Consider the following 48,321-nt stretch of genomic DNA (forward strand, 5'->3'; position numbering starts at 1 on the left):
CATCAATTATCCAAGATTCCACGCTCACAATGGGAACCCTGGCGACAATTTCTGCGACGGTTGCCTTATTTAATTCGCGATCCTAACTAATGACTAATAACTAATGACTATCTAAATGTTCGATCTTGGTTCCCAAAACTTTCAGGAATTCAGCTAGCCAGTTAGGATGTGCTGGCCACGCGGGGGCGGTGACTAAATTGCCATCGACTACGGCTTCGGTAACGGGAACTTCTGTATATTTGCCGCCGGCCCGGAGTACGTCGGGGCTGCAAGCGGGGTATGCGGTGCAGCGTTTGCCTTCGAGTACGCCTGCTGCTGTTAGAACCTGTAAGCCGTGACAAATAGATGCGATCGGCTTTTTGCTGTTGGCAAAGTAGCGGGTAATTTGCAGCACTTGTTCGTTGAGGCGGATGTATTCTGGGGCGCGTCCTCCGGGGATAATCAAAGCGTCGTAGTCGGCGGGGTTGATTTCGTCAAAAGTCGCGTTTAAAGTGAAGTTGTGACCGGGTTTTTCGCTGTAGGTTTGATCGCCTTCAAAGTCGTGAATTGCGGTGCGAATTGTTTGGCCTGCTGCTTTGTCCGGGCAGATGGCGTGGACGGTGTGGCCTACCATTTGCAGTGCTTGGAAAGGAACCATTACTTCGTAGTCTTCTACAAAGTCGCCGACTAACATTAATATTTTTTTTGCTGTCATGTTTCCAACTCCTGTTATTTTGATTTGGTTAAATAGGATTTAAAAAAATGCGGGGCAGTTAAAAAGCTGGCCCCGCAAGCTATTCTGGAATCTAGAAACCGTTGCGTCCCCAAATGACCATTGAAATTGAGAAGGAGAACAGAACTAGCACCGAAACCCAACCGAGTGACAAAATATCCATAGCTATTTATTGAACAAACTGTACAAAGTGACTCCAAACCTTATGATAGGTCAATTTGAGCCATTTTTGAAATGAGGGCGCTGTGAAGGATTCGTCAAATTTTAGTGCGGCTGAACGGGTAGAATCTTTGAAGGCAGGGAGTGTTGCTGCTTTGTCTTGTTTGCTGGCTTTTGGGGCGATCGCCCTTGGTAATAGCTTAATTTTAGCAAATAGGTTAGATTCTCTGGCGAGTTTGCAGGTAAGGGAAATTGACCTAAATTTTGCCGCCCGAGGGGCGATCGCACTTTTGGGCGGTTTTTTGTTCGGCGTGACTTACCGCTATGCGATTCGCCGAGATGTTAACCCGCAGCTTAAATCTGGTGCGGTGTTGGCTTTTGGGTTGGTGCGGGCTTTTGGACAGTTGGATGCTGGATTGTTTTTTGAGGCGGGACTTTCTTTTGAGGCGGGCAAGATGCCCGCCCTACAGGAGTTATTGCCGTTTGCTGTTCGCGGTGTCGAGAGTGTGGTATTGTTTGCGATCGCGGGTTTGGTTTTGGATTGGGCGATCGGGCGATCGTGGATTAAGCCTTTCGATTCTTGAGATTTGCCGTTGGTTGGGGACAGGTTTACGATCGCCCTCCGTCAAAAACTTGTAGGGGCGGGTTCACCAATAGTTTCAAAGGATACCCAAAGACTCAAAAACCCGCCCCCACCCCGCGCGATCGCCACCCAAGTGGGGGCGGGTTTACGAGATTATCGGTTTTAGGCAATTATTGTTGGTAAAACCCGCCCCTACAGATTTAATTCCTCAAATTCTGGATTGCCGTAAACCATCTGTTTATCTACCGCCGACAAAACTTTATTGTTAGCAGCCTCAGAAACCAAACACTGACAAACTAGCAGCGCTACATCCGCCCGGTGAATCGTTCCAGAAACTCGAAAATCTTCTGTTAAAATACCGTTGCCTGTGGCAGGTTCCGATTTGAGTCCGCCGGGACGAATCACTGTATAAATCATCCCGCTTTCTATCAAATGATTTTCGGCTTTTTCCTTTTCAATTAAAACCGGGCGCAAAGTTTCTAAAGCTTGGGGCGGCAAAGCGCCGACACTATTACCGCTGCCGATTGATGAAACTAAAATAAACTTTTGCACGCCTGCTTTGACAGCCGCATCAATCAAGTTTTTGTTGCCCAAATAATCGGATAATTCTACATCTTTGGGCAAGCCGCCAATTGTGCTGATTACGGCATGAATTGGCTCACCCCCAGCCATCGCCGCTTCCATAGCTGCTGCATCCAAAGCATCGCCAGTCACGACTTTGATGCCCATTGCTTCTAATTCGCTGCTGGTGGCGGGCGATCGCAAAAGTGCTGTTACTTGCATCTTTTTTGCTGTGAGACATTTGGCGATTTCTAAGCCGACTCCTCGACTAGCACCTGCTAAAAAAATGTGGGATTTCTCTGTCATATTAATTGTGTTTTAAGTTATGCAGAAATTGGTTGTTTTGACTGTGGAACAGTATACAACAATCCTCTGTAATTTTTTGAATTAGTTTTTTTTAACCGCAGAGGGCGCAGAGGGCGCAGAGGAAGAGAGGGGAATGATTTGCAATTACCGATTCCCAATTTCCCATTTACGTTAGAGTTTTTTGCCCACTATTACTACCCAAGATTGAGCTTCGCGCGGTAAGCCGGGGGGGCGATAGTAGTGATTGACAATTGCAAATCCCGCTTGTTCTAAACAAGGCGCTAAAGTATGATATTCCCATCCGGCAGTATAGCGTTTTCCCGTTGGCCGCTCGTCGTATCCCTCCCAATTTCCCCGGCACATTGACATGACAATTGCACCGTTAACAACTAAGGCTTTGTGCAAATTTTGCAGGACTTTCACCATCTCATCGCTGGGAACGTGAATCAGGGAAGCATTGGCAAAAATACCGTCAAATTCTGCTTTTGGTAAGTCGAGATTCAGAAAAGATTGCTGCCAAACTTCGCATCCTGACAACTCTTTTGCTATTTCTACAAAAGCTGGAGTTGCATCTAAGCCTACAACTGTGTGTCCTTGGCTCTTGAACGCTACTAAATCTCGTCCCGGCCCGCATCCTATATCGAGAATTTTACCGGGAGTGCGGGGCATGGCAGCGGTCAGTGCGGAGCGATTTTGGGATACGTCGTGATGCCAAGTTCCTTCTCGGAAAGATTCGGCAGTTAGCTGGTATTCTGCGATCGTAATTTCTTCGCGTTTGTCCATAATTTCCCCCCCTTGTATGATTTTAGATTTTAGATTTTAGATTTTAGATTGAAGAATGTCTACCGTAGGGACACTCCAAAAGCCCATTGGTGTCAAGTTAAGGCTAAAACCCTTGATAAATATCGGTTTTACCAGAGTCTAGATCCCCCTAAATCCCCCTGATTGTTGGGGAGTAGGGGTTGACTTTGATCAAACTCTTGTCCCCCCCTTCTTAAGGGGGGCTAGGGGGGATCGAACCCTAATAGTCAAACAGCAGGATGGTACTAAGTTTGACGTTAATTTGACACGCTTTGGGCTCTTGGAGTGTCCTACTCTATTTCATCCGATTGAAAACTGCTATAAGAGTTACACAACCAGGGTTTTTTGTTCGGATTTGGTAACTGCTGAATCAACTTCTAATAGAGAACCTTCGGGGGATTCGATCGCAAATCCCGCATCTCGAATCATGTCCCAATCTTGATGGGCAGCTTGTCCGGGAGTTGTCAGATAATCGCCAACAAAGATAGAATTAGCGGGGTAGAGTCCGAGAGGTTGCAGCGATCGCAAATGCACCTCCCGTCCCCCAGCAATCCGAATTTCTTGACTGGGAAGCAAAAATCGGAACAAACAGAGAATTCGCAAACATTGGCGGGGAGTTAACCTGTTCACATCTGCAAATGGCGTACCAGGAATCGGAATGAAAAAATTAACCGGCACGCTAGTAACGCCCAACTTGCGAAGCGAAAGGGCTAAATCGATCGCATCATCATCCGATTCGCCCATCCCCAAAATTCCGCCGGAACAAGTTGTGATTCCCGCTGCTTTTACGTGTTCGACGGTTTCCACCCGATCGCCAAAAGTGTGAGTGGTGCAAATATCCGTGTGATATGATTCGGAAGTATTGAGATTGTGATTTACGCGATCGACTCCAGCTTTAGCCAGCCGATGAGTTTGCTCCTGGCTCAACAATCCCAAACAAGCGCAAATTTTCAGGTTATAATTTGCCTTCACAGTCTCGACAGCATCCAAAACGCGATCGAAAGTAGAAGCGTTAGGTTGACGGCCCGAAATTACCAAACAAAACGTACCTGCTTTTAAATCTGCTGCGCGTTGGGCGGCATCCAGAATTTTCTCCTTAGCTAAAAGCGGATATTTCTCAATTTCCGCAGTCGAAATTTTTGACTGAGAACAATAATGGCAATCTTCAGGACAAAGGCCACTTTGAGCGTTTAACAAATAGTGCAGCCTGACTCGGTTTCCCCAGTAGTGGCGGCGCACCCGATAAGCTGCGTTTAGTTGTTCCAGCAAAACCTCATCCGGTGCGCGCAATACGGCTAAAGATTGCTCGCGAGAGAGACATTTGCCCGCCAGCGCGTCGTCAGCCAAATCGTTCCAATTGGGTAAATTCATTACTAAAATTAAAGGGTTTACAGAGTATCCAAAACCTGACGAATCACCCGATAAATCGATTCTAGTTCATCAGGAGAAATGCAGTAGGGAGGCATCAAGTAAAGCGTATTTCCCAAGGGGCGGAGCAAAAACCCCGCTTCGAGAAATCTGGCTTTCAATACAGGAGCAATGTCATTAAAATAACCGGAAACGCTTTCCGTTTTCACCTCCATTGCTGCGATGGTGCCACAAGTCCGAATCCGTTCTAGTTTAGGATGATTTCTCAGCCATTGATTCAGATATTGGTGGTGCAGTTTTTCCATCCCTTGATAAACATTTGGGTTTTGCTCCAAAAGCTCCAGAGATGCTACACTCACCGCACAAGCTAAGGGATTTCCGGTGTAAGAATGACCGTGAAAAAAAGCTTTGTCCCATTCATCTCGCCAGAAAGCTTGATAAATATCCTCCGATGCCATTGTGACAGCAATTGGCAAGCAGCCACCAGACAATCCTTTAGACAAACACAGGATATCCGGTGAAGTTCCAGATTTAACCGAGGCAAACAGTTCACCCGTGCGACCAAAACCAGTCATTACTTCATCGTAAATCAACAATACATTAAACTGGGCCGCAAGTTGTGCGATCGCCCGCAAAAACTCAGGGCGGCACATTCGCATCCCCCCAGAACCTTGCACCAAAGGTTCGATAAAAATTCCCGCATAGCTGCCCTGCTTTAAAAAAAACTCCAATTTCTCTAAACTCGCCGCCTCCTTGCTTTCCACCTCATCATCGCCGTCAAAAGTCGCCGGAAAAGGAACAACATCCCCCGCAAACATTAAAGGTGCAAAAGATTCCCACCACAGCGAACTTCTGCCAGCAGACATCGCGCCCACAGTATCGCCGTGATAACCTCCCTCAAAACTAATAAAGCTAGTACGGTTAGTTTCTCCGAGATTGCGCCAATATTGAAATGCCATTTTCAGAGCAACTTCAACAGCAGTCGAGCCATTATCAGAAAAGAAAATCCGCGTTAAAGAAGCAGGCGTATGAGTTAGCAATTTACTCGCAAGTTTCTCGGCCGGTTCGTGAGTAAACCCCGCAAAGATTACGTGTTCTAACTTTTGGGCTTGCTCGTAAAGAGCCTCAGCCAGAACCGGATGGCTGTGCCCATGAACAGTCACCCACCAACTAGAAATGCAGTCGAGAATTTGCCGCCCATCTGCTAATTCCAGCACCGATCCTTTGCCGCGAATTACCTTCAGTGGCGGGGCAGCCGTTTTCATTTGCGTGAAGGGCTGCCAAATCGGTGAATTTGAAGAATTATGTTCCTGATCCGCAGTCATTTTTCCCAATCAAACTAATATTAACTTGCCTTTTAATATAGCAATAATAGCTACCTTGTGAAATTTTTATTTTGTCTTATTTCTTTTTCTCTTCCTACCCTTCGGGAACGGCTTCGCCGAACGTGTCCTTAGCGTCTTCGCGGTTCCTTCCAAAAAAACCTAGTTTGGTGTCGAGGGCGGCTGCCTGGGAACGTCAGCCCCCATACCACGTATTCGCGGGCGATGGTTAAAATTGTCAGTTACAATTTTCTGCCTTTGAGCAAATAAGTCGTCATAGATCCTTTGCCTTTAACATTAATTTTACCGCGCTTTTCCAACAAATACTTATCGCACAGCAACTCATAAGTTGAGTTGCTAACTTGAATTTTACCAGGAAGTCCCTGAGATTCCATGCGGCTTGCTGTATTCACAGCATCTCCCCACAAATCGTAAATAAACTTTTTAGTGCCGATGACACCTGCTACAACAGGCCCAGTATTAATGCCAATGCGGATATTGAGAGGTTGACCGCATTCGTCGCGGAATTTCATAATTTCTTGCTGCATTTCCAGGGCCATTTCGGCAATAGATTCGGCGTGATTTGTACAGGGAAGTGGCAAACCGCCTGCTACCATATAATTGTCGCCGATAGTCTTAATTTTTTCTAAGCCGTATTGTTCGCTTAAGCGATCGAAAGCTGAAAATATTTTGTTAAGCAATTCGACTAATTCTTCAGGAGACGTGCGCGAAGATATTTCGGTAAAGCCCACAATATCAGCAAACAAAACCGTAACCTCGGCAAATCCGTCCGCAATATTTATCTGACCTTGTTTGAGGCGATCGGCAATCATTACCGGTAATATATTTAGTAATAAACGTTCCGACTTTTCTTGTTCGGCGCGCAATACTTCTTCAGCTTGTTTCCGCTGTGCGATTTCCTTGTATACTCGGTGAAACATTTGATTGAATGCGACCATAAGTTCTCCCAACTCGTCATCCCGCTTGACAGACAGAGAGTAGAAATCAGGTTGTTTTCGATCTTTGCTCAAAGCGTCTCCAGCAGCGATCAAGTCATCGCGCAATCTCAAGATAGGTGCAATTACTGTCACCCCTAAAAAGAACATAGTCACAGAAGTGACAAAGGCTGATATAATGATGACTAGAACAGCAACCCGTGCGATAAATGCGTATAGTTCGGGCTGAACCGTGGAAGCATCGTGGCGAACAATTAAGATATAATCGCCTCCCAAATGTCTCTCCGTCCAAGCAATATCGTACCTCTTGTCATCGAAATTGTGATTGTGAACTATACGAGATTTTTTTAGTTGCTCGAAACGGATTTCTGGCGGTTCGCCAAGTGTATATATTAGCTCACCGTTAGCTTGGTAAATAGACAGTCCTAACACTACTTGAGAATCCTTAATAATGTTTTTTACTTCTTCTTGCAAGAAAGTGCGATCGGAAATATCTTGTTGCAGCAAAAACTCTAAGGAATCAACAGTCGCCCGAGATACCTGTTCCAGTTGGCTTAAAAGTTCATTTTCTCGCCGAAAATAAGAGGGAACTAAAATAATTCCCTCTATGACAAGAATGCTAGCAAATACCCACAAAGCTATTTGCCTAGACAAGCGAGATTGGAAAAATTTCAAGAATGATAAAATCCGCGCTGACATAAAATTTAGTATTCTGCAAATGGCTAATTTAGGATATAGGAAAAGAAACCGGGTTTCTCGTCATAAATTTTGGGTTGGTCAACGAAGCAACCGTCCCGAAACCGGGTTTTTCGCATCCCCTGTGTAATTCCTGTAATTGTCAGCACTCAGCAACCAGCAGCCATTAACTGTTACTTTTTGGCTGCTTGCTGCTGACTAATATCATGTCCGATTGATTAACCATAATATCGCGGTCGGGGCGGCTTTTTCAGATTGTCAATTATTGGCAGCTATTGTTGGCTCACGGCCCCCTACGAAAATCGCGGTCGATCGACCGGACATGATATAATGACTGATGACTCTCGACTAACTAGCAGACCCCTTAATAATATAATAAACAAATTAAACCGAAACTGCGCTGACTAGCCTGCCTGCAAGCAGATAAGTATTCATATCGCCCTTGCCTTTGATGTGGATAATTCCTCTGTCTTCAAACAGATACTTATTTCTCAAGATATCGTAAGTTGATTGTGTGACTTGAATCGCGCCGGCAATCCCGTGGGATTCCATGCGGGATGCTGTATTGACGGCATCGCCCCAGAGATCGTAAATGAATTTTTTAGTGCCAATAACCCCCGCAATTGCAGGCCCGGTATTGATACCGATGCGAATGTTAATTCCTGCATGATGTTTGGCATTAAATTTTGCTAATTCCTCCTGCATATCTAAAGCCATTTCCGCAATGCTTTCGGCGTGGTTGGTGCTGGGATTGGGCAAACCTCCGACTACCATGTAAGCATCTCCAATTGTTTTGATTTTTTCCAACCCATACTTTTCCGTTAAACCATCGAAGGCTGAAAAAATTTCGTTGAGAAACTTGAGCAATTCTTCGGGAGATATTTGTGCTGAAAGCACGGTAAAGCCTACGATATCTGCAAACAAAATAGTGACTTCTGCGAAGCCGTCAGCAATACTGCTTTGACCGTTTTTTAGCTTAGCAGCAATGGATTCGGGTAAAATATTGAGCAGCAGGCGATCGCACTTTTCCTGTTCTTTTACCAATTCTACATTAGTTTCTTGCAATTGTGCCGTCCGTTCCCTGACCCGCTGTTCTAATTGTTTAGCATTTTGGCGCAACCTGCTGATAGATAAAGTTAATCCTGTCACCCCTAAAGCTGAAAGTCCTACTAACAGTAAAAACAGGTTTTTAAGTTCACTTTGAGTAGTTTGAGTGATGGTATCGAGAGGTTGAGTAATTTCTAATATCCCCCGCACATCTCCTACTTTCCAATCACTTTTAGGACTGTCGCGGTGAGTATTGTGACAGTTAAGGCAGGTAGAACTTAGAATATCTGCCTCGGCATATCGAAAGGCTGGCTTGCCGCGAAAATTATCAACTCGGAAAAACTTTTGTGTCGGATTTTGCGTCAAATACGTAATAGCTTGCCGTTCAAAATCGTCTCGGACTCCGCCTTCTTCTCGCCGCCAGGGAAACGGGTAGTCGCTGTAGAGACGAAGCGATACTTCGGGATTTTTGTTGGTGATATTTTTTCCGAGTTCTATTAAGAAAGTGGCCGGTACCGGAATTGTTACTTTTGTCGGGTTGTAGTCGTGGGTAAAGTTAATTGCTTTAGCGGCGTTGAGAGGATTGATAACATCGGAACTGTAAAGGGTGCGGGCTTCTTTAACTGCTTGGGCATAGAGGGTGGCATTTTGGAGGGCTTGCGATTCGATTAGGGTGGAGGAAAGACGAGACATATTTGCCATTGCTACTCCTACACCTACACAAAATAAAATTGTCACCGCAAGCAGAATTCGCTTGTAAATTAATTGGCTGATGGCAGCCCGAATTTTAGAAATCAACTGGCGCATGGTATCCTCAAGTGTGAGGTTTAATCTTGATGGGAATTTATGCACTACTAACATAACACTGCTTTTTCAGACTGTTTTGCTGGCGTCCGGGGTAAAGCAAGACTCTCTGGGTGTAACCGAGGATTTATTATTGTTTACCGCGAGGGTTTCGCTTATCCGTAAGAATACGCATAACTTTATAGTGGTTTTCTGTTGAGTGAAGTACAGATGATCGGGTAAGGACACGGCGCCGTGCCCTCTCCCTACTTCATGCAATTTTTGCTTTATATCGGTTAGGATAGCAATTGTAGTCTATGGTTGGCGATCGTGAATTCTGACTCTACTGCCTCACCTGCGCGCCACGAAATTTTTCCGGGAGAAGTTTTCGTCAATACTGCCAATTTTGATACCGGCATTCGGCGACTTTTACCTAAATATGACGAAATGTTGGATGTATTAGCAGGCTGCATTGCTAACGCAAACCACCGCATTTTAGAACTCGGCAGCGGTACGGGGGAACTCACTTTAAAAGTTCTCCAACGCTACCCGTCTGCGGAAATAGTGGCTGTCGATTACTCGCCACGAATGCTTGATTTTGCCCGCGCCAAAATAGAGTCGGCAGGATACGCAACCCGGTGGACTGGCATAGAAATGGATTTTGGAGAATGGGCAAACAATCCAAATTTATCAGGCTTGGGCGATAAATTCAATGCTTGCATTTCATCTCTGGCAATTCACCATCTTGAAGATGAGATGAAGTTGAAATTGTTTCAACGCATTCGCGAAAGTTTAAATGCTGGTGGCTGTTTTTGGAATGCCGATCCTCTATTAGCAGAATCAGCAGCAATGAAAGATATTTATCAAGCGGCGCGAGAAGATTGGGCGCGAAATCAGGGGGAAACTTTAGCACAAATTCGTGCAAATGTGGGGACGAGTGTCTCTTACGGATATTCTAATCCCGATCGCCTAGCTACACTTTCGGCACAGTTGGAAATGCTGGTCTCATCTGGATTTGACACTGTGGCAGTGCCTTGGAAATACTACGGGATGGCGGTTTTTGGGGGATTTGTTAATTAAAAAAAACATTCTTGGAGGCAGAAGTTCTATATGTAGGGTGCGCGAATAAGCACCTTACTACTTAAAGAAAGATTGCAGTTAGTATTTTATGTTACTAAGTTGTGATTGAGAAAATATATAATATGAATTCCGGTTGCATTGGAATGATTAAACCGCAGAGTACGCAGAGAACGCAGAGGAAGAGAACAGAGAGATGAATAATTCCGATGAAGGGCGGATTTGATATAATACTGCTAGCATAAAGGAAAAAAAATGACTGCAACTGCGATTCAAAGTATTGACTGGGATGCTTTTTCTTCGGAACTATCGGGAATTGAAATAATTAGCGATCGCGCGCAAGTTGTCAAGCTATCTCAAGACTATTATCACTTCAGTCCAGTTTTGCAACCTCTCTTAAGTGATAAAACAGGAGATTTAGTAGTTCGTCCCGCCAGCGAAGCCGAAGTTTTGCGGATTGCTGCAGCCTGCGTCAAATCCAAAATTCCGCTAACAGTCAGAGGTGCAGGAACGGGCAATTACGGGCAGTGCATTCCCCTCAAGGGCGGCGTCATTTTAGATACCACCAAAATGCACAGTATCCGCTGGATAAAACCGGGTTTAGCTTGCGTAGAACCGGGGGTAAAAATGTCGGTTTTCGACAAACAAGCGCGAGAAACTGGTTGGGAATTGCGGATGGTTCCCTCAACCTATCGCACCGCAACGATTGGCGGATTTATTGGTGGCGGTAGCGGGGGAATTGGTTCGATAACTTATGGGCAATTGCGCGATCGGGGAAATCTTCATGCCGTTCGAGTTGTTACAATGGAAGACGAGCCCCGCGTCATCGAATTGCGCGGCGATGAAGTGCAAAAAGTCAATCACGCTTACGGCACAAATGGGATTATTACTGAGTTAGAAATTCCCCTCGCCCCTGCTTATGCTTGGGCGGAAATCATCGTCGCTTTTGACGATTTTATGACATCGGCAAACTTCGGTCAAGCTTTGGGCGATGCTGACGGAATTATCAAAAAACTAATTTGTGTTTGTGCTTGGCCGATTCCTGCTTATTTTGCTGCTTTCCGCGAGGCAATTCCTGAAGGTAAGCACTGCGCTTTGTTAATGGTAGCTGAATCTTGTCTGGAACCGCTGCAAGATTTGGTGCGGGAATATGGCGGCACAATTTGCTATCAAAAAAACGCGCAAGCAGCGAGCAAAGGTGCAGCAATTGCTGAATTTACTTGGAATCATACAACTCTACACGCTCGCAGCGCTGATCCGTCTCTGACTTATTTGCAGACGCTTTTTCCCGCAGATAAAGGTTTGAAATTGATTGAGGAACTGTATAATTTTTATGGGGATGAGGTGATGATGCACTTGGAGTTTTTGCGGATGAATGGCAGGGCGATCGCCGCGGCTTTGCAAATAGTTCGCTACACTACGGAATCACGGCTCAATGAAATTATTCGCTATCACGAAGAGCAAGGCGCACTGATTGCTAATCCTCACACTTATATATTGGAAGATGGAGGGATGAAAAGTATTAATGTGGAACAGTTGCAGTTTAAAGAGTTGGTCGATCCTTACGGTTTGCTGAATCCGGGTAAAATGCGGGCGTGGTTGGAACGGGATTAAGGGCGATGGTTTTTAGATAAGATTCGGATCTTGAAATCGCTGCTATACAAACGAAGTCCGGATGGTGCGCGGACTAATAAATAAAAGACCTCTTGCACAAATAACTAGGACGGGCAAGAGGCCCATCCCACAAGTGTTATTTTTTCTTGTGGGATGGGCATCTTGCCCGTCCAATAAATTTATGAAAAGGACTTTTGCAAGAGGTCTAAAGATTAAAACTCGGCGGTTGAAACCGCTGCTAGACTAACGAAGTCCGCCTTCGCGAACTAAGGAAGCAATTTAAGGGACGGGGGCGGTAATTTCTGCTGGTGCGATCGCCCCTTCAGAAGGTACAGCTTGCTTTTCCAGTAGTAGGCGCTGTTTGTTGCGAAATTCTGTGGCCGCATCGTTTAAATTTTGGCGCTGTTCGCTATTAAATTCTTCCATGCTGCGGCCGCCGCCCAATTTGGATCGGTGAATTAAATCAAATATTCCGCTGCCGCTGCTGCGGCCGGAAAATGGGTCGGTATTGTCTTGAGTTTGAAAGTCTTGCAGCGGTTGGGCATTATTTAAACCGCTGGCTTGAGCGAAGCTTGCTTGAGGGGAGAACAGAGCACAGGATGCGATCGCGCTTGCAGCAATCCCAATGATCAATTTCCCCGATTTAAAAGTTTTGGTGTTCATAATTTATTAGTGGAACTTTCAAAAAAACAATTCTATCTAAACAATATTCTGACTTGCGACTGAATATTATATTACTTCGCTGGGGCTAAGGACACCGCACCGTGCCCACTGGTGTCAACAATCGCCTGAAAGCCTTGATAAATCTCGTTTTTACCTGAGTCCAGATCCCCCTAAATCCCCCTTAAGAAGGGGAGTAGGGGTTGACTTTGACCGCTTCTTGTCCCCCCCTTTTTAAGGGGGGTTAGGGGGGATCTGGGCCTAATCGCCAAACAGCAGTCTCTGAGTAGGTTTGAAGTTAAGTTGACACGATCCAGGGCATTGCCGTGTCCTAGAATTGACGGTGCAGGTTAAACGATCGCCCTAAGCAAACCTGCGTCGCAGCAGGGGTTGAATGCTCAGCAGCGCCACCAAATCAAACGCCAGCAGCACTAACAGCGCTCCTCCAAAGGTGACTGTACCCCAAGGAGCGTGCATCACGACACTGGCTAGCGACCAATCGCTGTGCAGGTACAGGTAGCGGATGGGTTCGATCGCATAACTCAGAGGATTGAGAGTCACCACAACTTGCAGCCACTCTGGCATAAATGACAGCGGCGCGAGGGCTGTGCTGGCAAATAACAGCGGCAGGTTAGTAACAAAAATTACCGCTATTAATTCTACGTGACCGGGAAGAGCGAAGGCTAAACCCAGACTCAAGCCGGTGACGCCCAAAACTAACAGCAGGACAATTAGGGCGATCGCCCCCAGTCCGGCAATTCCGGGGAATCCCGCGCCCAAAAACGCTCCCGCTGTAACGATTGTGCCGGTTTGGATAAAGCTGAGGGTGACGATAAAAATAGCCGAAGCTAGAACGATCGAGAATCTGGAAGCCAGGGGCGCGACTAACAGGCGGTTGAGAAATCCGAACTCGCGATCGAACATAATCGGCAAACCAGCATTCAGCGCCCCGGCAAAGGCTGTAAAAACGATTACACCGGCGCCGAGAAATTGTCCGTAATTCTGGCTTTCGCCGAACAAGCCGGCGGGTGCATTTTCAAACAGAGCTCCGAACAAAACCAACCACATCAGCGGCTGAATAATGCCTGCAACTAGCGTGGAGGGGCGGCGCTGCAATTGAATAAACAGGCGCTTGGTTAAGGCGAGTGTTTCTTGGATGAAGTCGCCCAGCAGGGAAGTGGAAGTGTCGGCGGATGCCGTGGAGAGTGGCCGCTGCTGGTTGAGGTTGTTGGGGGATGTAACAGTACCGCTCATAATTGCTTGTTGATTAAATCTCACTATCTTTACAGTAGCAAGTCTGGAGGTATTGGTGGTGTTGGGCGGGCGATCGCTTTTTGTGTGGAGTTTTGGTAAACTGAATATCATGTTATCGCACAAACCAGACCTCGCCGAACAAGTTAATGATTGGGAATTTATCGAATTGTGGGTAGATCCAATTGTTTTTCCTCCTCGTATTTTGATGTTAGTGAGTGCAAAAAAGGGAGGATTTTGTATTTACGATCCATCAGCAAACTATAAGTCTCTGTTTTTAAGTTCCAGCTATGATGAGGCTCATTCATGGCTTTTGGAAGATGAGTATGAGCGCTGCGATGGTCGGCTTTTGGCGGAGGAAATTGCTTGATTTTTTTAGAGGAGATATTGTGGTCAAATATAAGTATAAGCTCTCATTAACGCTACTGGATATGCTAGATTAAGTATGAAGAATTTGGCAAAAAAATGTCTTGTACTTTCACGGCAATTGTTTATTGGGAAGAGGATGTTTATGTAGCCGAGTGTCCTGAAGTGGGAACGGCTAGCCAAGGAGAGACGATCGAAGAGGCGATCGCCAATCTCAAAGAAGCAACGGAACTTTATTTAGAAGAATTCCCTCTGCCTAAAACTTCCCCCCGTCTGCTAACTACATTTGAGGTATTGAGTGCCTAAACTACCGCGAGTTAGTAGTGCAGAAGCCATCCGGGCTTTGGAACGCTTAGGCTTTATTCAAGTACGGCAGCGAGGCAGCCATGCTATTTTGAAGAAACAACTACCGATCGATGATGAGTCGAATCCTCAAGGCGCGATCGAGGTGGGCTGTGTAGTACCAGTGCAGCGTAAAACTTTGGCTGTTGGAACCCTCAACAGTATTCTAAATCAGGCAGGGATTTCTGTTGAAGATTTTTTGAGAAATCTTTAGATATATTGAAAGAGCGATTCCTGCGGGATAGTTCGGCTAAACAAGGGAGGATAAAGCTATGTCATCAAGTGCGATCGCCACTTTGGTCAAAATCATGGAATCTTTGCCGGAAACTCTGCAAGATAGAGTTGTTGAACACCTGCGAGAATACATTCTGAAATCAAATATTACTGTGACTGTCAACCCCGACGGTAAGTTAGAAATTCCCACTGAGATTGAGGCTCAACTGAAGCCTGGGGATCGATATGCAGTTACAGTGGCAGGAGATAGTATTGTTTTTCAGAAGGTAGCAGGTTTTGACTGGGAGGAATGGGAACGCCGAGTAGAAGCAGCGAGTCCCGATCCTGATGAGTTAACAATGGAAGAAATTTGCGAACTTGTGCGGGAAGTGCGTCGCGAGAAAGGTTCTGAAATAGAGTCGCACAAATGAAAATTGTAGTGGATACTAATATCTTTGTGTCAGGCTGGCTGTGGGGAGGTATCCCAGCTCGTTTATTCAGATTAGCTCGAACTCGTCAACTCATAATTTGTGCTTCTGAACCAATACTAGCAGAATTAGAGAATACTTTGAACAAACAAAAACTCCAGGCGAGATTACAGTCTTTGAGTTTTACCGTTAATGGTTTAATGAGCGGAACGCGAGAGATAGTGGAAGTTTATCCAATTTCCACTATCAACGTGCCTGAGTTACGAGATGCTAATGACAATATGATTTTAGGAACTGCGATCGCTGCTGATGCTGATGCAATTGTTACGGGCGATCTGGATTTGTTAGTGTTGCAGGAATATGAGGGGATTCCTATTGTTACGGCTAGGGAGTTTTTGGAGCGTTATTTTCCAGAAAATTAGGGGGCGATCGCTCTTGCTGTGACAGTGCTATGCTAGATAGCAGAACCATCAGACATTGGCGGGGAAAAAATCTTGTCAACTATCACGGATATAGGAACTTTAATTAGCCGTCAGCCTGACATACATGGTGGCTGTCCAATTATTGCCGGAACGGGTGTTACAGTCCGGCGCATTGCTATTTGGTACAAGCAAAGTTTGAGTGCAGAAGAAATTGCCGATCGCATCGGGCATTTAACTCTCACCCAAGTCTATGCAGCTTTGACTTATTACCATGCTAACCGAGAGGAAATTGATGCTGATATTGCAGCGGAGGAAGCAGAAGTATCTCGAATAGAAGCATTGAATTATCAGCGTAAGATTCAAAAGCAGCAGACGGATATAGCTTTAGAAATACCAACAGTAGCCAACTATCCCAGTCGCAGAGAATTTATGCAATTGCCGTTAGAAGAGAGGCGAAACATTCTAGCAAAACAAGCTGAGGTAATGTTGCAGCATTACCAGGAAGATAGAGAATGGCAAGAATTAGAAGCAGGAGATTTAATTGACTACTAACTCTCCTTCTCCTAAACGGGGTGATATTTGGTTGGCTAATTTTGACCCAACAGTGGGAGCAGAAATCCAAAAAATCCGTCCCACTGTAGTGGTAAGTTCTGATAGTGTTGGCAAGTTACCAATCAAATTGGCTGCACCTATTACAGATTGGAAAAAATATTATGCTGGCAATATCTGGCACGTTAAGATTGAGCCAGATATTGCTAATGGTTTAACGAAAGTTTCGGCAGTGGATCTGTTGCAATTACGGGGTATGGATGTACAAAGATTCATTCGTAAAATAGGAGAACTTTCGACTACTGATATGGAGGAAATTGCTAGGGCGATCGCGGCTGTAGTAGAGTATCAGTAGTTATTTATCAAGAGCGATCGCGCTTGGGTTAAGTAAGGGCGATCGCTGACTTACAACTTAGCATTCCCAGGTTACGCAGTCAGAAGGCAGTTATGGTTTAGCAGCTTTAACCACCTCCTCAACCATTTTAATCGCCTCTTTGATTGCAATTTTACCGCTTTCTACGGCGCTAATTAAATCCTGAGCGTCTTTCGGGCTAATTAAATCGAGCCTGACGGGTTCTTTCAAGGAAACAATAAATTTAGTTTTATCGCTGTCTTCCAGCTTGGAGGCTCTTTCTTTGGCTTCAACATCTCTTAGCTGTTCTTTTAAGTTTTTAAGCATTTCTTCTTGTTTTCCCTCATTATAATTGCCCTCAAATATTCGTTTTACCCCTACAAGAGCAGCAGCACCTAAAGCTGCACCGCCAACAACTAATCCTACGGGAGGTGCAACGGTTATTAACCCAAATAGAAGTGGTATACCACCGAAAGCTGCCACCGCCGCACCAGCACCGGCCGCCCCCACCACACCAATGCCAATATCGGCTAAAATCCCTAATTTATCATGTGGGTTTTTTTCCAATTGCTCTATTGACTTAAGAATTTGCTCTTTGGTTGGCGTTTTATTTGCAGACATATTAGACCTCAATCTTTTTGCTAATTTGGGCAGTTAAGCAGTGATGACGTTGCGGAAAATTGTATTGAAAACGTCTATCAGTAATTGAAAAAAATCTTTGGCCATCTCAATAATCTCTTGAACAATTCCAATAATTCCATCAGACACCTCTTTGCCTCGATCGAGTCGGTGGCCGGCTATTGCACCAATTGGGATACCCAGCGCTGTTGCCAAAGGTTCTAATAACGGGCCTACAAATGGTATTGAACTTGCCAAAATTCTTACAGCGACACCAACAGCAACCCCGAGCGCTAAATGGGGATGAGCTTTGACAAATTCTATGATTTTAATGAGGAGAATTTTGCCGATAAGTAAAACTTTGTTAGCAGCTTTTTTCGTGTATGTGGCAAGTTCATGCAGCCGGATCGTGACTTCATGCGGCAAGCCGATATCATTTAACCACACATACAAGTCGCTGCTAGTCATTGCATCAGCATCGACTTGCCAGAGAGCCATTTTTAAATTAGCTTGCGGTAGGGATAATGCACTAGACATGATTGTTTCCTCTGGTAAATTAGAAAAATTTTCCGAACATTTCGCGAGGCTAAAAGCCCCTAAACATTACTCACCGATCCAGCAACATTGCGAGCAACTTCTTTAACCGTTAGGGATACAGCCACATTTTGAGCAACTTTTTGAACCGTTAGGGATGCACCCTGATATCTGACATAGTTGCGCCAGTCAGATTTACATGGTTAAAATCTTTTAGGTTGCCTAAGATTGTTTTAAAGCCCCTGCTTGAATTTTAAGTTAATTTTTCTGTAGTGTAAAGTAGGAGAATGTCACAATTTGCCAGTAGTTGATAAAATTAGCTAGCCGTTCAAGGTCACATTTTGCCATCCTTAGTCAGAAAAAGTCAGAAAAAGTCTGATACAATAGATAAAACCTCCTACATTTACCCAATAAATGGATGTTCAAGAACTCTTAAGGTTGGCCGATGGCTTGGTGTTCACTAAGACGGGCAAACACCTAGACGATCTGCAACAGGCAGTAGTACGGGGAACTTGGCAAGGTAAAAGATACTCCGAAATTTCCAAAGAGGTTCATTGTACTGAACGCCATGTCAGAAATGTTGCCTCAAAGTTATGGCAAATTCTTTCAAAAATCTTAGAGGAAGATGTTAATAAATCCAATTTTAGCTCCACAATGGAAAGATATGAAATTTCTAAAATTTCAAATTCGGGTTATTTTAACCTTGTCCACAAAGGGAATATAAACGTCTGCACAGAAACCTCGCACCCTCCAAAAACTCCACAACACTCACCGCCTGCACAAACCTCAACTGAAGACGACACCCAAGAGAAAGTGCGACTCGATTTAAGAGATGCACCGGAGATCAAAACCTTCTACAACTACCCCAACTCACCCCTCACCGCCCTCGAAAATGCGATCGCCCGCCAAAACTGCCGCCTCCTCACCATCACAGGCATGGCAGGCACCGGCAAAAGTGCGATCGCCCGTAACCTCATCCCCCAAATTCAAACTCAATTCGATCGCATCATCTGGCGCAGTCTCCGCACCTCCCCACCCCTCGAAACCACCCTCAAAACCCTCATTCAATTTCTCTCAAATCAACACCCCCCCAACCCCCCCTTACCAAGGGGGGGCGAAGAGAGGGTTGTCCCCACAAACACCGATGTTCAGTTATCAATCCTAATCGAATATTTGCGAGACAATCGCTGTCTAATCATCCTCGATGACGTGCAGCAAATTCTCAGCAGCGGGCAACTTGCAGGACATTATAAACCCGGATATGAAAATTACGGAACCTTATTTAAACTCATCGGCGAAATTACCCACAATAGCTGCTTAATCCTCAATAGTTGGGAACCTCCCTCAGACATCATCACATTCACCGACGATAATTCAGCAGTACGTTTATTGCAGTTAACTGGTTTAGGTGAAGTCGCCACAGAAATTCTGAGAGAAAAAGGTTTATTAGATGAAGAATACTGGCCAGAATTGATTGAACTTTATCAAGGCAATCCCCTATGGTTAAAATTAGTCGCTCAAACTATTAACAACTTATTTAGCGGTAGAGTATCTCAATATTTGAGTTATCAACCAGTATTTTTAAGCGATGAATTGACACCGATATTGCAGCAGCAATATCAGCGGTTGTCGGAAATAGAAAAACAGGCGATCGCTCTAATCAGCAATGAAACTGAACCGCTCTCGCTTACTCAATTGATGGCGAAATGTCAAGGATCGCAAGGCGAATTATTCACAGCAATTCAATCTTTAACAAGACGGGGAATGCTAGAAAAATTGAGCTATGAAGCTGAAACCGTTTTCAACATTCAACATATCTTGAAAAAATATGTTAAAATGGTTAGCTAATAGTTTTAAAGATGTAGCTAAATGAGAGCCAACCATGACTATAGCACCAATCCAAACGAAGCAACTGCTTACTTTTGAGCAATTTATCAAGCAACTTCCAGATGAAGGCCGTTATGAACTGGTAAATGGAGAAATTGTGCAAATATTACCAATAAGACTGCATGAGGATGTTGCCGATTTTCTTATCAAACAGTTTGATAGAGAGGTCGATCGCATCCCCCTCAATTATAGGGTATCTGGTCGATTTATGCTGAGGACTTTAACCTCAAATGGTAAAGAACAAGGCCGACATCCTGATGTTACAGTAGTAGACAAAACTGTTTGGAAATCGAAGCCTTTCGCCTATACAGCACTAACTGAACCCCCACAATTAGTGGTAGAAGTTGTATCAACAAATTGGGAAGATGATTATATCGATAAGCTAGATGAATATCAGCGGCTGGGAATTTCTGAATATTGGATTGTCGATTATTTAGCTTTGGGTAGCAGAAACTATTTGGGCAACCCGAAAGAACCGACTGTTTTTGTTTACCTGCTCGATGAAAATGGGGTTTATCAAATGACTGCTTACCGAGGAACTGAGCGAATTATATCTCGAACTTTTCCCGAATTAGCATTGACAGCAGAACAAATCTTGGATGTATAGCAGTTGACAGTTGCTGTAGGGTGCGTCGCTATCAAAAACCTTCAAAAAGATCGACCATCTCACAGCGACGCACCTTACAAACCGGGTTCAGTAAACAAGATTGTTTTTCGCCTAACAAGCGCGATCGCACAACGCCCAGATCTGGTTGAATACCTAACAAACGCTGACGAACGGAATCTGCTAATTGCTCGCGATAATTGAGATAAGCTTCTACTGCTTCTTGGTGTCGGAGATAATAGCCGATCGCACTATAGACATCCGACAACGACAGAGTTGAATAACGCTGCACAATAGATTCCGGCGACGCACCATCCTGAAAAGCTCGAATCACCAATTCCAGCAAAACTCTTGAGTTTCCCACCCGAATAGCACCTGTTGCATCTTCTCGAAAAGGAGGCGCTTCAACTTCCAAAACAAGATTCATCTATTAATATCCCCCCAAATTACGATCGTATTTTAGATTCTATAGGACTTACCCACGGGTGGTCAGAAACCGGGTTTTTTTACGAAAATACACAGGTTGCAGCCCGCAGATTCGGTAAAAAACCCGGTTTCTTTAGTCGCGCGGAGTTATCCCAAAGAGCATCCCCCCAACTTTCCTCAATTAATCCGTGTATCCGTGTCAAAATCCGTGTCGTGCATTCCCTCTTCCCTCAAACTACGATCGCATCGCCTGTTTTTGCTCCGCCTTCAAATCGCGGTTGCTAGCAGCAGCCAACTCCGCATCCAACAGCGTCTTACCAGTCGCAGCCAAATACACATCATCCAAACTCGGCCGAGATTGAGCAATCCCAAAAGTAGGCAATCCCGCATCTTTTAAAGCTTGCTGAATAGTCACCAGCGCATCGCTTTGCGGTGTTACTACTAAATTGAGAGAATTTCCTTGAGCCGCGTTGACAATTACTTCCTGCACAAAAGGCAAAGATTGCATCAGAGTTTTAGCTTTTTCAGCTTCTTCGATCGGCGAAAACTCCCGAATCCGCAGAGTCACCCGATCGCCCCCAACCCGATTTTTCAACTCCTCCGGCGTCCCCTCAGCAATCACCGTACCCTTGTCAATAATCGCCACGCGATCGGCCAAAGCATCCACTTCTTCGAGATAATGGCTGGTAATCAAAACCGTCGTACCTTCCTCCCGCAACCGGCGCAGGAAATCCCACACAACCACCCGGCTTTCAATATCGAGCCCGACAGTCGGTTCGTCTAACACCAAAACATCCGGCTGGTGAAGCAACCCAGCAGCTAAGTCGAGGCGTTTGCGGATACCGCCGGAATAAGTACCCGTCTTTTTATTTTCCCACTCCTCCAAACCGAGGAGTTGCACCATTTTGTCAATCCGCCCTTTAATCGTAGGGCGCGGCAAATGGTAAAGCGCGGCTTGCAGTTGCAGGAGTTCTCGCCCCGTCAGCACCTTATCGAGAGCCACTTCTTGGGCGACATAGCCTAGTCTTTGTCTGGCAATTCTCGGCTGGCTGACAGCAGAAATGCCAGACACTTCAATGCGTCCGCTATCGGGCGCACTCAAAGTACAAAGTACCCGCAGGGTTGTGGTTTTGCCTGCACCGTTGGGGCCTAGCAAACCAAATATTTCCCCCGGTTCTACCTTGAAGGAAACATCTTTAACGGCTTCTACAGTGCCGTAGCGTTTCTGAAGATTTTCAATTAAAACGGCGGGAGCCATATATTTTGGGGATGAACTGGTTGTTAATATTTTGACACTTCTGAGCTCAAATTGCCGGAATGGTCGATCGACCCATGCGACTCGGTGTGCTTGTAACGATCGCACACTCCTCCTCAACCGGAAACAGCTTATAGTTTTGATTTTTAATACCCGTTTATAAAATATCAACTTTTTAACGGCTCTCAACCCTGATATTCATCAGTTTTCCCACTCTCCCATCTCCCATCTCACCTCCAAAAAATTATGAGTTTTGAGTTAATTATAACTTTTCAGTTAACAACTCAAAACTCACAATTGTTCAACAAGTAGAGATGCACCCGAAACCTGTTATTTTATAATTATCTCTACCTATAGGCTGATGTGTAGCGAGATTTTGATAATTAACACACTGGTCAAACACATCACACTTTCGAGCCAACTATTAAACACAAAAAACTTCCCGAATTGGCAAGTTCTCCTTGTAACGAGTTCCCAAAAAATGTAACTGTAGGCCCGTGGTCTCAACCCCGATAGTTATCAGTCATCACCAATTCTTTAATCGCAAATCGAAAATCGAAAATCGAAAATGGTATTAACTCCTTTACAGAGAGTGGCTGCCAGGTCTTTAATCGACAATTTTTACCCAACCGCGGCGAACGTTGTACAGCAGTCGGTTGATGATGGCATACTCATCTTCATTCAGTGTTCTTTCTAAGAGTGCAGATCTGAGCTGTCTCCGGTCGTGGCGAGTCACGACGCTGGAGAACATGACCTGACCAAATAACTCTTCGAGTGTCATTTGGGATACTGACATGATAAACCTCCTAGTTGATTGAGACAGATAAAATTTTAACAGGCTTGTTGTATTTGTATTATGCACTCTGGGAGCGACTTCAAAGGCGATCGAAAACATTGACACCGTGTGATTTTTTGGTTAAAAATCTGTGACCGAGACTTTGATGCCCAGTGACTTGGATCTCTTAAATTGGTGATGCTTGTCACTAAAGTCAGAGGGGAAAAGTCAGAAGTCAGAGGGAAAAAGGCCCTTGCAGCCCGATCGCCCTCAACAACTCTCCATCTCGTCCTCATGGCTTCTCAACCTTATTTTCCCATCTTCCAATTTTCCAGCTAATTGAGGCATCGGTCAATAGTCGCGACAACCGACTCTGCCAACTCTTTGAGCGCGTAACCCCCCTCCAAACCAAAGGCGATGCGGCGGGTGAGTTGCAGGCAGTATCCGGTGAAAGTACCGAAATCTGACGGCATCAGAGTCATGCTCGCCAGCGGATCGGACGCAGTAGCGTCATAACCGGCGCTGACAATCAACAAATCCGGTTCAAATTTGGACAAAAAAGGCACGACCAGAGATTCAAAGGCGCTCAGGTATTCAGCTATGCCACTGCCGGGATAGAGGGGAATGTTCAGCACGTTGTCGTAGGCACCGCGCTCCTCGGCATCTCCTGTTCCCGGATAGCACGGAGATTGGTGCAGGGAACAGTAGGCAATTTGCCGGCAGTTTTCCACCAAAGATTGAGTGCCGTTGCCGTGGTGCACGTCCCAGTCGAGGACAGCGACGCGGTTGATTCCCGGCTGTTCCAGGGCGTAGTGAGCGGCGATCGCAGCATTGGAAAACAAGCAAAAACCCATCGCGCGGGCGTTTTCGGCGTGGTGTCCCGGCGGCCTGGCCAGCACAAAAGCCGGTTCCCCCGCAGCCACCACTTGATCGAGCCCATCGAGCCAAGCACTCGCCGCCAGCAGCGCTACGTCGTAACTTTCAGCAGAAATCGGCGTATCACCGTCGAGGTAGCCGCCACCCCGATGAGCCAAATGTTCGATTTCTTTGATGTATCTTTGCGAGTGAACTTTTTTGATAGCCGATAACAGTTGTTGTTCGCGCTGCGCCACTGGGGTGGGCAGTTGCCATTCAATTTGATCCGCCCAGGGAGCAGCTTTCAGAGCATTGACGATCGCCGTTAAACGTTCTGGTCGCTCTGGGTGAAGCATTCCAGTCTTGTGCAGCAAGAAATCTTCGGAGTAGATGACGGGTAGCATCGGCTGATTTTAGATTTTAGATTTTAGATTTTAGATTTTTACTTAGCTTTAAGAAGGCCTTCGGTTTTGTGAAATTAAAATTTCGATCGAGTAACCATTTTAATTTCTTAGATGGCCGTCAAAAAAACTCACGAAAGCATGAAACCCGATCGCCTAAAAAAACCTTTTTAGCTTTTGCCAACTGCTGACAAAATCACCAACTGACAAATTATCAATTGTGCTGGTTTCGTCCCTTAATTTTTCTGGCAACTTTCCCATAAATTCCAAGGCAAATTGTGATATAATTTCAGGAGTAATTGGCAATATTTGGCAGCTCTACTGAATCCAAACCGATTTTATCGCATTTTTGAGATTTATAGCGGTCAAATTTAAATTTTTAACGGAGTTTTTCAACCTATGAGCACCTCTGAGTCGCGGATAATCCCGACGGATCTGGGTAATGAGATGTCCCGATCGTACTTGGAATACGCCATGAGCGTAATAGTCGGTCGGGCGCTACCAGATGCCAGGGACGGTCTCAAGCCCGTTCACCGACGCATTCTCTACGCCATGAACGAATTGGGCTTGACTCCCGATCGACCTTTCCGCAAATGCGCCCGCGTCGTGGGGGAGGTGCTGGGCAAGTATCACCCGCACGGAGATACAGCGGTTTACGACGCCTTGGTGCGGATGGCTCAGGATTTCTCCATGCGGGAACGCCTGATCAACGGCCACGGCAACTTCGGCTCCGTTGACAACGACCCGCCCGCTGCCATGCGGTACACCGAATGTCGCCTCACAGCCTTGACTAGCGACTCCATGCTGCGCGACATCGACTCGGAAACAGTTGATTTTGGCGACAACTTCGACGGTTCCCAGCAAGAACCCCTCGTACTCCCGGCACGCATCCCCCAAATTTTGCTCAACGGTTCCTCCGGGATTGCTGTAGGGATGGCCACCAACATTCCGCCGCACAATTTAGGCGAAATAATTGACGGTTTAGTAGCACTAATTCACAATCCAGCAATTACTGACCTGGAATTGATGCAGTACATCCCCGGCCCGGACTTTCCCACGGGAGGGCAAATTCTGGGTAGAGGCGGCATTCGCGATGCTTACACCACCGGGCGCGGTTCGATTACAATGCGCGGAGTCGCCGGCATTGAAACCATCGAACATCCCGGCCGCCCCGACAAAGAAGCAATTATTATCACCGAATTGCCTTACCAAACAAACAAGGCAGCCCTAATTGAGAAAATTGCCGAACTTGTCAACGACAAAAGATTAGATGGTATTTCCGACATTCGCGACGAAAGCGATAGAGACGGAATGCGGATCGTGATCGAACTCAAGCGCGACGCCTATCCCCGCGTCGTCCTCAACAACCTCTATAAACAAACACCCCTCCAAGCCAACTTTGGAGCCAATATGTTAGCGCTAGTAAATGGGGAACCCCAACTACTTACGCTCTCGCAATTCCTCAATGTCTTCCTAGACTTCCGCATTGAGACAATTACTCGCCGGACTCAATATGAGCTCCGCAAAGCAGAAGAACGCGACCACCTTCTGCAAGGGTTATTAATTGCCCTAGACAACTTAGATGCAATTATTCACCTAATTCGCGCCGCAGCCGACTCCGCAGCAGCGAAACAAGAATTGATGGATAATTACGGTCTTTCTGAACAGCAATCCGACGCAATTCTGCAAATGCAGCTCCGGCGTTTGACAGCATTAGAAGCGCAAAAAATCCAGCAAGAACACGAAGAACTGCGAACTAAAATCGCCGATTTGGAAGATATCTTAGCGCGCCGGGAACGCATCTTAGAAATCGCCGAATTTGAAGCAGTCGAAATCCAAACCAAAATCGCCACTCCTAGGCGCAGCGTCATCGAACACGCCGAAGGAGAAATCGATGAAAGAGATTTAATTGCCAACGAACAAGCAATTATTCTGATTACAGAGCAAGGCTACATCAAGCGGATGCCTGTCAGCACTTTCGAGGCCCAAAGTCGCGCTACTCGCGGCAAAGCAGGCGCGAAAATGAAAGAAGACGATGGAGTAGAACATTTCCTTTCCTGCTGCGATCATGACAGCGTTTTGTTCTTCAGCGACAGGGGCGTAGTTTACTCTGTCAAAGCTTATCAAATCCCCGTCTGTTCGCGGACGGCCCGCGGCACTCCTGTGGTGCAACTGCTGCCGATTCCTATAGAAGAAAAAATCACTTCTATGGTGTCAGTCACAGAATTCACCAGCGAAGAATACTTGGTAATGTTGACTCGCGGCGGCTACATCAAGAAAACCGCACTTTCCGCTTTTGGCAACATCCGCACTAATGGATTAATCGCGATTTCTCTAGAAGAAGGCGACCAACTGCGCTGGGTACGGAGAGCAAAAGTGGGTGACAGCATCATCATCGGTACGCGCCAAGGCATGGCAATTCATTTCCGCACCAATCACGAACAGTTGCGCCCAGTCGGCCGCGCGACGCGGGGTGTAAAATCGATGAAATTGCGATCGGGCGATGAGTTGATTAGCATGGACATTTTGCCCAGTTCAATTGTTGCCGAAATTGCTGAATTAGAAACTGAAGACTCGGAATTTGAGGGAGCTAATATTGCTCAATTAGAAACGGGCGACTCGGAATTTGAAGGAGCAGAAATTGCTGAATTGGAAACGGAAGATGCAGAATTGGAAGATGAAGAATTAGAATTGCAAGCCGAGGAAATTGAAGGCGAAGAGGTCGAAGAAATTTCGACAGTTAGCAGCGAAGTTCCTTCGGTGTTGGTAATCACCACCAACGGCTATGGCAAGCGGGTTCCAGTTTCTCAATTCCGCCTACAAAGACGGGCTGGCAAGGGATTGACGGCTACTAAATTCAAATCTAAAAAGGGTAAGGATCAGGTAGCTGCGCTGCGAATTGTCAACGAAGATGACGAGTTGATGATTATTACCAACCGAGGTATTATTATCCGTCAGGCTGTAAGTGCAATTTCCACCCAATCGCGCACTGCAACGGGTGTGCGGGTGCAGCGGTTAGATGAGGATGATTCGATCGTAGCTGTGGCTTTAGTGCCCGCAGCGGGTGAAGAATCGGCGGAAGAATCGGAATCTGAGGAAGTGGCAGAATAGTCCTAGGTTAATAGTTTGTAAGGTGCGCCCTGCGTACCTTACTGCTGAATGGTAAAAATGCGATCGCCCCTACTCAGAAGTTTTCCCTCAAAAGTCAAAGATTTTTTCCGGTGAGGTAATGATGAGTCAACTCCAAACCAAACTACTAACTGATACCTGGGTTACAGCGACTTGGGATGAATATATAGAAATTATTAAACAGCCGGAGTACGATCGAGCAAAATGCTACTACTACAACGGACAGTTGAGGATTGAAATGGCAGCAGTCGGGGCCGATCATGCGGATGACAACGGAATTATCGTCATCTTAATCAATTTATTTGGCATTGCTAAAGGTATAAAAATGAGACTGCTGGTCAACTGTAGCTACGCCAAAACAGGTGTCAGAGGCGCTCAACCTGATGCTTCTTACTACATCGGAGACCGGGTACAAACGGCACCTCGCGGCAGTTGTGTAGTGAATTTAGATAGCCTAGTTTCCCCAGATTTAGCAATTGAAATTGCCGACAGTTCTCTCGTGGACGATTTGGGGACAAAAAGAATGATTTATGAAGAATTAGGAGTGTCGGAATATTGGGTAGTAGACGTACAAAAAGCGCAAGTTATTGCTTTCAAAATAATTGCTAACCGGGGAAGCGAACGTCTGACGGAATCTCAAGTTTTGCCGGGGCTAAAAGTTGCTTTATTAGAGGAAGGTTTGCGCCGGAGTCGCCAGACGGACAATACAGAAGTAGGCAACTGGTTTTTAGAGGAAGTTCGCGGGAATCCTCAATAGTGCGATCGACTGTATTCTTTTTTTAACTGGAGGCTAGAAACCCGGTTTCTACGAGTTTTGTGGACAGGAACGAGAAATATAGGAAGAAACCGGGTTTCTGAGGTTTGCGTGTCTCCAGGACAGGGCAATGCCATGTCCGGCGCTTGAATCGTTGACAATCGATCCGATAATTGCTATAGCATAATATAATCAAAAAGTTAATAGCAAAAGTCGATTAAAATGCCTTATTTAACAGCAGCAAACGACATCAAAGCACTCATTGCTAAATTTGCCCAAGCTAAAATCCTGTGGGTTGATACAGAAATAGCAGACTATAAATCCAATCCCAGATTATCTCTGATTCAGGTGTTAGCTGACTCCACAGATTCCACGGGAGATGCCACTTTTATACTAGATGTCTTGGATAAACCAGAATTGGCAAAAGATTTCATCAACCAAATCATGGTAAATCCAAATATTGAAAAAGTTTTGCACAACGCCAGCTATGACATCAGATTTCTAGGCAATGACGACGCTCAAAATGTCACTTGCACATTAAAAATGGCGACAAAGATTCCCACTTACATTCTGCCCTTACCTAATCGACAACTCAAAACTTTAATAGAAACACTTTGCGGCATTGCTTATGTAGATAAAACAGAACAAAGTGGCGATTGGGCAAAGCGTCCCCTCACCGAGAAGCAGCTAGAATATGCCAAGATGGACGCGGTTTATTTAGCTGGAGTGCATGGCCGCCTCCTAGAAATCCTTGCCCAATGTTACCCCGAACCCGCAACGGAAAACTTGACAGCATTGGGCGAAAAATATCAGAAAATAGAATCTCAGTGGAAGCCGCTAGATTCAGAAATCGCTGAAGTGAAAGAACGATTTAAAGCAGGGATGATGGCCCAAAAGCTCAAAGACAGTTCTTATTTTGAGCTTTCCAGTTCGATAACGATGAAAGTTGATTTTATGACGCTGGCCAGACTGACGCAAACTGAGGGAATTGAGTTAAATTTTCCAGTGACGCTGACGAAAGAAATTCAAAAACAGTTAGGCCAACTCATCGCCGATCCATCTTTGGAAGTTGAGGAGATTGCTAGTTGGCGCTTGAATTCCAACCTACAGCAACGGCGAAAATCTACTAAGAAAATTGCCCCGGAACCGGAGAGTGAGGATTTAACAGCATTGGGGGAAAGGTACAAAGAAATTTTGCCTGAATGGAAGTTGCTGGATTCAGAAGTTGAGCATCTGAAAGAGCGCATTAAAAAAGCAATGTTGGTGCAAAATAAGGAAAATACTCCCCATTTTAAGTTATCCAGTTCCTCGATTTTGAAGGTAGATTTTGCTAGCTTGGCAAAACTTGCGTTATCTGCGGGAGTCGAGTTAGATTTTATGGTGACGTTGACTCAATACATCCAAAAGCGGTTAGGGGAAGCGATTAACAAAATTGATGTGCAAATTGAGTATATTACCAGTTGGCGGATGACGGCTAAGACTGTGGAAGAGGAAGATGATGATGAAATCCCTTTTTAACTACTAAAATATCACGTTTCCTCTCATTTTTCTGTGTTGTCCGGGGTCTGGGAGGGTGAGGAAGAGGTCGAGGAACAAGACCCCATAAGGGTTGCAGCCTGTGTACGCTGTTGATAAAAGCGACGTTTATTACGAGTTAAATTCATTAACTATTGTACAAATTCAGAATATTTATCCAAATAATTCACCCACTGATTTCCATCTTGCGCCAACCCCAAAGGTACTCTGTCTGCGCTATTTTTTGCTTTGTTCTTTAGGTGGAACTTCCCCGCTTTGGGGCAGGGGTGTTTCATTCGACCTAGGAGTAAACCCCCCGTGGTTGCCCCGATATTTGAAACACCGATTCCCTCGTCCGTGGAGGGCGTAGGCACGGGGAGTAGGGGTAGCACTACCCCTACAAAACGATGATTTCCCTGAGAATGAAACAGCCCTGCCTGCAGCCCTGCCCGATCGCGGAGACTTCCAGATTGCTGTTGCCAAGTTTGCGCGTTTGCATGATTACTCCTTCGAGGTTCCACCTCGGTTATTCAGATTTAAGGGATGCCATATCGATACAGAAGCGGTATTTCACATCGGACTTGAGCAGTCTTTCGTAGGCTTCATTGACCTTCTGGATGGGGATGACTTCGACATCGGCAGTGATGTTATGTTCGCCGCAGAAGTCGAGCATCTCCTGGGTTTCAGCGATGCCGCCGATGTTAGAGCCGGAGAGACTGCGGCGGGCCATTATCAGGCTGAAGGCCGCGACCTCCAGGGGCTTCTCAGGTGCGCCGACAAGGGTGATGTTGCCGTCGAGGCGAAGCAGGTTGAGATAGGCGTTGATGTCGTGATTGGCGGAGACGGTATCGAGAATGAAATCGAAGCTGCCAGCGTGCTGCTGCATCTCGTCGGCATTGCGGGAGACGACCACTTCGTCAGCACCGAGGCGCAGCGCGTCTTCCTTTTTGTTGGGCGAGGTGGTGAAAACGACGACGTGGGATCCGAAGGCACGGGCGAACTTCACACCCATGTGGCCTAGCCCGCCGATACCAACCACGCCGACCTTCTTGCCCTTGGTGACATCCCAGTGGCGCAGAGGCGAGTAGGTTGTGATTCCGGCGCACAGGAGTGGCGCGACTCCAGGGAGATCGAGGTTGGTGGGAACGCGCAGAACGAAGCGTTCATCGACGACGATGCTATCGGAGTAACCACCATAGGTCACGCCTCCCAAGTGCTTGTCCGGGGAGTTGTAGGTGAGGGTCAGGTTCGGGCAGAACTGTTCAAGTCCAGTTTTGCAATTGGGACAACTGCCGTCCGAGTCAACCATGCAGCCGACTCCTGCCAGATCGCCAGGCTTGTACTTCGTCACTGCCGAGCCAACCTGGGTGATACGTCCCACCATCTCATGACCGGGAACGATCGGGTAGACCGTGCCGCCGCCCCACTCGTTTCGCACCATGTGAAGATCGGAATGGCAGATGCCGCAGAAGAGGATTTCGATTTGAACGTCGTGTTCGGTTAGATCGCGCCGTGCGATCGTGTCGGAGGCTAGCGGTGATGTTGCACTGGCTGCGGAGTAAGCTTTGGCGTTGTACATATATTGATGCTCCAATCTGCAAGATAAGCTGGTTTACTTCTACTCGGTCTTGAATCTGTCCTGGTATTGTTCGTCGCTGACTTTTTCCAGCCAGTCCAAGGGTTTGCCGTCGAGTACCTCCTGAGTAGCGATAGGAGTCATCGCCGTTGGCGGTGAAGGTGGCGATCGCGACAATGCTTTGTTGTCCTGCGTTTAGGGTTCGATCGGGTTGGCGACGAATATCACTGCACCGTTTGGCCACCGTCGATGACCAGGGCGTGCCCAATGACGAAGCCAGCCGCGTCGGAGCACAGCCAGAGGACAGCCTCCGCGATCTCCTCGGGCTTGCCCATCCGTCCGACCGGCTCCTCGGCAATCACCTTGGCGCGCCCTTCGTCCGTGCCGCCGGTGAAGCGACCCATCATCGGGGTGTCGATGTAGCCGGGACAGACGGCGTTGACGCGGATGTTCTGCGCGGCGTAGTCGAGGGCCGCAGCCTTGGTCAGTCCGATCACGCCATGTTTCGCGGCGGTGTACGCGGGGCTGCCCTTGATGCCGATGATTCCCGCGCCCGAGGAGGTATTGACGATCGCGCCGCCTCCCTGCTTGAGGATCAGCGGGATCTGGTGCTTCATGCACAGGAAAACGCCGCGGAGGTTGATGTCGATAATCCGGTTCCACTCCTCCTCCTCGTACTCCGCCGTCGGAGCCGCCTTCCTCGGCTCGATGCCCGCGTTGTTGAAGGCGAAGTCCAGCCGCCCGAAAGCCTCAACGGTCTTGTCCAGAGCCGCCTTCACGTCCTCGGTTCGCGTCACATCGCACTTGACGGCGATCGCCCGTCCACCGAGTTCTTCGATCGTGCGGGCCGTTTCTTGATTGCCCTGTTCTGAAATGTCAGCGACCACCACGTTAGCGCCTTCGCGTGCAAACGCCAGCGCTGTAGCTCTACCGATGCCGTTCGCTGCTCCAGTCACAAACGCAACCTTTCCTGTGTAGCTTCCATTCTCGTTAGTTGTCATTTTTTACTCCTTTGCGTGTTGCCTATTAGGGAAGTCTTTATTGGAACTTTCTTTTCTTACTCGATCGGCTCCACTGTTGCTTTTACAGAGCCAGGTACATTGAATGCTCCTACGCCAGCATCGATCTTGCCGATCGTGATGATGCCGGGGTCAGGGATTGGTTGTTCGTCGTGGCGATAATAAATAGCCACATCAGGACCGGGAGACCAGTAAATGATGTCTCCAACTTCATAGGTTTTGGTTCGCTCACCCTCCTCCGAAATTGCTCTCGGCAGGCGGGCAAACTTTTCTCTTCCAAACAAATCGTTCATCGTCAGCGTTAATGGCAGCAGGGAAACAAAATCCCGAGTGGTTTTACTGTCGATCGACGTGGCTGTAACGGCTTTGTCTCCGACCTTGATGATTATCTTCATCAAAAATTTGGGTTTGAAACCCCGTCCTTTTAGGACGGCTTTACATTGGATGGGGGGAGGATTAGTCCCCCTTTTCTTGCTTGCTACCGCCTTGAATATACTGACGACGTTCGACGTTTTGTATTCGCCTTTCGCCTGGACAGTTACAGGCTCGTGCTTTTTACCTGTACGCATAGCAAGTGGCTGTAAGCCCGTGTTTATATATCCCTTCGCCGCTGACTATCCGAGAGGTTAAAAACTAGGGAAGCATTCTTAACGTCGCTTGGTGTACCACCACCATATAGTTCAGCTTGTCTCGAAGACCCAGGCTAGACACTGGTTTGGCCTCAAATTAAGAAGGTGGTGAGTCTTCCGCTTTCAAGCCCCATCCCTTTAGGGTGGGGTTAGTGACACTGCTTGCCTGCTTGGTTGATAGGTCAGTCGGCAGCTTCGACGAGGCACTGCCAGGCATCCTGTTGTCGGCTCGGCAGGCTGAGTAACTCAGGGACATCGTTAGGGCGAGAACCAAAATCAGCATTGTCTTCTGGCAGTTTCTCCCCTTGATGGGAAACCATTTCAAAACCATTAAGATCTTCCTGCGTACTCCTCGTCGCTGACCTGTTCCATCCAGTCCACGGGTTTGCCGTCGAGCCATTCCTGAATGGCGATGTGCGTCATTGCCGTGGTTGCCGTGGCACCATGCCAATGTTTCTCACCCGGCTCGAACCAGATCGCATCCCCCGGACGAATTTGCTCGATCGAGCCGCCCCAGCGCTGTGCAAGACCGCAGCCAGCCGTGACAATTAGGGTCTGTCCCAACGGGTGGGTGTGCCTGGGTGTCCGAGCACCAGGCTCGAACGTGACGCTGGCACCAGACGTGCGTGCTGGTTCGTGCGCCTCGAACAGGGGGTCAATGCGGACAGTGCCGGTAAAATACTCAGCCGGTCCTTTGGCCGAAGGCTGTGAGCCACTTTGTTTAATTTCCATTTCTTAATTCCTTCACTTGATGCCATTTCGGTGGCTGTCATAATCGTAGAAATTGAACACTTCTCGCTTCTCTATCAATAGGAATGGATGTTTTAAGAAGCAATGTTAACTTTGATGGCATTTTGATTGTCACTCAGCAGGTTTCTTGCCCAATCAAAACTGAGTTTTCTCTTGTATAAAAGTCCAGAATGCTTACAATTCGCCGGAACCGTTTTTCATTGCTTTAGCTTCATTCTAAGAATCCTCAAGCCCAAGCAATAGAACGATCGTCTAAGATTGTTGTACAATCCTGCAAACTTAGAAACGAACGCTGCCAAAACGAGTGAAAAGTCCGCTAGGTCGTTAATGAACGACTGAGCGGATTGCACAGGCTATTCGTCAGGATGGGACGATTGAGCCGCTGACTGATATCATGTCTGGTCGAGTGACCGCGATTTTTGTAGGGGCGGGTTCACCAACAATACCTGCCAATAATTGACCATCTCAAAAACCCGCCCCGACCGGGATATTATGGTTAATCGATCGGACATGATATGAAAGGATTGCACTTCAACCAATCCTCCTCACCTTCGGAATGCGTTGATAGTGTCTCTATCCTTGCCTTTTGTGCGATCGCCCAAGGCAGCAAACAAGTTCTTCTGGGGAGCGCGATCGCGCTTCTGTTGGATGCTGGCTATACCTGTTCATTCCTAGTTTCAACCGAACTCAGCGCCGCTTTGAGGGTATGCCAAGCCAAAGTTGCACACTTAACCCGCATCGGGTATCGGGAAACACCTTGCATGATATTGAGTTTCTCCAACGGAGGCTCAAACAGAGTATTTCCCGCTGCCATCTCGCGGAACTGTTCTACCATTAAAAGCACCTGTGAAATAGTTTTGCCTTTGATAGCGATCGCCATTAAGTCAGCAGAAGCAAGGCACAAAGCACAACCTGCACCTTCAAATTTAATATCTGCAATTTTACTTTCTGCTTCCTCTAGTACCAGCGTTAAATCAACCACATCACCGCAATAGGGATTTTCTCCTCGGTGTTGACGGTGTACTGGGTTAGTTTTTCCTTTGTTTTGCGGTTTTGTGGCGTGTGTCAAAATTACTTGTTGGTAAATTTGGCGATCGTTAGTTTTCATAATTTATTCACTCTTTAAAATTCTTTAATAGCAACTGCTGGTAATCGTCCAGGGTATCAATATCAATCGCAGCTTCTGGTATGAGCAGAATCACTCCTGTATCTATATATTTTTGTATTAACGCTTTTGCACCTTTATCTCCTTCAAGCTGCATCAGTTCGGGAAATAAGACCTTGCTAAACAGGGCAGGTACGCCTGTTGTTTCGTTATACTTTGAGGTAATAATTACTTTTTGCGTTTCTTGATAAGACTGAATCAATCGATTAAAAATCTGGGGAGAAACTAGCGGCTGATCTGCAAGTGAGATGATAACTGCATCAAGTTTAGAGTTAGTTTTTAGTAGCATACTAATACCAGCGCGAATAGAAGAAGACATTCCCTCTTGCCATTGGGAGTTCTCTACAACTTGCACTGCCTTTGACATGAGTTCCGGTTTAATTTGTTCTACATAAGCTCCCAGGACTACTATGATAGGTTGGCACAGAGAAGCTAAGGCAACTTCAACCGCATGGAGTATCAGGCTGCGTCCTTGATAAGGAAGCAATTGCTTTGGTTTTCCCATGCGGGTTGCAGAGCCAGCAGCGAGAATAATTAGACCGATTTTAAATACCATACCGAAGTTGTGAATTTTTGATTATTAAGAACATACTCCCATTAGCCATTAATTTTTTGATAATTGACTATTGATTGAATCATGAATTGGTACAGTGCGATTTCTTAAAAAACCACCTTGATGCTGTGCTGTTACTGCTTGAATTTCGGCGATAATCGCCAAAGCAATCTCTTCGGAATTATCTGCCCCAATGTCGAGTCCCACCGGACTATATAAATTTTGTTGCTGTTGTGGAGTGGGGATAACTCCTTCTTCTTGTAGTTCTTGCAATAATCGGGCTGTTCTTTTCTTAGGGCCAAGTACACCTAAGTATTTTAAGCCAGAAGGCAATAAAACTCTCAGCAATTCCAGGTCGTCTAAATAATTATGAGTCATAACTACAGCAACAGTACGCTCATCTATCTCGATTTTTTTTAATACATCCTGAGTAGAACAAAATTTAACTCGATCTGCTTCTTGAAAACGCTTTCGGCTGGCTTCCCGTTGGCGGTTATCAACTACAGTAATAGGCCATCCTAACTGTTTGCCAAAGCGAACAACGGGAAGAACGTCATACCCAGCACCCAAAATTACCAGCGACAGCGGCGGCTGAATGACTTGAATAAAAACTTCAACTTTCCCGCCTATTAACTGATATTGTTTCCCTACCGAGGTTTTGTGTTGAAGTGCTGTTTGTGTATCCCTTAAAACCGCTGCTGCTAATTCCTCATCGCTGATGTGGTTGATGATATCTGAATTTAGTAGCAAGCGATCGCCTATTTGAGATTTGCTTTCACCCTCTATATTAAATACAGTTGCAATAGCACACTCAAACCGAGCATCAAGGCATTTGTGCAGAAAACTAATTTGGTTCGGCTCGTTTACTGGCAACGATTCAATCAAAACATAAGCAATGCCTTGACAGCCCAGCCCCAATCCCCAAATTAAATCTTCCTCGGAGGTGGAGTCATACTTAACCACACAAGGAGTACCAGTGTTCATTACCTGCTGTGCTTTCTCAAATACATCACTTTCCAAACAGCCACCGCTAATTGCACCTACTATCAAGCCATCTGCACTCATCAACATTCGCGCACCAGGACGGCGATAAGTTGAACCTTCCACTTTAACTAAAGTTGCCAAGGCTAGCTTTTTCGTGGTGTTTTTTACTTGCTCTAAAGCAGCCTTAATATCGTGTAGTTCTTTCATTGGTCAGCCTAAAAATTTTTGTATCATATCAATTCCGGTTGCACCGTCTGTCATTGTTGACGGTGCAACCGGAATCGATATCATTCATCAAATGACCTCACTCAAAGCAGCTTGTCCGGCGTAATCGGCAGATCCCTGATGCGTTTGCCCGTGGCATGAAAGACAGCGTTGGCGATCGCCGCCGGGATGCCCACCATGCCGAGTTCGCCCATACCCTTGACACCGAGCGGATTGACGACTTTATCCTCCTCCTCAACGAAGATCGTATCGATCTCCAAGACATCGGCATTAACCGGCACGTGATAGTGCTGCAAATTCGGATTCATGATCCGCCCGTAACGGTGGTCGATTTCAGTCGCCTCTTGCAGCGCCATACCAATGCCCCAGACAACGCCGCCGATTTCCTGACTGTGCGAGGCCTTCGGATTCATAATCTTGCCGCAGGCGCTCACTTCAATGGCGCGCGTAACCTGGACAGTCCCCACATCCGGATCGACCTTCACTTCAATGAACTGCGCGCCGTGCGCCAACGTCGCATACTTCTGGCGATCCTCTGAGGGACGCGACTCGAATGTTTCCGTGATTGCGGTGAGACCATTACGCTTCATCACTGCGGAGATGTTGACAAAACGCGACGGGTCGCTTTTTAGTCGCAGTTGCCCGTCGAGCATCTCGACATCCGAGGAGGCTGCCCCCTTGAGCGGAGAATTCGCTTCTTGGTTCGCGAGGGCGAGCAGCTTCGTGCCGATCGCCAGAGCCGCCCCGCGCACCGCCGAGCCAACGCTCGCCGTCGTCCAAGAGCCCCCCTGCGACGGCGATCGAGGGAACTTCGTGTCGCCGAGTTCAAATTTCACCTGTTCCAACTTCAGCCCCAGATACTCGGCAGCGATCATGGTCATCACGGTGTAGGTGCCAGGCCCGATGTCGCTGGTGGCACTTGCGACTTTGGCCGTGCCGTCCACCCCCAGCGTGATCAGGGCAGCAGCAGGCATCTGGGAAGCGCCCCAGACCCCGGTCGCCATTCCCCAACCGACGAGTAGCCGTCCGTCACGCATCGATCGGGGCTCGAACTTGCGATTCTTCCAACCGAATTTTTCCGCGCCGAGCCGGTAGCACTCCCGCAACGCCTTACTCGAAAATGGCTTGCCGCTCTCGGGGTCTACTTCGGCATAGTTGATCAGCCGAAGTTCGAGCGGGTCGATCCGCAGCGCATAGGCCAGCTCGTCCATCGCACATTCGAGCGCGAACATCCCGCTAACGGCCCCCGGTGCGCGCATCCAGGTCGGGGTGGGGAGGTCCGTGTCAGTAATCTTCAGCGGCGCGTAGAGATTCGGGCACGCATAGACTTGGCGCGTGAAACCCGTGGTGTCGTCTGAGAACTCCTCGAGGGTGGAGGTGTTGTGCACGGCTTCATGAATCATCGCGGAGAGCTTTCCAGATCGCTCCGCGCCCAGCGCAATCTTCTGAATCGTGTGCGGACGATAGCCGTGGCCAGTGAACATTTGCGTGCGCGTATAGACAACCTTGACTGGGCGCCTGAGTTCGCGGGCTGCCATCGCTGTCAGCGCCGGATAATAGTTCGGGCGCAGCGACGACCCAAAGGCCCCGCCGACGAAGGGCGAGACCACACTCACGTTTTCCTCCGGCACGCCGAAGCTCGAAGCCAAATGTGTCCGCACGGTATAGACCCCCTGCGTCTTGTCGAAGACCGTTAGCTTATCCCCTTGCCAAACCGCGATCGCCGCGTGCGGCTCCATAGGGTTGTGGTGCTCGATCGGGATGCGGTACTCGGCCTCTACCTTCACGGCCGCTGTACGCATCGCCTCTTCGGGATTACCGCGCGGCTTCGGAGCCGGCCCTTTAGTGGGGACGCGCGCGATCGAGCGCACCGCCTCAGTGTCGGTCATGTGCTGCTGTGAGTTGTAGGAGACTTTAACCAGACGTGCCGCATAACGTGCCTGCTCGTATGTCTCGGCGACGACGAGTGCCACGGGCTGCATATTGAAGAAGATTTTGTCGGACTGGAGCGCCCGAAACGACTTGTCTTCCTCCTCGGTGGCGCGGGGCGGGGCCTGCTCCGTGGAAGACTTCGGACCAAGCTTCGGTGCGTTCAGGTGCGTGAAAACGCGAACTACGCCTGCTGCGCCTTCAGCCTCGCGCGTGTCGATCGATTTAATCGTGCCCTTTGCTACAGTTCCCAGCACGATAAAACCGTAAGCGAGATTGGGAACCTGGAATTCCGCCGCGTATTTAGCCTTGCCCGTAACTTTGGCTGCACCGTCCACGCGGCTCATTTCTTTTCCGATGTATCTTGCCATTTCGTTTATCCTCCCTAATATCAAATCCGCCCTTCATCGTCCTGTATTCATCTCTCTGTTCTCGAACTCTGCGTTCTCTGCGTTCTCTGCGGTTTAATCATTCCAATGCAACCGGAATAGATATAATTAGACCGCACCGCTCGTCAACGCTTTCTGCAAAGCCAGAACAATGGCGCGTTTTCCGAGTTCGACTTTATAACCGTTATGTTCAAGGGGTTTGGCATCTTTTAGAGCCGCTGCGGCAGCAGCCTGAAAAGTTGTTTCCGTCGCAGGTTTTCCAATCAGAACCTTTTCCGCTTCGGGCGAACGCCAAGGTTTATGCGCGACGCTGCCCAAAACAACACGTGCCTGTTTGATGGTGTTGCCGCTTGTTTCTAAAGCAGCAGCCACCGCAAGCAGTGCAAAAGCGTATGAAGCCCGATCGCGAACTTTTAAGTAATAAGACTTATTGGCGAAGTTATTCTTCGGCATTTCGATCGCGACGATCAAGTCTCCGTGCTGAAGATTGTTATCTTGTTGCGGCGTGTCACCTGGCAAGCGATGAAAATCCTGGATCGGGATTGTGCGTTCTTGCCCGTTCGTGCCGCGAATCCTCACTACTGCATCAAGCGCATAAAGCGCATTCGCCATATCGCCCGGGTAAGTCGCCACGCATTTGTCGCTGTAGCCAAAAATGGCATGAATGCGATTGATCCCCTGAAGCGCTCCGCATCCGCTGCCGGGATCGCGTTTGTTGCAGGGCATAGCGATGTCGTAAAAATACTGGCAACGGGTGCGCTGCATTAAATTTCCCCCGTTGGTCGCCATATTGCGAAGCTGGGCGGAGGCGCCGGCTAAAATCGCCATTGACAGAAGCGGGTAATTTTGCCGGATGAGCGGATGGTTGGCCGTGTCGGTATTTTTGGCTAAGGCGCCGATCGAAATTCCGTTCGAGGTCGATCGAATTTCCGCCAGATTCAAACCTGAAATGTCAACAACTTCGCTGGGACGCTCGACGTATTCTTTCATCAAATCAATCAAATTTGTCCCGCCTGCCAGAAACTTTGCCGTTTGATTAGCGGAAACGGTGCCAACGGCGCTTGCCGCATCAGTGGCGCTGGAATATTTAAACGATTGCATCGGCTTTGCCCCCCTCGTTTAATGCAATGGCAATTTCTTCATCGCTGGCAAAATGCCAAGCCTGGGCTGTTTCGCGCCCCGACTGAACTTCTCTGATTGCCGCAACGATTCCCGGATACGCGCCGCAACGGCAAATATTGCCGCTCATGCGTTCTCTGATTTCTTCATCAGAGAGTGCTACATTCTGCGTGCTCGTCCGCACATTGTTAGTGACGTGACTCGCGTCGCCGTTTTTGGCTTCCTGCAGCAGCGCCACCGCCGAACATATCTGCCCCGGCGTGCAGTAGCCGCACTGGAAGCCGTCGTGTTTGATGAACGCCGCCTGCATCGGATGAAGATTATCGCCGTCAGCGAGCCCTTCGATGGTCGTCACCTCTTTCCCCTCGCAGCTAGCGGCAAGTGTCAGACAAGAAAGCACGCGACGCCCGTCAACGATGACCGTACAAGCGCCGCACTGTCCTTGATCGCATCCTTTTTTGGTGCCGGTCAATCCAAGTCTTTCGCGCAGGGCGTCGAGCAGCGCCGTGCGCGAATCCACTTCCAGCCGTTGGGCCGAGCCGTTGATTTTCAAAAGAACGTTAACGGCGTTTTCCACTCCAGGGGTCTGGGCGAACACGGCGTCGGGCGCAGCGGCGAGGGTGGAAAAGGCCTCCTCTTTAGCCAGCAGGTGGAAGGCGAAAGTGCCGAGTAGGGCTGCCATGCTTTGCCCCAAGAATTTGCGGCGAGCAGCGCCGACAATACCGAGTTGGTCGAGCAGTGTTTCTTCGTCCCTACTCAAATCGTTCTGTTCTTGATTATCGTCCATGATTCTCCTTGCAAAATTCTCAAACAATCCCTGGACAAGTGTTTGTTTTTCGCGCCGGCTCTTCTAACGGTCTGCACCCACCGCAGGCGCTTGTGTGCCTTCGCTCGGGCGTCCTGTGCTCTCGAAGACTTCCTTAGCCACGGCAATCGCGGTAACTGCGTTAGGCCAGCCCGCGTAAAACGCCAGGTGCGTAATGGTCTCGATCAACTCGTCTTGGGTTACGCCGTTTTCGCGCGCCCTGGCGAGGTGAGAACGGAGCTGGTCGGGACGGTTCATCGCGATCAGCGCGCTGACGGTCACCAGGCTGCGATCGCGCTTTGATAGCTGAGGACGTTCCCAGACATCAGCAAATAGCACGTTGTCAGTAAGCTCGACTAACTTGGGGGCGATGTCGCCGAACGCTGTTTGGGCCGCCGTCGGTTGCACGCTGACAGCGGGGACGGAGCGTGCAGGCACAGCGGATGGCGATCGTTGCGCCTGGACTGGCGTGCCGTACTGCTCGTCGCTGACCTGTTCCATCCAGTCCGTGTTCTTGCCGTCGAGCTGTTCCACGATCGAGATATGCGTCATTGGCGTATTTGGCGAGGCTCCGTGCCAGTGTTTCTGACCGGGCGGAATCCGGACGACATCTCCTGGCCGGATCTCCTCGATCGGTTTCCCCCAGCTCTGCACCCGGCCGACGCCCGCTGTCACGATCAGGGTCTGACCAAGCGGATGGGTGTGCCATGCCGATCGAGCACCAGGCTCAAATGTAACGTTGGCGCCAGACGTGTCTGCTGGATCGTTCGCCTCGAACAGAGGATCGACGCGCACCGAACCCGTGAAGTTTTCGGCTGGCCCCTTCCGCGAGGGCACATAGCCACTTCGCGTGATGTTGATTGTCTGCGAATCTTGCATTGGCGCGGTCTGGGGAGCACCGGACCCCTCGGCGGCTCCTGCCGGATTTGCTTGGGCCGAGGCCGAAGCGAGCAGAGAAAGCGATATGACCGTTGCGGTGAGCAGTTTCATCCTTTGAATTCCTTTGGCTACCCCCAATTGTAGAGATCGAGCACTTAGCGCCTGCTCTATCAATAGGGATGAATTTTTTAAGAAGCAAGGTTAACTTTGATGACCTTTTGGTTGTCAGTAGGCGAATCTCTTGCCCAATCAAAACTGAGTTTACTTTTGTATAAAAATCCAGAATGCTTACAAGAAGCCGAAATGGTTTTTCATTGCTTTGGCTTCATTCTAAGAATCCTCAAGGGCAAGCAATAGAACGATCGTCTAAGATTGTTGTACAATCCTGCAAACTTAGAAATGAACGCTGCCAAAACGAGTGGAAAGCCCGATAGGTCGTTAATGAACGACCAGCAGGCAAAGCGCGAGGCAGATAGAGCGCAAGCCCACAGAGACGAACTGACTGAGCGGATTGCACAGGCGATCCGTCATGATGGGACGATTGAGCCGCTGAAAGGATTGCACTTCTACCGCTCCTCCTCACCTTCGGAATGCGTTCATAGCGTCTCTATCCCTGCCTTTTGTGCGATCGCTCAGGGCAGCAAAGAAGTGCTTCTGGGCTGCGATCGCTATCTGTACGACCCTTTGCATTATTTGCTGGCTACGGTCAAACTGCCGATTGCCAGCCAAATTCAGGAAGCGTCTAAGGCGCTACCGTACCTGGGCCTTCGCCTCGATCTCGACCCCACTATTGTTGGTTCAGTCATGGTTGAGGCGGGCGATCCCTCACCACAAAGGGATGCCAATGTGAAAGCGATTAACGTAAGTCCGTTGGATGCCAATCTTTTGGACGCTGTGGTGCGGCTTGTCAGGCTTCTAGATTCCCCTGCTGAAGCTAATGTTCTGGCACCACTGATTAAGCGGGAAATCATTTATCGACTGCTGATGGGAGAGCAAGGTGGTCGGCTGCGTCATATTGCTGTTCTGGGTGGCTGTACCCACCAAATTGCTAGAGCAGTCGATCGACTTCGTAAAGACTTTAACCAGCCGCTTCGGATTGAAAGCATCGCACGAGAGCTTGGCATGAGTGTATCGAGCTTCCACCATCACTTCAAGTCTGTCACTGCCATGAGTCCTTTGCAGTTCCAGAAGCAACTGCGACTCCAGGAAGCTCGCCGTCTGATGTTGGGGCAAAACCTTGACGCTACGAGTGCTGCCTACCGTGTGGGTTATGACGATTCCTCGCACTTCAACCGAGAGTACAAGCGGCTCTTTGGTATACCACCGATGCGCGATATGGAGCGGCTGCGAGAAGCTGCTAAGCAGATTGCGAGTTCAAAATGAGCTCCTCAATATGCCCTAATCAGGCCAGAAATCGCTAAAACATTCAAAAGCGGTTAGCGGAAGCGATTAACAAAGTTGAGGTGCAAATTGAGTATATTACCAGTGGGCGGATGACGGCTAAGGCTGTGGAAGATGAAGCTGAATAAATTCCGTTTTAAGTAATAGAATATCACTTTGGTATAAGTGAGGATATACTGAAAGTATGAGTAAAACAACTTGGAATATCCTCGGTATCCTCACCATCTTGGCAGGGATTTCCTTCTTCATGTTGATACCAGAAAAATTTGCAGTCTTACCTCCCGATCAGCGCTCTAAATTTATTGAAGGTTATGTTTTGCTTGGGGGAGTGCTTGGTGTGATTGTCGGTATCTGTTTCTTTCCCAAATCTCGTCCTATAACCTTGCGAATTTTGGGAGCGATCGGTATAGCGGGTTGCGTGTTTAATCTTATAGACGGCGCTCAGAGAGGTAACTTTTCTCAATTTCCCGTCACTCTCGCCTTCTGGCTACCAGGCTCGATTTATCTGGTGGTTAAAGGTCAGTTAGGACGAGTTCAGGGGTGACAACACCTCTGAAGTGCGATCGCTACTAACCTTGTTCTTCCAAATACTCTGCAACTGCTTGCAAGTCTTCCACTCCTCGGTTTAAGCGGTTGATAGTAGCTTCCCCAATCTCAGTATCAAAATTGAGTTTAGGATTTTGCAAAGCTAACTCTTGAATTGCCTCTAGCCATAGTGCAAGCGGTACATGACGAACAGCTTCCCGTAACCCCATATTTGCCAATACTGCAAGATAAAAACCTGTCAAGTCTTGCCCTCCATAGCCATAGAAACCATGCCGCAGTTCTAGCTTTTCGGGGGTGTAGGCTGCATATTGATCGAAAGTGATCGGTGTGCGATCGAGTTTTGGTTGTGGGAGTGGTGGTGTATCCATATTTTTTGACCGGATTTGTTACTATTGACTACATTTTGCAGTTCATTTCAATCAGCCATATTTGAGCAAGGTGAGCCTTTGCCCACCCTACTTTCTACTTCCCTACCGTGAAATACTCATTCTTAGCATACACGCTAATAATGCAGTCGCCAACTTCAAAAAACATCCCCTCTTGCTCATCTTTAGAAAATTGCAAGTTGCCGTATTTAGAATTAATTTCCTCAGCAGTCGCCGCTTTTGCCTCCATTTCATCCGGGATAAGTCCAGTAGAACCGATATAGAAAACCAGCGGTGAAACTTTTTCCCTGTACACTTTTTCAGCATAAGCTTCCAGTCGCTCATTCGCATTAGCTAAAGCAGCTACAAACTCCTCTCGTTTGACATCTTCTCCCTGCCATTTCGCTTGCAAAAGGCGCAGCAAACTATCTGCACCAACTTTGGCTAAAGTAGTGCTAACAATTCCGTTATCCTCCAACCCCAAAAACTCATCGAAAATCAATTTCATCAAGTCGTCAACTTTGGTGATTTTTGTTCGGGATGACAGCGTTTTGTGTGCGAAGACAACAGGCTCATCTAACGTGATGTCAAATGTCGGTTTTGCTAGCTTTTCGCCCGTGTTTTTGTGGTAAGCTTCATAAAGGCGATCGAGAAATTTGTTGGCAGAGTGCAATTTGCCGAAGTTGAGGATGTTTTTGCTGCCGATGTCGATTTTGTAGCTGACTCGCGAATCTACTGAACCGTTGGCGATCGCACTTTTTAAATCAGTGTATTCCGTCGTAGTCGGAAAATTGATGTAAAGGCTTTTTGACAGATAATGCTGTTTCAATTCTTCCAATTGTTCCGCAGTGTAAGCCTCGGATTCCTCCTTCAAATGAGCCGAGAGAATACTGGAGAGAATTTTGATTTCTGCGAGTTCCTCAAACACTCCGTCAAGGCTGCCGTAACGCCCGTCAAAAGGCACGAGGGGCAAAGTCTCTAACTTAATATCGTACTCTGAACGGAAGTCAAATTCTTGCACAGGCGAACCGTGTTTTTCAAGAACACCGCATTTTTTGAGCAAATCAAAAACTGGTTTGCTGCTGATTTTGGTTCGCAGCGACTTAATATTAACTTCGCCGTCGCTGACAATGGTATAATTGTTGAAAGTATTGAGGTCTGTTACCAAAATTCCCGCCACTTCTGCGATCAAACTTTCATCCTCAACTTTTACCAGCTTAGCTTTGCGGGTAATCAGCATATTGATGGTAGCGGTATTTTGATTGATGGCAAATGAACCCATTTGCACGTATTCGCCACCATCCAAGAATTCAGTTTTCAGCCAAGGCTTGACAAGGTTGCCGTTTTCGTCTCGCTTTCCCTCAATTCGCTTCAAACCTTTTCGCTGATAATTTTCTTGCAAATGTTTCAAGTTGATTATGATGCTGTTGCCGTTTTCCTCCAATATCTTGATTAACTCCAGCAGGGAAATTTTCTCGCTGACTTTTACCCGATCGCCAATTTCATGATTTTTCAACACATCAGGCGCAAAAACAGCCTCTTCCAAATCTTCCGTAAACTCGGCTATTTGGGCATTTGTCAAAGCTTTAGCGTGTTTTTCCGTCAAAGTAGCGTCGAAGGTGCTCGCCAGCGCATACTTAGCCGTATTTAAATTGCCGTCAGCGAGGTTAGCTTTCGCAAAAGCAAACACCGACTCATCAGTTTGAGCAACGGGAACATCTAGTTTGTCATACTCATCTTTGGCGACTTTCTGATATTTGTAAAACAGTCCGCGATCGTCTGCTTTCAGCCCGCAGATTTTCAGCGTGCTCGATGAACCGTTGATTTTTTTGCCACTTTTGGAAACAAAAACTTGATAATCATATTCCTTAATTAACGGTTCTTCCAGCGGCGGTGCAACGGAACTGCCTAACAGTTTTGTGCTGTCGTAAAGAGCATCATAAACCATTTTGACTTGGCCAGCGCGGATGCAATTTCCCGATAATGTATTGGCAATTTTGGAGAGAAGTTTGAAGTCAGCCGAGGCATAGGATATCGTGTTGGCAAACACATCCATGTCTTTGAGTTCTTCGCAAATTTCCCCTAGTTTTGCAGCTTCCGAATTGGCACTGGGGTCATTTGCATAGCCGTCTGTGTGCAAATTTATCGCTGTCATTTCTCCCGCTTTAACCAGAGATTTAGCGAGTTGCATCGACTGCGATATGCAGGTAGATCCAGCCGTGTGGATTTTTTGAATTTCTTTGATGTATTGAGAGTCAAACTTCAGCACTTCTTGAATGGGAATTCGCTGGAAATGACAAATTACGTCCCCATTGCTAGCATAGGAAATCAGGCTGACGATTAGCTTGTAATTGTTGTACTCGTCTAAGGTCAAAAGCTTGATTAGGGTTTCTTTCAGCGGTTCTAAGTCATAATACATTGAGCCGGAACGGTCGATGATGATGATGCTGTGAGCGACGGATTTTTCTGGGATATCGCCTGGTGTTCTTTCTAAATTAATGCGATCGACTAGATAGAAAGCCTTTGCGTTTCCGGCAAAATTGTAGAGGGTAAATTTGGTGCGAGTATTGGAGGCTGCTTGGCTGCTGGAACTTTTAACTTGAGATGATTGTTTTGCTTGCCGTGCCATAGTTTTCACCTATGTTGATTTTTTCCTCAACTTTATCATTACACGCGCTTCTGTGGATGTCAAGGCCTGTGTGGAAAATTATCTGGGAGGCTGAATAAACATTAATATTTAGCAAAGGTTGCCAAAAGTAGTGGATGTGCATCAAGGCCACAGAAACCGGGTTTTTTACCGAATCTGCGGGTAACAACGAAATATTTTCGTAAAAAAACCCGGTTTCTGACTATCAAAAGTAGTGGATGTGCATCAAGGCCACAGAAACCGGGTTTTTTACCGAATCTGCGGGTAACAACAAAATATTTTCGTAAAAAAACCCGGTTTCTAACTTACGGCGCCAGTCCTAAAATATTTAGTCAATCATGGTTTATTTAGAAAATCCGCTGCTCAAACTTTATCTAAATGTAATCGCATGGGTGGCGTTGGGATTTTTTCTCGGCCGCCAGCTACCGAGAAGCTATTCTACATATTTAGCCAAGTTTCTTTTCTTCTTTGGCACGCCATTGAGCATTGTTGCTTTTATCCGCAGCGCCAATTTGTCGGGCGCTATTTGGATGGCGCCGCTGATAGCTTGGACGGCAATTCTAGCAGGTGGAGGACTCGCTTGGATTTTGATAAATTTTGGTGTCGGTGAGGAACGTTTAAAGAGTCTTAATCCGGCCCAAAATAGCCGGGAACACACCAGCGCTTGGAGTTTGCCCACTCAAGGCAGCTTCTTATTGGCAACGATGGTGGGTAATACGGGTTTTTTAGGCATTCCCGTCACCTTGTCCTTATTGGGTTCGGAACACTTTGGCTGGGCGTTGTTTTACGACTTGCTAGGCACTGGCATGGCAATTAATATAGTGGGAGTTGCTATTGCTTCTCACTGCGGTAAAACCCATCGCCGTCAGAGTTGGTTAAGTCCCCTGCGGGCAATCTTTCAGAATCCGGCCCTGTGGGCTTTTGGTCTAGGATTTGTCTCGCGTAGCTTGCCGCTGTCGGCACAAATCGCAGAATTGTTAACAGCAGGCGCTTGGACTGTCATTACTTTAGCTTTAATTACGATCGGGATGCAGTTGAGCAAGTTGAATTCCTTGCACAACCTCAAACAAGTTTTGGCTTGTCTCGTGATTAAAATGCTGTTAATTCCCTTGGTAATTGGCACGGGATTAACGTTTTTTGGCATCGCGGGCGCGCCGCGACTTGTGCTAGTCCTGCAAATGGCGATGCCTCCTGCTTTTGGTACTACATTGCTGGCCGAAGCTTTCAATCTCGATCGCGAATTAGCCGTAACTGCGATCGGTCTCGGCTGCGTTAGTTTATTATTCACTATTCCCCTATGGATGAGGCTATTTAATTTTTAATAAAGATAGCATTTGGTAAGTTTAAAAAGTGTATTATTTCAGTGATACCCATCACAATTTTTGAGCGCTATATGTCATATTAATTTAACAATCACTGGACAGGGAAAGTGTATTGGCTTCTGCTAATGTGGAAATAGCCGGCGGAGGACGGGAAGAATAAAAGTATGGCAAGTATAAATTTTACATTGACAGGTTATCAAATTCTCGATCGCATTTACTCAGGAACTCGCACCCTAGTTTATCGAGCTTTCCGTATTGACGACAAACAGCCAGTCGCCATCAAAGTCTTGCGGAGTCAGTATCCCAGCTTCAGCGAACTGGTGCAATTTCGCAATCAGTACACGATCGCCAAAAACCTCAACTTGCCCGGGATCGTCGAAACCTACAGTTTGGAACCCTACCAAAACAGCTATGCGCTGGTAATGGAAGACTTTGGGGGAATTCCTCTAAATGAATGGATGGAACAACGGGAAACTGCACCGACTCTGAGCGAGTTTTTGCAAATGGCGATCGACCTGAGCAATACATTAGATATACTCTACCGCCACCGGATAATTCACAAAGACATTAAACCCGCCAATATTTTAATTAATCCCCAAACAAAACAAGTCAAACTCATTGGGAGCATGTCACTTTTGCAGTGAGCAATTATACTTAGGCAGGTTTTCCCTGATTACCAATTAAGCCGTTTAAGTAA

Annotated in this window: 49 protein-coding genes and 2 pseudogenes; 20 read left to right on the forward strand and 31 right to left on the reverse strand. The window is 47.3% G+C overall.

Annotation, left to right across the window (positions count from 1 at the left end):
* Positions 1 to 100 precede the first annotated feature (100 nt).
* Complete coding sequence (locus QUB11_RS19610; protein ID WP_333202231.1) at positions 101 to 694, reverse strand: DJ-1/PfpI family protein; 594 nt, start codon at positions 692 to 694, stop codon at positions 101 to 103.
* Positions 695 to 785: 91 nt separating this feature from the next.
* Positions 786 to 875 carry a cytochrome b6-f complex subunit PetN gene (petN, locus tag QUB11_RS19615; RefSeq protein ID WP_071883976.1) on the reverse strand — a complete coding sequence of 30 codons (90 nt, stop codon included), beginning with the start codon at positions 873 to 875 and terminating at the stop codon, positions 786 to 788.
* 82 nt (positions 876 to 957) lie between these two features.
* Between petN and QUB11_RS19620 the strand changes: the two genes are divergently transcribed.
* The gene (locus tag QUB11_RS19620; RefSeq protein WP_333202229.1) at positions 958 to 1,455 is read left to right on the forward strand and encodes a hypothetical protein; all 498 of its coding nucleotides are present in this window, start codon (positions 958 to 960) and stop codon (positions 1,453 to 1,455) included.
* A gap of 191 nt (positions 1,456 to 1,646) precedes the next feature.
* Here the strand turns inward: QUB11_RS19620 and QUB11_RS19625 are convergent, their stop codons facing one another.
* The 6 genes from QUB11_RS19625 to QUB11_RS19650 form a co-directional block, all read right to left on the reverse strand.
* Positions 1,647 to 2,321 carry an SDR family oxidoreductase gene (locus tag QUB11_RS19625; RefSeq protein ID WP_333202227.1) on the reverse strand — a complete coding sequence of 225 codons (675 nt, stop codon included), beginning with the start codon at positions 2,319 to 2,321 and terminating at the stop codon, positions 1,647 to 1,649.
* Positions 2,322 to 2,492: 171 nt separating this feature from the next.
* Entirely contained in the window at positions 2,493 to 3,104 is a 612-nt protein-coding gene (locus QUB11_RS19630) for a class I SAM-dependent methyltransferase (protein WP_333202226.1), read from the reverse strand.
* A 345-nt stretch (positions 3,105 to 3,449) separates the two neighbouring features.
* Entirely contained in the window at positions 3,450 to 4,493 is a 1,044-nt protein-coding gene (bioB, locus tag QUB11_RS19635; RefSeq protein ID WP_333202225.1) for a biotin synthase BioB, read from the reverse strand.
* Positions 4,494 to 4,510: 17 nt separating this feature from the next.
* Positions 4,511 to 5,815 carry an adenosylmethionine--8-amino-7-oxononanoate transaminase gene (bioA, locus tag QUB11_RS19640; RefSeq protein WP_333202223.1) on the reverse strand — a complete coding sequence of 435 codons (1,305 nt, stop codon included), beginning with the start codon at positions 5,813 to 5,815 and terminating at the stop codon, positions 4,511 to 4,513.
* A 239-nt stretch (positions 5,816 to 6,054) separates the two neighbouring features.
* On the reverse strand, positions 6,055 to 7,467 hold the full coding sequence (locus QUB11_RS19645; RefSeq protein ID WP_333202221.1) for an adenylate/guanylate cyclase domain-containing protein: 1,413 nt from the start codon (positions 7,465 to 7,467) through the stop codon (positions 6,055 to 6,057).
* A gap of 381 nt (positions 7,468 to 7,848) precedes the next feature.
* Positions 7,849 to 9,318 (reverse strand): adenylate/guanylate cyclase domain-containing protein, encoded by a 1,470-nt coding sequence (locus QUB11_RS19650; RefSeq protein ID WP_333202240.1) that lies wholly within the window; start codon positions 9,316 to 9,318, stop codon positions 7,849 to 7,851.
* A gap of 306 nt (positions 9,319 to 9,624) precedes the next feature.
* On the opposite strand from QUB11_RS19650, the gene QUB11_RS19655 reads away from it, so the two are divergent.
* Positions 9,625 to 10,374: a class I SAM-dependent methyltransferase gene (locus QUB11_RS19655; RefSeq protein WP_333202219.1), complete on the forward strand. Its 750-nt coding sequence runs from the start codon at positions 9,625 to 9,627 to the stop codon at positions 10,372 to 10,374.
* A gap of 252 nt (positions 10,375 to 10,626) precedes the next feature.
* Positions 10,627 to 11,985, forward strand: coding sequence for an FAD-binding oxidoreductase (locus tag QUB11_RS19660; RefSeq protein WP_333202217.1), 1,359 nt, complete (start codon positions 10,627 to 10,629; stop codon positions 11,983 to 11,985).
* Between the two features lie 279 nt (positions 11,986 to 12,264).
* On the opposite strand, the gene QUB11_RS19665 is transcribed toward QUB11_RS19660, so the two are convergent.
* The gene (locus tag QUB11_RS19665; RefSeq protein ID WP_333391471.1) at positions 12,265 to 12,648 is read right to left on the reverse strand and encodes a hypothetical protein; all 384 of its coding nucleotides are present in this window, start codon (positions 12,646 to 12,648) and stop codon (positions 12,265 to 12,267) included.
* Between the two features lie 360 nt (positions 12,649 to 13,008).
* The gene (locus QUB11_RS19670; RefSeq protein WP_333054424.1) at positions 13,009 to 13,899 is read right to left on the reverse strand and encodes an ABC transporter permease; all 891 of its coding nucleotides are present in this window, start codon (positions 13,897 to 13,899) and stop codon (positions 13,009 to 13,011) included.
* 109 nt (positions 13,900 to 14,008) lie between these two features.
* Here QUB11_RS19670 and QUB11_RS19675 point away from each other — a divergent pair, with 109 nt between their 5' ends.
* The 7 genes from QUB11_RS19675 to QUB11_RS19705 all read left to right on the forward strand — a co-directional run bounded on the left by QUB11_RS19675 (position 14,009) and on the right by QUB11_RS19705 (position 16,571).
* Entirely contained in the window at positions 14,009 to 14,266 is a 258-nt protein-coding gene (locus QUB11_RS19675) for a hypothetical protein (RefSeq protein WP_333391473.1), read from the forward strand.
* Positions 14,267 to 14,361: 95 nt separating this feature from the next.
* Complete coding sequence (locus QUB11_RS19680) at positions 14,362 to 14,568, forward strand: type II toxin-antitoxin system HicB family antitoxin (RefSeq protein ID WP_333251862.1); 207 nt, start codon at positions 14,362 to 14,364, stop codon at positions 14,566 to 14,568.
* Entirely contained in the window at positions 14,561 to 14,818 is a 258-nt protein-coding gene (locus QUB11_RS19685) for a type II toxin-antitoxin system HicA family toxin (RefSeq protein WP_333264067.1), read from the forward strand. The genes QUB11_RS19680 and QUB11_RS19685 overlap by 8 nt, the downstream gene beginning before the upstream one ends.
* A 58-nt stretch (positions 14,819 to 14,876) precedes the next feature.
* Positions 14,877 to 15,248, forward strand: coding sequence for a hypothetical protein (locus QUB11_RS19690; protein WP_333391475.1), 372 nt, complete (start codon positions 14,877 to 14,879; stop codon positions 15,246 to 15,248).
* Positions 15,245 to 15,667, forward strand: a complete 423-nt coding sequence (locus tag QUB11_RS19695) for a putative toxin-antitoxin system toxin component, PIN family (RefSeq protein ID WP_333391477.1) — start codon at positions 15,245 to 15,247, stop codon at positions 15,665 to 15,667. The genes QUB11_RS19690 and QUB11_RS19695 overlap by 4 nt, the downstream gene beginning before the upstream one ends.
* Before the next feature lie 72 nt (positions 15,668 to 15,739).
* Positions 15,740 to 16,219 (forward strand): DUF433 domain-containing protein, encoded by a 480-nt coding sequence (locus QUB11_RS19700; RefSeq protein WP_333391478.1) that lies wholly within the window; start codon positions 15,740 to 15,742, stop codon positions 16,217 to 16,219.
* Positions 16,209 to 16,571, forward strand: coding sequence for a type II toxin-antitoxin system PemK/MazF family toxin (locus tag QUB11_RS19705; protein ID WP_333391480.1), 363 nt, complete (start codon positions 16,209 to 16,211; stop codon positions 16,569 to 16,571). The genes QUB11_RS19700 and QUB11_RS19705 overlap by 11 nt, the downstream gene beginning before the upstream one ends.
* A gap of 90 nt (positions 16,572 to 16,661) precedes the next feature.
* Here the strand turns inward: QUB11_RS19705 and QUB11_RS19710 are convergent, their stop codons facing one another.
* Both QUB11_RS19710 and QUB11_RS19715 read right to left on the reverse strand, forming a co-directional pair.
* Positions 16,662 to 17,189, reverse strand: coding sequence for a hypothetical protein (locus tag QUB11_RS19710; protein WP_333391482.1), 528 nt, complete (start codon positions 17,187 to 17,189; stop codon positions 16,662 to 16,664).
* Positions 17,190 to 17,222: 33 nt separating this feature from the next.
* Positions 17,223 to 17,723, reverse strand: coding sequence for a hypothetical protein (locus tag QUB11_RS19715; RefSeq protein ID WP_333391484.1), 501 nt, complete (start codon positions 17,721 to 17,723; stop codon positions 17,223 to 17,225).
* Between the two features lie 411 nt (positions 17,724 to 18,134).
* On the opposite strand from QUB11_RS19715, the gene QUB11_RS19720 reads away from it, so the two are divergent.
* Together QUB11_RS19720 and QUB11_RS19725 are read left to right on the forward strand one after the other, a co-directional pair.
* Positions 18,135 to 19,568 (forward strand): NB-ARC domain-containing protein, encoded by a 1,434-nt coding sequence (locus QUB11_RS19720; protein ID WP_333391486.1) that lies wholly within the window; start codon positions 18,135 to 18,137, stop codon positions 19,566 to 19,568.
* Between the two features lie 34 nt (positions 19,569 to 19,602).
* Positions 19,603 to 20,214 (forward strand): Uma2 family endonuclease, encoded by a 612-nt coding sequence (locus QUB11_RS19725; protein ID WP_333391488.1) that lies wholly within the window; start codon positions 19,603 to 19,605, stop codon positions 20,212 to 20,214.
* 31 nt (positions 20,215 to 20,245) lie between these two features.
* Here QUB11_RS19725 and QUB11_RS19730 read toward each other — a convergent pair whose 3' ends face one another.
* The 4 genes from QUB11_RS19730 to QUB11_RS19745 form a co-directional block, all read right to left on the reverse strand.
* A complete protein-coding gene (locus tag QUB11_RS19730) occupies positions 20,246 to 20,638 on the reverse strand; it encodes a DUF433 domain-containing protein (RefSeq protein WP_333391490.1) in 393 nt (130 codons plus the stop codon).
* A 234-nt stretch (positions 20,639 to 20,872) separates the two neighbouring features.
* The gene (locus QUB11_RS19735; RefSeq protein WP_333391532.1) at positions 20,873 to 21,895 is read right to left on the reverse strand and encodes an ABC transporter ATP-binding protein; all 1,023 of its coding nucleotides are present in this window, start codon (positions 21,893 to 21,895) and stop codon (positions 20,873 to 20,875) included.
* A gap of 604 nt (positions 21,896 to 22,499) precedes the next feature.
* On the reverse strand, positions 22,500 to 22,688 hold the full coding sequence (locus tag QUB11_RS19740; protein WP_015175516.1) for a hypothetical protein: 189 nt from the start codon (positions 22,686 to 22,688) through the stop codon (positions 22,500 to 22,502).
* Positions 22,689 to 23,002: 314 nt separating this feature from the next.
* A complete protein-coding gene (locus QUB11_RS19745; RefSeq protein ID WP_333391492.1) occupies positions 23,003 to 23,926 on the reverse strand; it encodes a histone deacetylase in 924 nt (307 codons plus the stop codon).
* A 396-nt stretch (positions 23,927 to 24,322) separates the two neighbouring features.
* Here QUB11_RS19745 and gyrA point away from each other — a divergent pair, with 396 nt between their 5' ends.
* From gyrA to QUB11_RS19760, 3 genes are all read left to right on the forward strand, one after another.
* A complete protein-coding gene (gyrA, locus tag QUB11_RS19750) occupies positions 24,323 to 27,034 on the forward strand; it encodes a DNA gyrase subunit A (RefSeq protein WP_333391494.1) in 2,712 nt (903 codons plus the stop codon).
* A gap of 118 nt (positions 27,035 to 27,152) precedes the next feature.
* Positions 27,153 to 27,809, forward strand: a complete 657-nt coding sequence (locus tag QUB11_RS19755) for a Uma2 family endonuclease (protein WP_333391496.1) — start codon at positions 27,153 to 27,155, stop codon at positions 27,807 to 27,809.
* A 219-nt stretch (positions 27,810 to 28,028) separates the two neighbouring features.
* Positions 28,029 to 29,324: a ribonuclease D gene (locus tag QUB11_RS19760; RefSeq protein WP_333391497.1), complete on the forward strand. Its 1,296-nt coding sequence runs from the start codon at positions 28,029 to 28,031 to the stop codon at positions 29,322 to 29,324.
* Between the two features lie 523 nt (positions 29,325 to 29,847).
* Here QUB11_RS19760 and QUB11_RS19765 read toward each other — a convergent pair.
* The 6 genes from QUB11_RS19765 to QUB11_RS19790 form a co-directional block, all read right to left on the reverse strand.
* Complete coding sequence (locus QUB11_RS19765) at positions 29,848 to 30,900, reverse strand: NAD(P)-dependent alcohol dehydrogenase (RefSeq protein ID WP_333391498.1); 1,053 nt, start codon at positions 30,898 to 30,900, stop codon at positions 29,848 to 29,850.
* Positions 30,901 to 30,939: 39 nt separating this feature from the next.
* Positions 30,940 to 31,074, reverse strand: coding sequence for a hypothetical protein (locus QUB11_RS19770; RefSeq protein ID WP_333391500.1), 135 nt, complete (start codon positions 31,072 to 31,074; stop codon positions 30,940 to 30,942).
* Positions 31,075 to 31,121: 47 nt separating this feature from the next.
* Positions 31,122 to 31,898 (reverse strand): SDR family oxidoreductase, encoded by a 777-nt coding sequence (locus tag QUB11_RS19775; RefSeq protein ID WP_333391502.1) that lies wholly within the window; start codon positions 31,896 to 31,898, stop codon positions 31,122 to 31,124.
* 56 nt (positions 31,899 to 31,954) lie between these two features.
* Positions 31,955 to 32,485: a cyclophilin-like fold protein gene (locus tag QUB11_RS19780; protein ID WP_333391504.1), complete on the reverse strand. Its 531-nt coding sequence runs from the start codon at positions 32,483 to 32,485 to the stop codon at positions 31,955 to 31,957.
* Between the two features lie 242 nt (positions 32,486 to 32,727).
* Positions 32,728 to 32,865, reverse strand: coding sequence for a hypothetical protein (locus QUB11_RS19785; RefSeq protein WP_333391506.1), 138 nt, complete (start codon positions 32,863 to 32,865; stop codon positions 32,728 to 32,730).
* A gap of 10 nt (positions 32,866 to 32,875) precedes the next feature.
* Positions 32,876 to 33,277, reverse strand: a complete 402-nt coding sequence (locus QUB11_RS19790) for a (R)-mandelonitrile lyase (protein WP_333391508.1) — start codon at positions 33,275 to 33,277, stop codon at positions 32,876 to 32,878.
* 533 nt (positions 33,278 to 33,810) lie between these two features.
* Between QUB11_RS19790 and QUB11_RS31330 the strand changes: the two are divergent.
* Positions 33,811 to 33,954 (forward strand): annotated as a pseudogene (locus QUB11_RS31330) (AraC family transcriptional regulator N-terminal domain-containing protein); the annotation flags it as partial.
* Here the strand turns inward: QUB11_RS31330 and sufU are convergent.
* The 7 genes from sufU to QUB11_RS19825 form a co-directional block, all read right to left on the reverse strand.
* Positions 33,951 to 34,403, reverse strand: a complete 453-nt coding sequence (sufU, locus tag QUB11_RS19795; protein WP_333391510.1) for a Fe-S cluster assembly sulfur transfer protein SufU — start codon at positions 34,401 to 34,403, stop codon at positions 33,951 to 33,953. The pseudogene QUB11_RS31330 and the gene sufU overlap by 4 nt on opposite strands.
* Before the next feature lie 7 nt (positions 34,404 to 34,410).
* Positions 34,411 to 35,016, reverse strand: coding sequence for a nucleotidyltransferase family protein (locus tag QUB11_RS19800; RefSeq protein ID WP_333391512.1), 606 nt, complete (start codon positions 35,014 to 35,016; stop codon positions 34,411 to 34,413).
* Between the two features lie 48 nt (positions 35,017 to 35,064).
* Positions 35,065 to 36,204 carry an XdhC family protein gene (locus tag QUB11_RS19805; RefSeq protein ID WP_333391514.1) on the reverse strand — a complete coding sequence of 380 codons (1,140 nt, stop codon included), beginning with the start codon at positions 36,202 to 36,204 and terminating at the stop codon, positions 35,065 to 35,067.
* Positions 36,205 to 36,305: 101 nt separating this feature from the next.
* Complete coding sequence (locus QUB11_RS19810) at positions 36,306 to 38,522, reverse strand: xanthine dehydrogenase family protein molybdopterin-binding subunit (protein ID WP_333391516.1); 2,217 nt, start codon at positions 38,520 to 38,522, stop codon at positions 36,306 to 36,308.
* Positions 38,523 to 38,648: 126 nt separating this feature from the next.
* On the reverse strand, positions 38,649 to 39,641 hold the full coding sequence (locus QUB11_RS19815; protein WP_333391518.1) for a xanthine dehydrogenase family protein subunit M: 993 nt from the start codon (positions 39,639 to 39,641) through the stop codon (positions 38,649 to 38,651).
* On the reverse strand, positions 39,628 to 40,446 hold the full coding sequence (locus QUB11_RS19820; protein ID WP_333391519.1) for a 2Fe-2S iron-sulfur cluster-binding protein: 819 nt from the start codon (positions 40,444 to 40,446) through the stop codon (positions 39,628 to 39,630). The genes QUB11_RS19815 and QUB11_RS19820 overlap by 14 nt, the downstream gene beginning before the upstream one ends.
* 63 nt (positions 40,447 to 40,509) lie before the next feature.
* On the reverse strand, positions 40,510 to 41,454 hold the full coding sequence (locus QUB11_RS19825) for a (R)-mandelonitrile lyase (RefSeq protein ID WP_333391521.1): 945 nt from the start codon (positions 41,452 to 41,454) through the stop codon (positions 40,510 to 40,512).
* A gap of 288 nt (positions 41,455 to 41,742) precedes the next feature.
* On the opposite strand from QUB11_RS19825, the gene QUB11_RS19830 reads away from it, so the two are divergent.
* The gene (locus tag QUB11_RS19830; protein WP_333391523.1) at positions 41,743 to 42,726 is read left to right on the forward strand and encodes an AraC family transcriptional regulator; all 984 of its coding nucleotides are present in this window, start codon (positions 41,743 to 41,745) and stop codon (positions 42,724 to 42,726) included.
* 202 nt (positions 42,727 to 42,928) lie between these two features.
* The gene (locus tag QUB11_RS19835) at positions 42,929 to 43,288 is read left to right on the forward strand and encodes a hypothetical protein (protein ID WP_333391525.1); all 360 of its coding nucleotides are present in this window, start codon (positions 42,929 to 42,931) and stop codon (positions 43,286 to 43,288) included.
* A gap of 25 nt (positions 43,289 to 43,313) precedes the next feature.
* On the opposite strand, the gene QUB11_RS19840 is transcribed toward QUB11_RS19835, so the two are convergent.
* Positions 43,314 to 43,658 (reverse strand): hypothetical protein, encoded by a 345-nt coding sequence (locus QUB11_RS19840; protein WP_333391527.1) that lies wholly within the window; start codon positions 43,656 to 43,658, stop codon positions 43,314 to 43,316.
* A gap of 94 nt (positions 43,659 to 43,752) precedes the next feature.
* Positions 43,753 to 46,284, reverse strand: a complete 2,532-nt coding sequence (locus QUB11_RS19845) for a vWA domain-containing protein (RefSeq protein WP_333391529.1) — start codon at positions 46,282 to 46,284, stop codon at positions 43,753 to 43,755.
* A 356-nt stretch (positions 46,285 to 46,640) separates the two neighbouring features.
* On the opposite strand from QUB11_RS19845, the gene QUB11_RS19850 reads away from it, so the two are divergent.
* Together QUB11_RS19850 and QUB11_RS19855 are read left to right on the forward strand one after the other, a co-directional pair.
* On the forward strand, positions 46,641 to 47,624 hold the full coding sequence (locus tag QUB11_RS19850) for an AEC family transporter (RefSeq protein ID WP_333391531.1): 984 nt from the start codon (positions 46,641 to 46,643) through the stop codon (positions 47,622 to 47,624).
* 164 nt (positions 47,625 to 47,788) lie between these two features.
* Positions 47,789 to 48,244: pseudogene (locus QUB11_RS19855) on the forward strand (serine/threonine protein kinase); the annotation flags it as partial.
* Positions 48,245 to 48,321 lie beyond the last annotated feature (77 nt).

Origin of the sequence: Microcoleus sp. B6-A1, assembly GCF_036705085.1 — a bacterium.
Lineage (GTDB): Bacteria > Cyanobacteriota > Cyanobacteriia > Cyanobacteriales > Microcoleaceae > Microcoleus.

Coding starts and splice junctions, on each gene's coding strand:
- QUB11_RS19610 (WP_333202231.1), bottom strand. CDS start 694: ATGACAGCAAAAAAAATATTAATGTTAGTCGGCGACTTTGTAGAAGAC.
- petN (WP_071883976.1), bottom strand. CDS start 875: ATGGATATTTTGTCACTCGGTTGGGTTTCGGTGCTAGTTCTGTTCTCC.
- QUB11_RS19625 (WP_333202227.1), bottom strand. CDS start 2,321: ATGACAGAGAAATCCCACATTTTTTTAGCAGGTGCTAGTCGAGGAGTC.
- QUB11_RS19630 (WP_333202226.1), bottom strand. CDS start 3,104: ATGGACAAACGCGAAGAAATTACGATCGCAGAATACCAGCTAACTGCC.
- bioB (WP_333202225.1), bottom strand. CDS start 4,493: ATGAATTTACCCAATTGGAACGATTTGGCTGACGACGCGCTGGCGGGC.
- bioA (WP_333202223.1), bottom strand. CDS start 5,815: ATGACTGCGGATCAGGAACATAATTCTTCAAATTCACCGATTTGGCAG.
- QUB11_RS19645 (WP_333202221.1), bottom strand. CDS start 7,467: ATGTCAGCGCGGATTTTATCATTCTTGAAATTTTTCCAATCTCGCTTG.
- QUB11_RS19650 (WP_333202240.1), bottom strand. CDS start 9,318: ATGCGCCAGTTGATTTCTAAAATTCGGGCTGCCATCAGCCAATTAATT.
- QUB11_RS19660 (WP_333202217.1), top strand. CDS start 10,627: ATGACTGCAACTGCGATTCAAAGTATTGACTGGGATGCTTTTTCTTCG.
- QUB11_RS19665 (WP_333391471.1), bottom strand. CDS start 12,648: ATGAACACCAAAACTTTTAAATCGGGGAAATTGATCATTGGGATTGCT.
- QUB11_RS19670 (WP_333054424.1), bottom strand. CDS start 13,899: ATGAGCGGTACTGTTACATCCCCCAACAACCTCAACCAGCAGCGGCCA.
- QUB11_RS19675 (WP_333391473.1), top strand. CDS start 14,009: ATGTTATCGCACAAACCAGACCTCGCCGAACAAGTTAATGATTGGGAA.
- QUB11_RS19680 (WP_333251862.1), top strand. CDS start 14,362: ATGTCTTGTACTTTCACGGCAATTGTTTATTGGGAAGAGGATGTTTAT.
- QUB11_RS19690 (WP_333391475.1), top strand. CDS start 14,877: ATGTCATCAAGTGCGATCGCCACTTTGGTCAAAATCATGGAATCTTTG.
- QUB11_RS19695 (WP_333391477.1), top strand. CDS start 15,245: ATGAAAATTGTAGTGGATACTAATATCTTTGTGTCAGGCTGGCTGTGG.
- QUB11_RS19710 (WP_333391482.1), bottom strand. CDS start 17,189: ATGTCTGCAAATAAAACGCCAACCAAAGAGCAAATTCTTAAGTCAATA.
- QUB11_RS19715 (WP_333391484.1), bottom strand. CDS start 17,723: ATGTCTAGTGCATTATCCCTACCGCAAGCTAATTTAAAAATGGCTCTC.
- QUB11_RS19720 (WP_333391486.1), top strand. CDS start 18,135: ATGGATGTTCAAGAACTCTTAAGGTTGGCCGATGGCTTGGTGTTCACT.
- QUB11_RS19725 (WP_333391488.1), top strand. CDS start 19,603: ATGACTATAGCACCAATCCAAACGAAGCAACTGCTTACTTTTGAGCAA.
- QUB11_RS19730 (WP_333391490.1), bottom strand. CDS start 20,638: ATGAATCTTGTTTTGGAAGTTGAAGCGCCTCCTTTTCGAGAAGATGCA.
- QUB11_RS19735 (WP_333391532.1), bottom strand. CDS start 21,895: ATGGCTCCCGCCGTTTTAATTGAAAATCTTCAGAAACGCTACGGCACT.
- QUB11_RS19740 (WP_015175516.1), bottom strand. CDS start 22,688: ATGTCAGTATCCCAAATGACACTCGAAGAGTTATTTGGTCAGGTCATG.
- QUB11_RS19745 (WP_333391492.1), bottom strand. CDS start 23,926: ATGCTACCCGTCATCTACTCCGAAGATTTCTTGCTGCACAAGACTGGA.
- gyrA (WP_333391494.1), top strand. CDS start 24,323: ATGAGCACCTCTGAGTCGCGGATAATCCCGACGGATCTGGGTAATGAG.
- QUB11_RS19755 (WP_333391496.1), top strand. CDS start 27,153: ATGATGAGTCAACTCCAAACCAAACTACTAACTGATACCTGGGTTACA.
- QUB11_RS19760 (WP_333391497.1), top strand. CDS start 28,029: ATGCCTTATTTAACAGCAGCAAACGACATCAAAGCACTCATTGCTAAA.
- QUB11_RS19765 (WP_333391498.1), bottom strand. CDS start 30,900: ATGTACAACGCCAAAGCTTACTCCGCAGCCAGTGCAACATCACCGCTA.
- QUB11_RS19775 (WP_333391502.1), bottom strand. CDS start 31,898: ATGACAACTAACGAGAATGGAAGCTACACAGGAAAGGTTGCGTTTGTG.
- QUB11_RS19780 (WP_333391504.1), bottom strand. CDS start 32,485: ATGCGTACAGGTAAAAAGCACGAGCCTGTAACTGTCCAGGCGAAAGGC.
- QUB11_RS19785 (WP_333391506.1), bottom strand. CDS start 32,865: ATGGTTTCCCATCAAGGGGAGAAACTGCCAGAAGACAATGCTGATTTT.
- QUB11_RS19790 (WP_333391508.1), bottom strand. CDS start 33,277: ATGGAAATTAAACAAAGTGGCTCACAGCCTTCGGCCAAAGGACCGGCT.
- sufU (WP_333391510.1), bottom strand. CDS start 34,403: ATGAAAACTAACGATCGCCAAATTTACCAACAAGTAATTTTGACACAC.
- QUB11_RS19800 (WP_333391512.1), bottom strand. CDS start 35,016: ATGGTATTTAAAATCGGTCTAATTATTCTCGCTGCTGGCTCTGCAACC.
- QUB11_RS19805 (WP_333391514.1), bottom strand. CDS start 36,204: ATGAAAGAACTACACGATATTAAGGCTGCTTTAGAGCAAGTAAAAAAC.
- QUB11_RS19810 (WP_333391516.1), bottom strand. CDS start 38,522: ATGGCAAGATACATCGGAAAAGAAATGAGCCGCGTGGACGGTGCAGCC.
- QUB11_RS19815 (WP_333391518.1), bottom strand. CDS start 39,641: ATGCAATCGTTTAAATATTCCAGCGCCACTGATGCGGCAAGCGCCGTT.
- QUB11_RS19820 (WP_333391519.1), bottom strand. CDS start 40,446: ATGGACGATAATCAAGAACAGAACGATTTGAGTAGGGACGAAGAAACA.
- QUB11_RS19825 (WP_333391521.1), bottom strand. CDS start 41,454: ATGAAACTGCTCACCGCAACGGTCATATCGCTTTCTCTGCTCGCTTCG.
- QUB11_RS19830 (WP_333391523.1), top strand. CDS start 41,743: ATGAACGCTGCCAAAACGAGTGGAAAGCCCGATAGGTCGTTAATGAAC.
- QUB11_RS19835 (WP_333391525.1), top strand. CDS start 42,929: ATGAGTAAAACAACTTGGAATATCCTCGGTATCCTCACCATCTTGGCA.
- QUB11_RS19840 (WP_333391527.1), bottom strand. CDS start 43,658: ATGGATACACCACCACTCCCACAACCAAAACTCGATCGCACACCGATC.
- QUB11_RS19845 (WP_333391529.1), bottom strand. CDS start 46,284: ATGGCACGGCAAGCAAAACAATCATCTCAAGTTAAAAGTTCCAGCAGC.
- QUB11_RS19850 (WP_333391531.1), top strand. CDS start 46,641: ATGGTTTATTTAGAAAATCCGCTGCTCAAACTTTATCTAAATGTAATC.